This window comes from Mucilaginibacter sp. (genome assembly GCF_965225845.1).
Lineage (GTDB): Bacteria > Bacteroidota > Bacteroidia > Sphingobacteriales > Sphingobacteriaceae > Mucilaginibacter.
Map to the genome: position 1 here is coordinate 2246233 of NZ_CBDDBL010000002.1, position 57671 is coordinate 2303903.

The window sequence follows — 57671 nt, forward strand, 5'->3', positions numbered from 1 at the left end:
TAATCGCGGCGATTAAAGGCAATGATCACCCGGAAATTATTAAGGCTTTCCTGGATCTCGGCACTCATACCGCCCACGCTTTTAAGGTTAACCGCATTTTTACGCTTGACCCAGGCAGATGTGGCAAAGGTAAATATCAATATAAATATGCCCGGCGATAATGCCGCCGCGCCCAGGTTGGTATTTATCACCAGTAAAAACACACCCGCGCCAATCATGGTAGCAATATTGCCGATAAACTGCATAAGTGATTGCGAAAAGAATTGGTTGAGCTTATCAGTATCATTATTTACGCGTGATATTAAGTCACCTGCTTTATTTTGATTGAAGAAATCAACAGGCAACTGTTGCAGTTTATTAAATATGGCATTACGCAAGGTAAACAACATGCGCTGTCCAACACTGCCCATTAATTTAGTTTGAAAATAACTGGTTACCAATGCACCCAAATACATACAAAGCAAAACGCCTGAATAAAAAAGCACACCGTTATAATCCTTATGCGATACATATTTATCAATGGTATAACCAATTATAAATGGCCCCAATAAGTTTAATGTAGAGTTGGTAAGGATAGCACCTAAAGCAATAAATAAATTCTTTCGTTCGTGCTCAATCAATTGCAATAACTTCTTTAAACCTGTTAAGGTTGATGTTTTTTGCTGTTTGCCCGAAAGACTGTTAAGATTGTAGTTCATAGTATACTTCTTTCGGGTTATTTAGTGCTGGTTTCGTAAGTATTGGTACTTTGCTGCGAATTGAAGATTTGTACATATTCGGGGCTGTTGCGCATCAGTTCTTCGTGTGTGCCCGACGCTACAATTTCGCCCTGTGTTAAAACGATGATCTTATCATAATGCTCAACCGCGCCAATTTTTTGTGTAACCGATATTAGTGTTAAGCCGGGATAATTCTTTTGCACGTTTGCCAATATTTTCTTTTCGGTATTGTTATCAACCCGGGCAGTAAAATCATCCAGCAATAAAACTTTGGGATTGACCGCCAGCGCCCTTGCCAGCATAATACGTTGTTTTTGTCCGCCTGATAAGCTTGAGCCCCGTTCTGAAACTACTGTGCTTAATCCTTCAGGCAAACCGTCAATAAAACCACGCAGCTCCGCGGTATCAATCGCTTTTTCTAATGATTCATCGGTAACCGTATCGCTGAAAGCGATATTTTCCCTAATGCTCATATTAAAAATAATACTATCCTGGAAAACAAACCCCACCTGGCTATGGAACGATTCATTATCGTATTGATCTATCGTTCTGCTATCATATTCAACCTCGCCGCTGGTCGCATTTATCAGCCCGGTAAGTAAATAAAGCAATTGGGTTTTACCCGCAGCCGTCGGTCCAATTATTGCGATCTTTGCCCCTCCTTTAACCGAAAAAGAGATATTTTTCAACGCCGGCTTTTGTCCGTACAGAACAGATACATCCTTTAGCTCAACATCACCTTTTAAAGTTTCTTTAAGCGTACCTTTTCGTTGGGTATCCACGCTTTCCAAAACCACGGTTATGCGATCAAATGATGCGGTAGCCTGCGCTATGATGTTACTCATAAAGCCAATAACCAATATCGGGAAGATCAATAAAGAAAGGTAACTGTTAAAAGCCGCGAAGTTACCCAGGCTCATGCTGCCTGCTATTACATAATGGCCTCCAAGCACTAGTATAGTTAATGCGGCTATGTTAGCTGTAAAGGTGATCACCGGCACCAAACTGGCAAACAATCTCAAAATGCTTAAACCATAATCCTTTGCCTTAGTGTTTGCCTGCAGAAACTTATCATACTCCAATTGCTGCGAGTTGATAACCCTGATAAGCGCGGAACCCATTATACTTTCGTTAATGATCTTGTTCAACCAGTCAATAACCGCGCGGCTTTCTTTAAACAAAGCCCTCACTTTTTTAAGCACATAATAAAACGTACCGCCAATAATGGGAATAATAGCGATAACACACAATGCCAATTTCCAGTTGATGGTGAGCAATAAAATACTGGCGCCTATAATGGTGAATATCGATGATACGATAGAGACAATAGCCTGAGACACAAACATTTTGATCGAATCTACATCGGCAGTTAAATTGGTAAGCAGTTTGGATGGATTTACTGCCTCTACAAAGGCATAACTTTGCTGTGAGATCTTTTCGGATAGGCGGCTGCGCAAATCGCGGGCTACCTTTTCTGATGCATAGGTTTGTATTATACTTTGAAGGTATGTGAATACAAACACGCCGATAACAGCAAGTGTAAACTCAATAATTATAGGTCGGTAAGCAAAATGCTTATGTGTAAAAGCATCAATACCCGAAGCAATAATTTTAGGCAGTAACAGTGTTATCCCATTACTAAAAAGTGCAAACATCACCAGGAAAATAATTAATCCACGATACGGTTTAAGCAAACTGAAAATGCCCGGTTTTTTTGGGGTTAACTTTTTAGACTGATCGGTTTGTTTATCCATTCTTGTTTATATAAGTGCCAGGCACATGTTCATAATTTGAGGTAAAAATAGCAAAGCTTTATTACCGCTGCGATAAATATTATGTTTTATGATTGAAAGCATTAGCCTAAAGTGTTATTTATATGCGCTTAGCAGTAAAGACGATTTGGGAATGAAAATATTTTAAAATACTTTTACAAAAATCATAAAGCAAACATCTACCTAAATGGCTACCACCTTTGATCCGCATGAACAGTATGTATTAGAGGATGAACGTGTACTTTTACGCCCGCTAAATATTACTGATGATGAACATTTGCTTTATTATGCTTTAAATGAACACAGTACCTGGCGATACTCGAGCCTTGGAGCGTATGGTAGCGAAGGCTTGAGTGAATACATAACCAATGCCTTAAATGCAAGAGCAGCAGGCAAGGAATATCCATTTATTGTATTTGATAAACAAGCCGGCAAATATGCGGGCAGCACGCGGTTTTATGATATTCAGCCGCAAAATCAAAGCCTGCAATTAGGTTACACCTGGTATGGCGAACAATACCGGGGGACAGGATTAAATAAGCATTGCAAATTTTTACTGCTACAATTTGCCTTTGAAGAATTGTGCATGGAACGCGTAGAGTTTAGGGCAGACGCCCGCAACGAACGCAGCATAGCCGCCATGAAAAGTATTGGCTGTACCATAGAGGGTATTTTACGAAGTAATGTACCATTACGCGAAGGAGGTCGTCGTGACTCAATAGTGTTGAGCATTTTAAAAAACGATTGGGAGAACGGAATTAAACAAAGCCTAAAAAAACGTTTATAAACCAAATTTTCGAAGCGCTCAAAAAACTTATTAATAAGTTTTAGAGGTATATATTATTTTACCGCTGCTAACTTCTTAGCTTTCACTTGCGAAGACCCCCTAACAATAAGCTCAGTTTGTAATGTTATTTTTTTGATCTCGATATCCTCATTTTGGGAATTCATTTTACTCAATAACAGGTTGATCGTTTTTTCTGCTATTTCTTCAATAGGTTGCGCAATGGCTGTAATTGAAGGTGAATACAATTCAAATACATCATGATCATCAAATGAAATTACAGCCAGATCATCAGGTATTTTTATGCCCAGGTTGTTTATAACCTTTAAGCCACCGGTACCAATACGGTTATTACCAAAAAGTATAGCATCCAGATCGCTGTTACTTTTAATAAATTCAGTTAGTGGCGCTGTGAATGATTTAATATCCTGGCTAAATACAAACTCCTTTACCCGCGGTTCAAGGTCATTTTCCGCCAGCGCTTTTTTATATCCATTAAGGCGGGCCTCCATCTGCTCCTGGTCTGATTTAAAAGTGATGAAAGCGATATTTTTATATCCCTGCTCAATTAAATATTCGGTAGCCTCGTATGTGCCTTTTAAATTATCGACCATCACATAGCTCGAATCTACATTGGCCAGATGCCTGTCGAACAATACGACCGGGATGCCGTCTTTTATCAATTCAGCCACGTCTTCTTCAATACCAACAGGGGGAGCAATAATATACCCGTCAACATGCCTGTCGCGAAACATTGTGATCAGTTCGCTTGTCTTCTCAGCATCGTTATCGGTACTGCAATAAATTATACGGTAACCGCTTTTGTAAGCACTATCTTCAATATAGCGGGCAATGTTCGCAAAAAACGGATCCGCGATATTCTCAACCATTAAACCAATAATATGCGATTTACCCGTGCGTAAACTTTTAGCAAGTGAATTAGGTTTATAGCCAACTTCCTTAACAAACTTCAGCACGCGCTCCACCAGTTCCTCGCTTATTCTTTTTTCACGCGCACGTCCGTTTAAAATAAACGAAACAGTTGTTTTTGATATATTAAGCTCATTGGCAATATCAACTATCGACAGCTTCTTTTTGATCATCAGGAATGGTTATACAGGTTTTCTTAAAACAATAATAAGCTAATATAATATCAATTTATCGATTTACCAATAAAACAGGCAATAACATAAGCCATGTATATAAATTGTATAATAAAAAGTTAAGATACTATCAGTACTTTATTTTTTATCAGCAAAATCAACCTGTAAAAGTTTCATAAAATAACCACCAACCACGCTCCTTGCCTGGAAACCTACCTGCTTACCATCGGTGGTTTCGTGCCAGTCGCTAAGCGGTACATGGGTTGGCGATTCCGTGGCATATTTATAAATCGGCGCTACCAGCGCTTTAAAATCTGATTTATCTTTTGCCAATGTTGCTGTCCACATAATCCAGTCTGATTTGGTGTAGGTTTTGCGGCTATCCAAAGGCAAACCGAAAGCATTTTGTTTAGTCAGGTAATATTTAATTTCTTTATCATAAACCGCTTGCGGGAATAAATTCAGGCCTAAAACCTTATCCCAAACCATATTATATTTTTGGCTCCAAGTATCTGGTTTTTCAAATGCTAAAGAATAATGGTCGCCGGCATCGGCCAGTTTCATCCATCTTGGCACCATATCTTCAGCAATTTTCCTGTATTTTTTTTGGATATCAGTATACCCTAATTGCCCGGCCAAATTCGCATAACAAGCAATGCCGACTATTGCTTTTATTGATAAGTTTGCGTTACGTGCCAGGTGGCCTGCAAAATCATCGGTACACAATTGATTAGTCGGATCAAAGCCCTCGTTCACCAAAAAGTTAACCCAGCGACTTAAAGTTTTCCAGTGTTTGCGGGCAAAATTGGCATTGCCTTCAGCTTTGGTGATGGCCGTGGTAAGGATGATCATATTACCTGACTCTTCAACCGGCATACCTTCGCCATAAGTTTGGCCGTTTGCATGCGGGTAACTGCCTAAATCATGCGCGGCAAAATCTTTATTAAATTTCCCGCTTTCGCTAAAATAGAATATACCGTTAAGCATCCCCTCCAATAATTTCGGATTATAAATTAAGTATAAAGGAGCCGATGGATAAGTTACATCCACCGTATTGATGAATCCGCCGCTATAGTTTTCTTTTGATAAGAAAAGTATCTCGCCCTGCGGACTTTTAGTAATAGAATGCGCGGCTATACTTTGGCGATAGGCCAACACACATAATTTAGCGTAATCTTTACCACCGGCTTTTTTAGCAGAATTATAAAGGCTTGCATTAAAAGCCGCGCATTTTTGCATCAGGTTAACGTATTGTACGCATGCGGTATTCAATTCTCTTTCTATTGTTTGTTTTGGATAATCCTTCCACCATGGTTTAAGGTTTTGATGGAAGTATTGCACAGCGTACAAATCATCATAACCCAACTCAACAAACTTTTCAACCGGGATCTTTTGTACCCAACCAAACGGGATAACCGTGTTCAGCATTAACTTGGTGCCTGATGTTTCGGTTGATTTGGTACTATCGCTAATGAACGACTTAATGGCATCGTTACCCGCGGTAATGTATTGCTGAGAATGCTCAGCCTTAGGCAGCGCAACGTAGAAATAACCCCAGTCTATCCGCAAATCATCACCTGTTTTTTGTAATACCGGCTGCTCAATACTTCCTGTTTTTAAAATATCAAGATTGGTAGTTTGGTACTTTTTAGAATTTACAGCTTGCGACGGCTTGTTAACCGCGATATTGGTTGAAGCACCGAAATAAAGTTTTACCCTATGCGGATGGCGGTCGTTAGGAAATACTTTGTAAGATATATAGGATACAGGCCTCGAAAGTGTAACCATATCATTCAGCAGCAGCGGCGAGGTAAAAGTAACCTGCAGATCAACCTTGCCGCATTTGAATTTATATATAGTTTGCGTAGCGGTTACTTCAACGCTTTTTTGCTCTGCAACCAAAATATTCATAGAGGTACTGTCGTTTCCTAAAAAACGATAAACACTGTCATCAACTTTAATTAAACCTAAAAGTGATTGATCCCTGCCTGTCCAGTGTTTGGTGGGTTGGGCGGTCAGTGTATCGCTAAACGACCAGATACTGAAATAGGTGCTGTGTGTGATTAAGGGATATGCCGGGGCTTTGGTAATTTGTGCACGGGCACTAAAAAAGCTCAATGCAAAAAATATTGCCGGTATTAACTTCTTCATAAGTAGGATTTAAAGAAGCAATTTATAATTTATTTTAATAGATGTGTAAATAACATCAAAAAAGCATTTTAGCGCATTTAGAATTAATCCTGATTGCATTTTAATATTTGAGTGTGTTGCAAGTTGATTATCTTCGGCAAAAAAGAAAAAACTAACACATGGCAACAACAAAACTTACCATAAACAACAACGGATCGGTTAAAATAGACGGCGATTTTGAGATAGTAGATATGCAAGGCAACAATTACGGCTTACAAGGCAGAACCGTGGTAAGCATTTGCCGCTGCGGCCTGTCAGCCAACAAACCTTTTTGCGATGGCGCGCACAAAGGGCATTTTGAGCACAACGCTATCGCGTTTGATCTTCCTCCAAAGAAAGTTTAATTCTTAAATGAGTTGAGGTACTTTTTTCATATTGGTTACCACGGCACAAATTACTGCGGCTGGCAAAAACACCCGGACTCCATTAGCGTGCAGCAGGTTTTAGAAACCAGTTTAACCAAGTTGTTAAAAGTACCTGTTTTTATTTCCGGGTGCGGGCGCACTGACGCCCAGGTGCATGCCAGTCAGTTCTTTTTTCATGCTGATATAATTGAATGGGATTTCGACCTTTTCTTCAGACTGAATAAACTATTACCTGATGATATTGCCATTTTTGATATCATCCCGATGGAAGGACTCCCCCACGCCCGTTTCGATACCATCCAGCGCAGTTATGATTATTATATCCACACTTATAAAGACCCTTTTTTAAGTGGTTTCAGTTCATTTTATGCCGAGAGGAATCTCGACTTCAATAACATGAAGTCAGCCGTAGCGATATTGCCAAAGTACAGCGACTATCGCGCTTTCTGCAAAATGCCCGACCGCATTGACCATACCATTTGCCACGTAAACTCAGCCCGTTTGTTTATCGACAAAAATGGTGACAGGATTCGTTTCAATATTTCCGCTAATAGATTTTTAAGCAAGATGATCCGCATTATTGTGGGAAGATTATTAGAGATTGGCAAAGGTGACATGACTGTTGATGGATTTGAACATTACCTGGCCGATAAGGTCACACCGGCAATAATTATTCCTGCTTATCCGCAGGGATTGTATCTTTCAAAAGTTACTTATCCTTATTTAGATATGCCGGTGCGGAGTACGTTTTCGGGAATGATGAATGGCGGGACGGATTGGGTTGAATTATAGAAAATACATTTTCAAACCCTCTTTCTTCCGCAGGCGAAGAGAGGATTAACAAGCGAAGCAAAGTTGGGTTGAGTCCACTCTTCGATTGCTGCCAATAGCCTATAACCGCAAAACTATACTTATCTTCGCGGCTTAATATTTTTTTGATGGTGTGGTTAGATAAATTTAAACTAAACAAGGGCTTAACGCGTACAATAACAGAAGCTGGATATTTAAATCCGAAAGAAATTCAGCAAAAAACACTTACCCGTATTATTGGCGGGCAGGATGTTATTGCCATTGCCCCTGAAGGTGCAGGTAAAACCAGCACTTATGTTATTGCCGTTTTAAACCGCATCCGCCAGGGATTTGACGACGCACCGAGAGTATTGATCTTAGTGCCTGATAAAGAAAAAGTATTCAGTGTTATTGAGCAGTTTGAATCGCTTAACAAAAACTCATCTGTAAAAATTGTTGGCTTATACGTTGCACCGGGTATCGAAGCGCAAATGGATGCCTTGGCTGATGGCGCCGATATTGTTATCGCTACACCTGACCGTGCCCGTGCCATCTACCTGAAATTAGGACTCAACCTGAATAAAATAGACTTGCTTATTGTAGACGATGCTGAATTGATTGTAAAGCAAGGCCTGCAATTACCTGTAACTGAATTAGCCAATAGCATTACCAAATGCCAGCATTTGGTATTTACCGAGGTGCTGCACGAGAAGCTTCATAAAATGATCAACCCGTTTATGAAACTGCCTGCCATTGTGGAGGTTGAGGAGCTGAACGAAACGCCTTTAGATACTTACCAGCAAGTATTATATAACCTGCCTAACTTCCGCACTAAGTTAAACCTGCTAAACTTGTTTATACTGGATGCAGAATTGTTTAATAAGGTGGTGGTTTTTGTAAATACCCGCCTTACTGCTGATACCGTTTATAAAAATCTGAAACCGCATTTAAGGGAATCAGTAGTGATCTTAAACCCGATGTTTAGCGAGGATAAAGGCATATCTGATATTAACATTTTCAAAAGCGACGACAAGCTGCGGGTATTAGTGGTAGCCAATGAAATTATCGGAGAGGTTGACCTGAGCGGCATCCCATTCTTTATCCATTTAGATCTGCCTGAAGAAAAAGAGTTGTATATAAACCGCGTGCTTAAAAAAGGCGATGAAGATTCTTTGGCAATAACTTTCGCTACCGATATTGAGTTAGTTCAGGTTAAAAAGATAGAGCAGGTTTTGGGTCAAAAAATGCCATTATCTGATCTTCCTGATGATCTGGTTATCGATAAGGAACGAAAGGAAAAAGAATCACCAGCCGAAAAGAAACCGACCAAAGCCGATAAGGATGCTCCGGTAAAAGGTGAAGCATTCCACGAGAAAAAAGCAGCTAATGCTAAGACCTATAATTTCAGTTCAGGTACCAAAGCTAAGATGAACAATAAGCGTAAACATTCATAATTATTTATCTTTTCCGGCGAAAGTCTCAATATAAAGATCTTCAACCTTTTTACGGGCCCATGGCGTTTTGCGCAAAAATTTGAGGCTTGATTTAATGCTTGGATCATCCAAAAAACAATTGATGCGGATGCGATAGCCTAACTCGGGCCAGCCGTGCTTTGCAACTAATTCATTCAGCACCATCTCTAATGTTTTGCCATGTAAAATGTTATTAGGTTGTTCCATCAGTTCCAGTTATGAAATGGCTGGGTGAAAAACTCATCCACCTTTTTGTTAAATTCATCGGCATGAGCCTGCAAAGTCCCGTGTGGTGAGTTAGGGACTATCCACAAATAAGCATGCGGAATATGCTGATAAATAAGCACCGTATGTTGTATAACGATCAGGTCATGGTCGCCGCCAATGATCAACGACGGGCATTTGATCCGCTTAAGTGCCGAAAGAGGCACATTAGGCTGTAGCCAATCCAGCATGAATATTTTCCAGTCGTTTTTTTCTTTAGCTGTCGCGAATTCTTTATCCTTATTGGCATTATAATAATCGCGTTCGTCTTTCCATTCCGATGGGATCAGCGCTGTTGAATCAGGCCAAAGGTTTGCACCTGTTGATGCCAGTTTGATCACTTTATCAGGGTGGCGCATTGCCAGCAATAAGGCATTTATCCCGCCATCGCTCCAACCTATCACATAGCTTGAGTCAATATGCATGGCATCCAGCAAACCCGCAAAATCATCCGCCATCATTTCAAAACTCAACGAATCCCTGCTATCGGTTGATTTACCTTGCGCGCGGCTATCCGGCACGATAACCATATATCTTTTTGAGAAATAAGGTATATTTTTGGTGAATGCCGAAATATCTCCGCCATTACCGTGGATCATTAATAATGGCTTGCCTTTACCATAAACTTCGCAGTACATTTTTAAGCCGCGAATATTGTAGTACCTGCTGGCGGCCGGGTTATTTCCATATGGTATCGCTTTTCCCTGGCTAAGTGCGCAGCAAGTAATCAATAACAAAAGGCAAAAGGTAAGTATATATTTTTTCAATGCTTTTATAAAAAAACTAAATTAAGGTTTATCAATTAAGTATATAGAATAATCCTTTATTTTTACATATCCAATTAAGCTAACATACACCTATGTTCAAACTAAAACTGATCACGGCACTGCTATTAGCCTGTATATTTGCCGTGGATACTTATGCTCAACAAGACCCGTTTGCTGCCTCAGTAAATGTAATTCTGCAAAATATTCATTCGCCGCAATTTAAAAACGCGGTTTTTAATATTACCAGTTATGGTGCCATCGCGGATGGTAAAACAGATAGTAAAACAGCATTCGACAAGGCAATAGACCTGTGCAGCGTTAGCGGTGGCGGCGAAGTTTTAGTACCCAAAGGAATATTTTATATAGCTGGCCCGGTTGTGCTTAAAAGCCATGTTAACCTGCATTTTGAGGATGGCGCTGAACTTATTTTCTCAGGCAATCCGAAAGAGTATCTGCCACCTGTACTTAGCCTTTGGGAAGGAACCGAAGTTTTTAATTATTGCCCGTTGTTGTATGCTTACCAATGTTCGGATATCGCTATAACCGGTCATGGTATTATCAATGGTTCAGCCGGCAAGGCATTTGCAACCTGGCGCCCGCAACGTTCTACGGAACAATTGAAACTTAGGCAAATGGGCGGGCATAATGTACCGGTTTACCAGCGTGTATTTGGCGACGGGTATCATTTACCGCCGGATATGATCCAGTTTTTTGGGTGTAAAAACATATTGATAGATAGCATTATTATCCAGGATTCGCCTTACTGGGTAATACACCCGGTTTTATGTAATAATGTAACCGTACAAAATGTAACCATAAATAGCCACAATTTAAATAATGATGGCTGCGACCCTGAGTCTACAACCAATGTATTAGTGCAAAATTGCAAGTTTGATACTGGCGACGACGGCATTGCCATTAAAGCAGGCCGCGACCAGGATGCCTGGCGCATTGGCCAGCCGACAGAAAACGTGATTGTTAGGAACTCCGTTTTTACCTCAAAAGCAAACGGACTTTGTATCGGCAGCGAAATGTCGGCCGGGGTGAGGAATGTATATATGTATAATGTTTACATACATCATTGTTTAAGCGCCATCTACTTTAAATCAAACCTTGATCGTGGCGGCTTTATAGAAAATATACATGTGGCTAATGTACAATGCGATACCGCTTTTTCCGCATTTATCCGTTTTGAAAACAATTATTCCGGCGCGCGTGGCGGTCACTATCCTACCACTTTTAATAATTTCGAAATAGAAAAGGTTAATTGTAATTATGCAGGTGAAACGGGCATTTACGCTGTGGGCGTAGATGGTCAACCGCTTAAAAATATTACTTTAAGCAAAGTAAATATCATTAAAACACCTAGAGACGAGGTGATCACCAATACCGAAAACTTAATTTATAATGGGGTTACGGTTAATGGCCGTGTTTTGGCAAAACCTACGGATAGCCCGGTAATTCAATTACACACTGATTAGTATCTAATTGAATTGGGATAGTTTTTTAGCGCTGCTCATCATAAACGCCAAATTCCGCTATGGACACCTGGTGATCCGCTTTGGAAATTGAGATGCGTACCTTATTTCCCCATACCCTGTTGAAACGGTGGAGCTTTACTTTTTTGCCATTTTCGCCATCGAAGATGGTTTTCCAAACGCCGTTCTCACAATATTCAAGCTTGTAATTGGTGATGTTTGGTTTTTCTTCAGCTATCGCGATGGCATTAAATTCCTTTACTCGGTCAAAGTCGATCTCATACCAGGGATTTTTTACCGTTGGGTTCGAGATCCACGAAGTGGTAAAATCATCATCGTTAGCAAAATCCATAATATTCATGTCATCGCTCCAGCTTGAATTTGCCGGCTGATTTTTGGCAATGTTAGAGGAAATAATGGGTGCATCAATCGGTGCCAGCTCAGGTGCGGGGCCATCGTTTTTCCATTGTTGGCCGATGCTTTTTAAAGCTACAAGCGTATTGTCATCAATTAAGCCATCGCGATTTGGCGATACATTCAGAATAAAATTACAGTCGACTTTATTAAACGGAATGATATAATCATTCACCAGTTTCGCAGGATCTTTTACCGGAGTGGTCGGAAAATCGGTCTTCCAAAACCATGCACTGTTAATAGGCAGGCAAGCTAAAGAAGGCAAAGTGTTATTATCCTTCGAAATTCGTTGCCCTGCGCCCATTTCATAGGTTTTAATATCGGTGTAATACATGCCCTGGGCCGGGTATTTCGCGCCATTCAGGTCCATCATCACACAATTGGGCTGCAATGTTTTTACCAAATGATAGATCTCTTCAAAAGGCACATCATCATACCCAATTCGTGACCATGGTGCATCCCAGCCGTCTATTATTAGTGCAGAGATCTGCCCATAATTGGTGAGCAGCTCGGTTATTTGCGCCTTAATCATTTCGATATCCTTTTGCGTAATTTCATGCGGGCGTATCTTGTGGTGTGTATCCAAAATAGAATAATACAACATCACTTTTAGGCCATTGGCACGGAATGCATTGGTAAACTCCTTAACCACATCGCGCTTTAACGGGCTGTTCATCACGTCATAATCAGTGGTTTTAGTATTCCAGATGCAGAAACCGCTATGGTGTTTGGTGGTAAGGCATCCGTAACTCATATTTGCAGACTTCGCAGCCCTGGCCCACTGGTCGCAGTTTAATTTTGTTGGATTGAATATAGCTGGCGAAGCTTCAGGATCAGGCCAATCCTGGTTCATGTATGTTGGAATATTGAAGTGAATGAACATGCCAAACTTTAGGTCAACAAATTGCTGTTGCAGTTGCTGAAGAGTTTGCTTTTGTTGCGCTGATACGCTACCTGATAAAAATAGTATGCAAAAAGAGATACGGATTAACTTTTTCATGAATAATGAGGCAATGAAAGGCTAAGATATAAAATGTATTGATAAGATGCTCAACAGATTTAGCCATAATACACAAAGGCCTTTTGCAATGCAAAAGGCCTTTGTTATTGTTTTGAGTATTTAATTCTTACATATAACCGCGTTGGTTCTTGCCTTCCATCCAATTGGCAAAGGCTCTGTTAACTACCTTGTTACCACCCGGCGTTGGGAAATCACCACTAAAATACCAGTCCCCAGTATGATCCGGGCAGGCTATATGCAGATTATCCAATGTTTGGTAGATCACTTTTACTTCTGCCTTTATTTCTTTAGGGGTGATGATCTTAGCAATCCGGTCGGATATTTCCTGATCGCTAAAAGGCGCGTAAATCGCTTTTACATGGTTTACTGCTTGTTCTTTAGGCAGCGTTGCGCTATCCTTACATTGCTGGTAAACTTTTAGGATCACATCATCCATTCCCGCATCTTTTAACAGGCTGATCGCTGCTTCAAAAGCAACAAACTCGCCCATACGCGACATATCGATACCATAACAATCAGGATACCTGATCTGCGGGGCAGATGAAACCACCACGATCTTTTTAGGGCCCAATCGATCAAGAATCTTCAGGATACTTTGTTTAAGCGTAGTACCACGAACAATAGAATCGTCCAACACAACCAAAGTATCGGTGCCATTTTTAATCAAACCGTAAGTGGTATCATAAACGTGGGCAACCATTTCGCTGCGGTCAGCATCCTGCGTAATGAATGTACGAAGCTTAACGTCCTTTATAGCGATCTTCTCTACACGTGGTGCCATTGCCAAAACTTCCGTTAATTCCTCATCGGTAATTTTCTCAGCACGGTTAAGTAAAGTATCGCGCTGGTATTTTTTGATGTATTTGTGCACACCCTCAACCATACCGTAAAATGCTACCTCGGCAGTATTTGGTATATACGAGAATACGGTATTTTTTACATCGTGATTGATCTCTTCTAATATCTGCGGACAAAGCAGTCGACCTAATTGTTTACGTTCACGGTAAATTGAGGCATCACTACCGCGTGAAAAATAGATCCGTTCAAAAGAACAGGCTTTTTTCTCGCGTGGTTCGCTGATCATATCTTCGGTTATCTTACCGTTCTTTTTAACAATAAGCGCATGGCCGGGTTGTATTTCCTTAACATCTTCAATCGGAATATTAAAAGCAGTTTGCAAGGCCGGGCGTTCAGAAGCAGCTACCACGATCTCATCATTAGCATAGTAATAAGCCGGGCGGATACCAGCCGGGTCGCGCATCACAAATGCATCGCCGTGGCCCAATATACCCGCAATGGTATAACCACCATCCCAGTTTTTGGCTGATTTACGTAGGATTTTGGCAACATCCATATCATTGGCTATCAGCTTGCTGATCTCCATGTTATCGTCATGCCCCTCTCGTTTGTACTGGTCAAATAAGCCCTGGTTTTCGGTATCCAGAAAGTGCCCTATCTTTTCCAAAACAGTTACTGTATCGGCTTTTTCCTTTGGATGCTGGCCCAGGTCATACAATTGTTGCAGCAATTCATCAACATTCGTCATGTTGAAGTTTCCTGCAATAACCAGGTTACGGGTCATCCAGTTGTTTTGACGCAGAAAGGGGTGACAGTTTTCTATACTATTTTTGCCATGTGTACCATAACGCAAATGGCCCAATAACACTTCGCCGGTAAAGCTTACGTGTTCCTTGAGCCATTCAGCATCCTGCATCCGTTCAGGTGTCTCCTTTTGGATGTCGGCGAACTTCTTCTGAATATACTCGAAGATATCAGCGACAGCATTAGAGGCCATTGAACGATGCCGGCTGATATAACGTTTACCAGGCTCAATATCCAGTTTAATGGTTGCAACGCCTGCGCCATCCTGGCCACGGTTATGTTGTTTTTCCATTAAAAGATAAAGCTTGTTAAGGCCGTACAGCGCGGTGCCGTACTTTTTTTGATAGAAAGAAAGTGGCTTTAAGAGGCGGATAAATGCCACACCGCATTCATGTTTAATCTGATCGCTCATGATTGGGAATGAGGTGGCAAAGGTAGCAGTTTAAGTCAAAAAACTGCTATACCATTTGTCATTAATTCGTACTAATATAAAGTAATTATGAACAATTTGTTAACTAGTTGGAGCGGGTGTTTTGGAGCTAAGAGCGAGGACCTAATATAGGGTGAAAGAATATTTATAAATACTGGTAAATAAAATTCGGAAAAATGCCTAACAGCAATACAACCGCGCAAATCGTGATTGCCAGCCACAGCAGGTTATAGGAACTTTTAACCGGGTCGGATTTAATGTCGGTATGCCTGATGAACAGGTTAAGCGGGATCCTGATGTAATAAAACAGCGATACTACGGTAGTTAACGCGCCCGTGATCATCAATGCCAATAACCATATATCATGATTTTGCTGGTAGATGCTGTATACAGCCGAAAACATGAACACCTTGCCTGTAAAACCGGCAGTTACCGGCAAGCCTGTTAGCGATATGAGGATAATAACAAAACAGATGGATGCTGTTGGATATTTAACACCCAAGCCTTTGTAGCCTTTCATATCTTCGGCGCCGCTCAGATTGGCGAAATAGCTGGCTAATATCATCGCGCCGATATTGGCAATACCGTAAACCAGCAGGTAATATGTTAAGGCGGTAATACCTTGTTGATTAAAAGTAACTATGCCCATCAGCACAAAACCTGTGTGGCCAATACTTGAATAGGCCAGCATCCTTTTTACATTGGTTTGCAGGATGGCTGCAAAGTTCCCGGCTATCATGGTGGCGATACCTACTATTGAAATGAACAGTTTAAAATCAAAGGCCGTCCATTTAGCGAAGAAAATAAACGGCGTAAGGAAATTAATAAGTAAGGCAAAACCCGCGATCTTGGGTAAGGTCGACAGGTAGGCAGTAACCGGCGTTGACGCACCTTCATAAACATCGGGCACCCAAAAATGCATCGGGATAAAGGATAATTTAAAGCCTATGCCCAAAAGTACTAACACCAACGCAAAGGAAACCGCCATACCATTTGCATGCGACAGGCCCTGTATGAAACTGTTATCCAATAAAGAAAGTGAACCGGTAAAACCGTAAAGTAAAGAGATACCATAAAGCATTATTGCAGATGCTGCCGCGCCAAACAACACATATTTTAACCCGGCTTCGGTACTTACCGCGTTTTCGGAGCGATAGGCTACTAACAGGTACGATGCCAGTGAAACCATTTCGATAGACAAATAAATGGATAGCAGGTTAAAAGCCATCGTCATTAAATGCAAACCGAATACGGATGCAATGATGATGGAATACATATCTGACAAGCCTTTTTTATGGGCACGCAGCTTATGATCCCAATCGGTATACAGCAGCAACACAAAAGCCAGTAAATCTATAATAAATTTAAAGTTTACGGCTGTACGGGTAAGCACACACATTTCATTAAAAATGAAATGTGTGGTTGCTTCGCCGTTTATAATTACAAAAGAGAGCTGCTCCAAATCCTTTACAACAACTACCAGCATGCCAATACATGCCACTGCTTTACATAACCCCTGCGAGTTTTTACCGGTAATAAGATCGGTTAAAAACACTATGATAAACAATGCGCTGAGGTAGACCTCGGGCATAAAATAGTATAAGCTATTAAAAATGCCTGACAGGTAATTAGGGATATATGGAAGCAGTTCGTGCATTAATTATTCAACTGTTATAGATTGATCTTTAGGATATTTAACCTGGTATTTTAATTCTAACTTTTTATCATTTTGGGCGCTAAGCTTCAGCTTCCAGGTAACCTTGCCTGTACCTGTATCCAAATTACCGCCGGACAGCTGCTGATTTTCAACTTCGATGGCCGTGTTTTGCGATACCGGAACCTGGTCCTCAACCAGCAAATTTACGGGTTGTTTCTTTCGGTTTCTTATTTCTAACAACCAGTCACGCGTATCTTTTTTATTTGAGCCGATAGATTGCCGTTGTGTTAATTCTTTTTGTAAGGTACGGGTTACCTGTATATTTTTATCGGTACCTAAAGAAATGTTTAAAGTATCCGCGGTTGAGTTGGCATCAAGCGTGGTTTTTCCAACATAAGTTCCTTCAAAAAATATGTTTGCCTCGCCGGATAGTAAATTGTATTTATTCCAGTCTGATAAGTTGGCAGTTAAAAACACATTCGTACTTAATTTGGGTGCAACTGTATATTGATAATCGGCTTTTAGTTCCAACTGATTTATTTCAACTGCATATTGTTTGCCATCACTCGGGATCGAATAAGGATTATCAATGTTAAACTCAACATTGGTTTGATTTTCAACAGTGTTTACGGCTACAGGATCAGATTCGGTAACCTTTGCATCGCTATTACCTAACGCCCTGGTTACTACAACTTCAGCTAATTCGTTAGATGATGCACTCATATTTACATTTAACACCCTTCCCCGTGCCCTTAACTGTTTTTGTTGATATCCTATATAGCTAAATACCAAAGTTTGATTGCTGCCGGGTACGCTTATTGAATAATGACCGTTGTTATTTGTTTGTGTACCGATAGAAGTACCCCGTACCATTACAGTTACACCTGGAATTGGCAGCCCGTCATCACTCGCAGTTACAACACCCGATACTATATTTCCATTTTCTGTTTCACTATCATTTCCATCAAGGTTTAAGTAATATGGCGAAAGTTCGGGCTTGTTGCCGCTAACTATTGGGTTTCCTGTAGAAAGTGTCAGTTTAATATTTTTCCAATCTTCACCGGTACGTTGACTTACATTTGCCTTGTAGGCTATATTTATCGGGCTGTTTACATTTTTAGCCCTGATATCATAACTCGGGTACCAGTTGGCGTTATGTACTACATAATTTAATGTAAATTCAGTTTGTGTAGCGGCTTTGGCTGATACAGTTACCAAAATATTCCGGGTTACCTGTCCTGCAGGCCTTCGCAGTTCATAAATCTGGCTATCGTATTTCTGCAGTTCAATATTGATCGAATTGATGGTGTTATTGATATCCAACTCTTTCTTTTTTATCCCGGTTAATCTTTCAGTTTGAAAATCAAGCGCCTGCTTTAACTTTACAGCGTCGAATGTACTGTTTTGCCCGATTACCATCTGGTTTTTAAATAGCATTTGCTCTTCCTGCTGATTGATGGTGAGCAGGTTTTCTTGAAGCTGCAATTTATCCCTTAATATTTTTTGCTGAGCTTTCAAATCGTCAATGTCCTTCTGTTTGCTTTCCCCGTTTAAAAAGTTCAGTTCATTTTTTACTGAAAGGATAGTAAAATCGCCGCCTGCATGCACCTGGATGCTTTGTTCATCAATCCCGGATGAGATCCCGCCGAATACCAGGGTTGATTCACCTGCAGCAATATCCACATTGGCAGTGCGTGTAACCTGAGCACCATTAAGAAATACGATAACTTTTTGAACTTTTGATGTTACCTTTTGTACACCATCAGCTCTCGAGTTAATGGTGACGAAAATAAGGCCGATGGTTAATAATTTTTTAAACATGATTTTTTTGAATTAAGTAAACGCCTGCTGTTATGTTGACCCTGAACCTTTTTAGGAGCTTGATCATAAACAGGATGCTACCGTTTACACTTTTCCATAAATCATTATTTAAAAAAATCATTTTTTATCTCGACTGTAAAAAATGCACTAACCCTAAAACTGAATCATTGATCTTATCAAACACCAATGACGGCATAATGCCCAGTGCCAAAGCTGCGACTGCAAGCGGTGCAAGCGCAATGATCTCACGTGGTTTTAGGTCGACCAATGCCTTACGCCATATTTCGCCTCCTTTAAGAGAGGTCGACCCAAAGAATACGCGCTGCAAGGTCCACAGGAAATAGCAGGCGCTGAATAAGATACCAACCGCACCGCAGACAGCCAGCCAGTTTGGCAACAAGGTTGATTTAAAAGCACCGGTCAGCGAAAATGCTTCGGCTATAAAAGTTGAAAAACCGGGTAATCCCAATGATGCGAAGAATGCGATCATGATAAATACCATATATTTCGGCATCAATATACCCAAGCCGCGGAAGTTGTAAATATCCCTATCATGCACGCGGTTATATACCACCCCTACCAGGAAGAACAGCATTGCCGATAAAAAGCCATGACTCACCATCTGGAAAACCGCGCCGCTGATACCTTCGGGTGTTTGTGAAGCGATACCCAACAGCACAAAGCCCATTTGCGATACCGAGGAGTAAGCGATAATGCGTTTTAAATCGCGCTGGGCCAAAGCGTTCAATGCACCGTATAAAATGGAGATCACACCCAATAAGCCGATCCAAAAAGCACCGGACAAGGCAACCTCCGGGAAAATGCCAACACAAATACGGATGATCCCGTAGCCGCCTATTTTCAGCAGGATACCCGCCAAAATAATAGATACCGGGGTTGGCGCTTCAACGTGGGCATCGGGCAACCAGGTATGCAATGGGACTACCGGAACCTTAATAGCAAACGCGATAAATAATACCACAAAGCCAACTGTTCGCGCCGAGATACCAAATATGGTTTGATGGCTTAATATATTGAAGATAGAACCGGGCGTATAATTTGCCGGGTTCATCATTTGGATCATATTGAAAGTGTGATTGCCGGTAGCGGGATCTTTTACAGATAAATAAAGACCGATTATCACCAATAGCATAAACACCGAACCGAACAGCGTGTATAAGAAGAATTTGATCGCCGCATACTCACGCCTTGCGCCGCCCCACATCCCGATCAGGAAATACAATGGCAACAACATCAGCTCGTAAAATATGTAGAATAGGAAGAAATCGAGCGAGCAAAATACGCCCATCAGCGCCATATCCAGCAATAAAAACAAAGCGAAAAAGCCTTTGAGATTACTGGTGATCTCCCATGATGAAATGGCCGCGACAACCATAACCAGCGAAGTCATGACCAACAGCGTTACTGAAATACCATCGATACCTACAAAATAATCAACCTGCATGGTGCCGAGGTTACCTAAATTAAGGTGGATCCAGGGTAGTTTTTGCAGGAACTGGTACTGCGCTTCATGATCGATACCACCAAAAGCTGCTCCTGTTTTGAAATTAAGGTAGATATATACGCTGATCGCCAGCTGCACCAATGTAGCCAATAGCGTAATATACTTAAAACTTGCGCGCATACTTGATGGCAGCAACACAATGATAAATCCAAACAGGATGGGTAAAAATATGAGCAGGGTTAGCATTGTGAGATTTGAGATTTGAGATTTGAGATTTGAGATTTTTTCTGAACATAGAAACACACCCCTGCGCACGCACAAGCCACGGCGCCCCCTCTTGAAAGAGTAACTAATCTGATAAATGGATTAACGTTTGTCTCAAATCTCATATCTGAAATCTCATGTCTTAATTAAAAATAAAATAAACAGCGCCAGTATTACAGCCAGCATGCTGAACAAATAATATTGAATTTTACCGCTTTGAAAATTACGCGCAAAGTTGCCAATTTGATGCACTATTGCAGTTAATAAATGTAAGAAACCATCAATGATATATTTATCTATCCAGGCGGTAATTTTTGAAAGTGTTAGTACGATGCTTTTTAAAAGGTTGATAAAGCCGTCAATAATGTATATATCAAACCAGGATGCTGCATTGCTTAAGGCTAATACCGGCTTTACAATAGCCAGGTGATAAAAGCGGTCAATGTACCATTCGTTGTAAGAGAAGCGGAACAGAAACCCGGTTTGATCAAACGTAAACGTATTTTGCTTTACGTAAATGCTGTAAGCAGCATAGATCACCAGAATATTTGCCAATAAGGCAAATGCCGGAATGATAGTATGGTAAATATTCTCGCGCTCGAAGAATCCCGGACCGGAAAACGCATTGAAGATCCACGCATGCTCATAAACCAATGGGTTAATAGAGAATATGGGAAACAAACAGAATATCGTTAAAAACAGCAAGGGTAATTTATACTGCCAGCCGCCATCGTTACAATGGGTCTGGATATGCGGGTTAATTTTTTGCAGCCTGAACTCACCAAAGAATACTTTAACGATCAATCGTGCTATATAAAATGCGGTCAACAAACTGCTGATCATAGCGCCAACAGGTATCAGCCTGTAATACCAGCTTTTACCGTCCGACCATTCAAAAGCCTGGATCAGGATGCCATCCTTGGACAAATAGCCTGAGGTTAGCGGCAAACCGATCAGCGCCAGTGAAGCAACAACTGCAGTAATAAAAGTAAACGGCAGTTTTTTACGCAAGCCGCCCATGTACAGGATATTTTGGGGATCGATATCGAGGTCGTTTTCTACTTTGATGTGCTGCATCTGGTGAATAACGATACCGGCAACCAAAAACAGCAGGCATTTAAAAAAAGCATGTGTAACCAGATGAAACAACGACGAAGCATAAGCGCCTATACCCATCGCCATGATCATAAATCCTAACTGGGATATGGTAGAATAGGCTAAGATCCGTTTCAGATCGTTTTGGGTCAGTGCGATGGTCGCGGCCATAAAAGCCGTAAAACAGCCAATAATAGCAAGCACATTTAATTCGGCGGTATTAAACATCGGGTAAACCCTACCCAATAAAAACACACCGGCTGCAACCATGGTAGCTGCGTGGATCAACGCGGAAACTGAAGTCGGCCCCTCCATGGCATCCGGCAGCCAAGTATGCAACGGAAATTGTGCAGATTTCGCGGCGACTGCCAGCATGATACCCGTGCAAGCAATATATTGATAGATAACAGGCAACTGCGCTGCCGGGGCTATCCATATCCCGTTTTTAATGAATGATTGAGCAACCAAACCATTATCACCAAAAAGCTGCATAATATCGGCCGTATGGAATTGGGTAAAGAGGATGATAATGGCGATCAATAAACCAATGTCGCCAATACGGTTCATGATAAACGCTTTTTGATTAGCATATACTGCCTTATCCCTTGTAAACCAAAAGCCAATAAGCAGGTATGACGAAAAACCTACCAGTTCCCAAAATGCGTAGAACAAGAACATATTATCAACCACAACCAGCGCCAGCATACTAAAACAGAACAAGCTGAGGTAAGTAAAATAACGTTTGTAAGTTGCATCATGCGCCATGTATACTGTAGAGTAGATGTGTACCGGCAATGCGATCAAACTAACCAACAGCAATAGCAATACCGACAGGTCATTCAATAAAACACCCGCGTATATTTTACTTGCACCTATAGTGAACCATAGTTGCTGCAGGTGCAAAGGCTGTTGTCCCCATATTTTGGAGAACAAAAATACTGATAATATGGCACTGATCAATATTGCAAAACCCGACACCCAACCACTTGCCTTATTGGTTTTACCCGGCAGGCAAATATTTACCAAAAAAGCAATAAGCGGCATGGCTACTGCTGCAAGTGCAAAGTAGGCAATGGATATGTCCTGGTATGGCGTGGTGATGTTCAAGTTATTTCTTAATGGCTTGTTTTGATGTATCTGTTTTGGCTTGTTTGGTTGTTATTATAATAACTCCATTGTCACCCGCAGAACCGTATTTGGCTGTAGTGGAATCGCCTTTTAATACACTGATGCTTAATATATCATTTGGATTAAGTTTGTTAATGTTCACTTTCACAATTTTACCGTCAATTATATATAATGGCGGTTTTTTAGTTGTATCAGGCGGAGCACATATGCATATGCTTTTGTTTGATGATTTATTAACCGAATCTTTGGTTTGTGCTAAAGCACTAACGGACAAGAACAAGAAAAATATAAGTATTAATTTCTTCATTGGTCATCGTTGTTAGTGGTAATTACTACGGTAGCGTCGGTTTTAAATTGGCGGACGGTCTTAAATTCCACTTTTTTAATATTGGCCGGATCTAGTTCAGATAACTCTTCAACGGAATGTTTCGTGCGTGCTATCAGCATTGTATTGTTGATAACGTATGAAAGGTTATCATCGTTCCCCTTTTTATCCAGGTAGTTTTTATATTTTTCGGAGAATGGGATCAGTTTTTTTTCATAGATGACAGCCTGGCCTTTCATAGTAGTAACTACCATAGCCCCATTTGCACCCTGTTTACCATAAATATTCATCGCTGTTGAATCCGACAGTAGCGCCGTTTCATAAATATCGTGTGGCTTTAAATCTTTGATAGATGGTACAATTTTACCGTCAACAACATACAAAGGTTCGTTACCGGTTTGCGCTAATGCATTTACTGATAAAAACAAGCAAAATATTACGGCTAAAACTCTCATTATTCATCCCTCAGTTTATCGACCTTATTAGGATCGATGGTTTTATAGCGGCGGTAGACATTTAATATAATGGCTAAAGCCACTGCGGTTGTGGCTGCGGCTAATACTATGGCAAATAACGCGAATATCTGCCCGCCATTGTTAAAGCGGTCGTATTTGCCGATAGCTACCAGATTTAATATAGCAGCGTTCAACATCAGTTCAATTCCGATCAGGATCTGAATAGCATTGCTCTTGGAAACCACCATAAAAAGCCCGATACAAAACAAGGCAGCACTAACCACCAAAAAATCAGTCAGGGTGATCATAGCGTTTGCTCCTTTCTGGAAAGATGCGCAGCACCGATCAGCGCCATCATCAATAAAATCGATATCGCCTCGAAAGGTAGCAAATAACGGGTCATTAAATTAATGCCGATGTTATCTGTATTGATATTGATTGGCGTAATTACATTGCTGGTTTTAATAGCGCTGCTTATCCATGGCAGATGATCCGCATCAACTTTAAGTACCATGTTTAACAATACCACAAAAAATATCCCTGATAAAAAGAATGCTGCTATTTTATTAGCGCTGATGAATTGCTTTTTCTGCTTTTCTAAAGCCTCCAGTGTTTCGCGGCCGGAGAGCATAAACGCGAATAAGATCAGCACTAAAATACCGCCGACGTAAATCACTACCTGTGTTATCGCCACAAAATCTGCCAAAGCTAAAACATACAGCCCTGCCAAAGCAAATAAAGTGATAAAGAACATAAAAATCGACCTCACCAAACTTTTACTCGCCGCCACAAAAATAGCCGAAGCTAAAGTAATGAACGCCATTACGTAGAAAAGCACCTGTATTAAATTCATGCACTACCCTCCTTTTGTTTCATCGCGGCTAATTTCGCTGCTTGCTTTTCGGCTAATTGCTTATCCAGCAGAGCTTGCTTTTCGGCAGCTTCTTCCGAAGTCATGTCCGAAAATTTGTAAGTCAGGTCGCTTAACTCAAAAACTGTACGATCATATTGATTGGTCATGACAATGCATTCAGTTGGGCAAACAATGGTACATAACCCGCAGTACATGCATTTGGCCATATCGATATCAAACTTGGCGGCATATAGCATTTTCTTGGAGCCGTCAGAAGTTTGACCGATCACCTCAGTCGCTTTTATCGATTCAATATCGATACAGCTTACCGGGCATATCTTGGCACAAAGGTCGCACACAATGCAATCGTCCATTTCCACATCCAGTTGGTAACGGCCAACCTCGGGTATGGGAAGCGATTGTTTTGGATATTGAATGGTATTTGTCCCCTCAAGCTTTTTAAAGTAATTATCGTCACTGGCGGATATAACAGTCCGCTTCGCGTTTGAGGCAAAGAGGTGACTGAAGGTAAGGCTAAGGCCTTTCCAAGCAGTTGTAAATCCGTTGATTACTTTGTTATTCATTTTTGTCTGAACCTTGATTTTCGGGATTCAAGGATTCCCATGATTTTTACTTTATTGCGTTTATTATCGCTTTGTTTCTTTTGTACAGATTCTTCGCTACACTCAGAATGACAATGCTACATTAAAAATATTCGCCATATACCTGATACCAGCATGCAGGCAAACGCTGTTGGTGTTAGCACCTTCCAGCACAGGTTCATCAGCTGATCCACGCGCAGGCGGGGTAATGTCCACCTGATCCACATTTGTACGCCGACAAGGCTTAAACTTTTAATCAGCACCCAAAATATGCCCCAGGCTGTTCCTGTAGTCCATCTTGCTAATTGTACCGCGCCTATATTAGGCAGTGGCGTGTTCCAGGCGCCCAAAAATAGCACAACCGCTATCATCGATACCAAAAACATCATCGAATATTCCGAGAAAAACACCAGCGCGAAACGCATCCCGGTATATTCCGTATGAAAACCGGCAACCAGTTCCGATTCCGCTTCGGGTATATCAAAAGGCGCGCGGTTACTTTCAGCCAGTGAAGCAATAAAATAGATCACGAACGCCACCAGTAAATGCGGCGCACGGAAAACGTTCCAGGCAAATATGCCGCCTATTTTAGATACATCCCAAAAACCAAAAAACTTTACGCCTTCGGCGGACAGGATTCCTTGTTGTGTTGATATGGTTTGCATGTTGAGCGATTGCGCAATCATCACTACCGAAATAATGGCAAAGCCTGCCGGAATCTCGTAGGATATGATCTGTGCTACAGAGCGCATCGACCCTAAAATTGAATATTTATTATTTGATCCCCAGCCTGCCATCAGGATGCCTAATGTTTCGATAGAGATAATCGCGAAGATATAGTACAACCCTAAATTTAATCTTGCCGGCACTAAACCCGGCCCCCATGGCAGGGCGGCGAAGCCCATGTATACGGCTATAAAAATAATAGCGGGTGCAAGCATAAATAGCAGCTTATCAGCAGCGGCCGGTACAATCAGTTCCTTTTGGATGAGTTTTAGGCCATCTGCCAGCGTTTGCAGCATACCGAATTTACCTGTTTCGGTTGGGCCAAGCCTATCCTGTATAAACGCGGAAATCTTACGCTCGGCATAAACACCAATCAAAGCAAATACTGCCGAAAAAGCAAACAGCCCGATAGCAACAGCGATATATGTAAGGTAAAAACTCAATGTATTTTTATGGTAGCTGCAAACTTAATAAATTATGTTGAAGCCGTGTTTAAATCTCTTGTGAAAGGGTAGACTTTTTTACTCACGGCAATGCTACGCAGGCCGGACTCTCTATTGCTTCTACAAAGAGGTTAAAAGTTTACGTTCAAATCTCGGGAATAATTTTGGGATTAATACTGACACTGTTTTGTCAGTAAATAGGTATAGCTAACCTTTACAGCAATGACATAAAATAAAGATGTTATTTCACCGGTTTACCTGCAAGCGCAATAGCCTGTTTAAACGTCTCAAAGGGTTTTTCCTTGCTCACCTCAACTATCATGATGGATTGGTACCATGTGTAAGCGTTACCGCCGGGAAGTTTTTGATAATTATCGTCCAAGTATTTTTCTTTGGCAAAACCGGCAGGTACCGGGCTCGGAACATGATCAACCACACCCTGGAATACGCTCAACATAAATTGATAAAATTTCAGGTCACGATCATTCCAGTAAGCAGTGGCAATGCGGTTAGCACCTTTTTCGGTTTCGTAGGGGTCAGATTTATAATTCTGGCAGGCTTGCCACCAATGGCTTAATTCATGTATAAAAATCCATTGGTAAACGGCCAACTGAAAAAACTTTTCACCGTTCATTCCATGGCCCATTTGTTTGGCAAAATTATCAAATACTGCCTTGCCTTCAGGTTCCAAAGTTGGCCAGTAACAGGTATGTACAACATTTAATGAATCATCATAATTTCCAAATGAACGTGGATTATCCAATACAATTGGCGGTAGCGCTAATCGGGGTGTATAGCCCATTGCTTTTATCTTACCTACATAATCATCTCTTAAAGATGTTAACCGGGCCATTACAGAATCCTTGGATTGTTGCGCTTGAATAACTGAATTAGCACATATTAAAATACTAAACAAGATAAATATTTTTTTCATAAGGCTGTTTTAAGGTAATAGACTTAGGCTAAGATAATTATAACTTATAGAAATGTCAATTTTCATTCAATAAGAAATTTATCATAAGTATATTACATTCATGCTGAGAGGCGAAGGAATCTCATAGAAAAAAGCGGTTATGCAAAGTTCGCGATTGCTTCGTTCCTCTAAATGACATGTTGAAGAAATTAGTTGAAGTAATTTTCTTCAACCTTTCATGATAACTGATTGCGATTTTACCGGTGCGCCAAAGAAACTGGTGGCATGCAGATCAAAGTCGGCAGTATCATCAGTAGTGGTGAAGAATCTTTGTGTTCCGTTTTTGGTGATGGACTGCTCCATTTCGGGATGACGTTTCAGGTAATCGATCAGGCTTGCGGCTACAATATCGCCCTGGGCAATGGTTTGAATATGTTTGGGCAGGTAAGCCTGTATTTTATCCTGCATTAACGGGTAATGGGTGCAAGCTAACAGGATTGTGTCAATGTCGGCAGATTGCGCCAGGATCTGATCTAAATATTCTTTTACAAAATAATCGGCGCCGGGTTTGTCGTGCTCGCCATTCTCAATAAGCGGTACCCAAAGCGGGCAGGCTTGCTGATGAACCTGCAGATCGGGAAAAAATTTATCGATCTCTAATAGGTATGAGCCTGATTGCACCGTACCTTTTGTACCGAGAACACCAATCTGGTTAGTTTTAGTATAATTACCGATCACTTCGGCAGTTGGGCGAATAACACCTAAAACACGTTTTGCGGGATCTTCGTTTTTAAGATCCTGCTGCTGAATTGTACGTAATGCTTTAGCTGATGCCGTATTGCAGGCTAATATAACTAATGGGCAGCCCATTTTAAACAATTGCTGAACGCACTCCCAGGTGTATTGATGTATAGCACTGAATGAGCGGTTACCATAAGGCGCACGGGCCGTATCGCCTAAATAGGCGTAATCATACTGCGGCAATTGTTTGATAATAGAACGGAATACGGTCAAACCTCCGTAGCCCGAATCAAAAATACCTATGGGTTTATTATTAAGCACTGTTACAAAAATAAAAAAAGCGTTCCGGATTAAGGGAACGCTTTTTATAAAATGATTTTATAATGTTGATTATTTTAAGCCCAATTTTGCTTTTACTTCAGGGGCCAAGTCATCACCCGGAGGCGATACGATCAATTCAACTTGTGATGAATCCAATACATAAGTATAACCTTTAGCTGCAGCAACTGCTTGTATAGCGGCACGCAATTTATCAGTTAACGGTTTTAATAACTCGTTGCTTTTAGCTTCGATTTGTTTTTGCGCGTTATCACGGAAAGTTGTGATACGTGTTTGCATATCTTGTAATTCAGATTCAGCAGCAGTACGTGAAGCGTCAGTCATCGTAGCTCTTTTCGCTTCGTAAGCTTGTCCTTTAGTTTGGTATTCGGTACTCATTGTTGCTAATTGATCAGAAAAAGTTTTCTGATAGTCTTGCATTTGAGTTTGTAAGGTTTTCATTTCTGGAAGCATCTCCATCATTTGGTTAGTATTGATGTAACCAATTTTAGTTTGCGCCTTGGCAAAGCTGCTTACCACTACCATGCATACTGCGACTAAAGCAACTTTTAATAATTTTTTCATTGTTTTTGTTCTGTGTTTAATTAAGTGCGATTATATGTATAAATAATTTATTTAGCAATAGTTGCGGGTTTTAAACCCAATTTTGTTATCACCTCGGCGCTTTTATCATAACGGGGGTTGGCGTAAAGCATAATAACCTCGCTGTTTTTATCAAAAATCATATCAAGGTCATCACCTTCGGCAACGGCCTCTACTGCTTTGGCTATCCTGTCTTGTATTGGTTTTATCAATGCATTGCTGCGTTGAACCAGGTCGCCATCGGGACCAAACTTTTGGCGCTGAAACTCCTTCGCGGCCTTTTCTTTATCATCAATTTCCTGCTCGCGCTTCTTCTTCATATCAGGGGTCATTAAAACCTGGTCGGCCTGGTAGGCTTTGTAAAGACGGTCAACCTCCTGAAATTTATTATCAACATCCCGTTGCCACTGATCGGATAAGGCATTCAATTGTTTTTGCACCGAGATATAATCCGGCATGTGTTTTAATATGTAATCAGAGTCAACAAAGGCAAAACGCTGCGCGAATGCCCCGGAGCAAGCTGATAACGTAAAAACCAATACTAAAATTATCCTCTTCATAAATTACTATACAAATCTATTGAAATCCACCACTTAAGCTCTGTGAAATCGAGAAACTAAACTGGCCCTTGTTAGCGTCAGGTATACCCGGTATCTTATCAAAGCCGTAACCATAGTCAAGACCCAATAAACCAAATATAGGTAAAAATACACGTGCACCAATACCAACCGATCTCCTGATGTCAAACGGATTATAATCACTAAAGTGATCCCAAACATTACCGCCTTCAGCAAATGCCAGCATAAATATAGTTGCCGATTCGCTGGTGATAACCGGGTGACGAAGCTCTAATGTATACTTGGTATATATCGGGCTACCTACATTATTGTCAACGGTGTAGTTATCGCCAGCCGGTATAATAGAGAAGTTTTGGTAACCGCGTAAGCCTATGATATCGCTACCCTGTAAGTACTGGTAGCTCTGCATACCGTCACCGCCTAACTTAAACCTTTCAAACGGCGATTGAGGAACATTAGAGTTATACTCGCCCAACCAGCCAAAACGTACCTGCGACATCAACACAAACTTGCCCGTAATCTTAGTAAACCATTGTGCATCAAATTTTATCTTGTAATACTCCACAAAGTGGTATATCTGCTCAGGAGTTGCAATAGCATAGTCAATATTGTTAAACAATGAGTATGGCGGTGTGCCTTGCGCCGTTAACTTGATATTTGAACCTGTAGTTGGATAAATAGGCGCGTCCAACGAGTTACGGCTAAGCTCCTGGGTTAATTTAATGTTGTATGAAGTACCGTTCTGGAATATATAACCCGTATAGTTATCCAGGTTATAGTGGTCAAGATTTAAGGAGTAATTTAACTGAAAGTAGTTATCAGGCCAGTTTAAGCGTTTACCTAAAGTAATACCCACACCGTTGATACGCAATTTATTGTACCCCGGATCGGTATTGGCTACCAAACCTTCGGTAGAACTTAGCTGCGTGTAAGCCGATACCGCAAAGTAAATTGGCTTTTTACCACCTAACCATGGTTCAGAGAAAGTAAGCGAGTAATTCTGATATGATTTACCGCTTGACTGGCCTCTTAAACTTAATTTTTCACCATCTCCCTTTGGCAAAGGTTTGTAATCTTTTAAATGGAAGATATTTTTGATTGAGAAGTTATTGAATGTTAAACCTAATGTTCCCACCAGCTGACCACCGCCAAAACCACCCGACAATTCGATCTGGTCCGAAGGTTTTTCAACCACATTAAAGATGATATCAACTGTACCATCCTGCGGATTGATGTTGGTTGGCTTTGGTTCAGTCTTCTGCTCATCAAAGTTACCCAATTGCGATATTTCACGTGTACTGCGGATCAGGAGGTCTTTATTGAATTTTTGACCCGGTTTAGTACGGATCTCGCGCATAACCACTTTATCGTTGGTTACATCATTACCTTTTAAAATAACACGGTTAATTGTGTATTGCGGGCCTTCGTATACACGCAGGTCAAGATCTACGGTGTCATTGTATATCCTGGTTTGAACAGGATCAGGACTGAAGGTTAAATAACCATCATTTAAATATAATGATGATACGTCATCACTGTTAGGTGTTGGGCCAGATAACCTTTTGGTTAGTTCGTCCTCACTAAATACATCACCTTTTTTAATACGCAATATCCTGTTTAAAATATCACTTGAATATTTCGCGTTGCCAGACCATTTGATATTACCGAAATAATACTTAGGCCCTTCGTGTACTTTTATTTTAATGTTTACTGTTTGGTAATCATTTTTCCATACCGAATCACTGATAATTGCAGCATCACGATAACCTTTGTCCTGCATTTGTTGTACCAGGTTATCTTTATCCTCCTGGTATTGGTCCGATTTGAATTTTTTTGAACCAAAAAGATTATACCATCTCCTCTCGCGTGTTTTGGTTAAATATTTTCTTAATTTTTTTGCAGAAAACGCTTTATTGCCTTCAAAGGTGACACTATTGATCATCACTTTCGTTTTCTTATCAATAACTACATCAACAATTATACTGTTCGCATCACCCGGGTCGGTACGCTGGGTCATCACTACTGTTGTATTTAAAAAACCTTTCTCATTAAAATGTTTCTTAATTATGGCAGTACTGGTGCTTATTAAATTCTGGTTTACAATTTTACCAGTTTTATCACTTAAACTTTTCTGTATGTCTTCAATTTCGCCTTTACGTATACCGGTAATATGAAATTTTGATAAGCGGGGTAATTCGTGTACCGCTATTTCTAAAAATATGGTATCACCAAGCATTTTTGTAATGTTTAGCTTAACATCATCAAAAAGGCCCTGGTTGTACAAGTTTTTAATAACTGTGGCATTTGCTTCGCCGGGTAAGTTGATACGATCTCCTTTAGAAAGTTTTGATATGGTTATCAATACATCCTTATCCAGGTTTTTAGTACCGGTTACAGTAATACCACCAATAATATAATCTTTAGGATTAAGATAACTTAAACTATCAGCCGGTACCGAATTTTTGAACAACGACTGCCTGGCTTGGGGAACCTGCGCCATAGCAGCAGTACTCACAACAGAGAAAAGAATAGCAAATAGGTATTTATTCATTCGAATATTTAAGTGGCTAAAAATAATTTATACAGTTGTTAAAAAGTGTTAAAAGCAAAAATTTAATTAACCTGTTCACTGATCAGGCCGAAACGGCGCTCCCGTTTCTGATAATCAAGAATAGCTTCGAATAAATCTTCCTTGCGGAAATCGGGCCATAATTTAGTTGTAAAATACAATTCAGCATAAGCTATTTGCCAAAGCAAGTAATTACTTATGCGGTTTTCTCCGCTGGTTCTAATCAATAGCTCAGGGTCGGGCATACCACTTGTAAAAAGGTTATTATCAAAAACTTCTTCGTTAATATCCTCAATACTTAATTCACCTGCCTGCACCTTACCCACAATTTTTTTAACCGCGTTTAAAATTTCTCTTCTCGAACTGTAACTTAACGCTAACGTAAGTACAAGCCCGGTATTGCCGGCAGTTTTAGCAATGGCATTATTTAGTTCCTTAAAAGCTCTTTCAGGCAGCATGGCCAAATCACCAATGGCATTAAGGCGTACATTCTTTTTCATAAAGTTGTCAATCTCTTTATGAATAGTACTTACCATTAGTTCCATAATGGCCATAACCTCCAGTTTTGGGCGGTTCCAGTTCTCGGATGAGAAGGTATATAATGTAAGGTACTTTAAACCCACATCGCAGCTCCCCTCAACAACATCCCTAACTGATAACACACCGTTATGATGGCCGAATATTCTTAATTTGCCCTTTTCTTTAGCCCAACGGCCATTGCCATCCATAATGATAGCGATATGCTGCGGCAATTTTGACAAATCAATCTGATCCTGATATCCCATTTTTATGTGTCAATTATTAAAAGCCGCAGTTAAGGGTACAAATACTTGCTATTAGTAAAAACTTGCTCAAAAGTATGATAATTAATAAATGCCGTTAGTTAATATATGTTAAAATGATTGGCATAACTTAGTTTTTTAACGCAGTTTGCCCATTTTTTCAGGGTACAAAGGTAAAACTTAATTACGTTTTTTTTAGTATGAGGGGGAAAAGATTTTGTTACCGAAAGATATTGACCGATTGAGTGAGTGGTGATTGAGTAATTGAGCAAATGGCTATAGCGTAAACACTGTCAGTTTTTCGGTTGAATCATCAAACCTCTTATTCTTCAAAATAGCACTTCTGAGTAACGAAGGTGTAAGATATGGTAAACTGTGCAAACATATAAGTGTCGCGGCTACGCATATCTCCGCGCTGAGTGCCAGGCGTACCTATATATATACCCGTTTTTTCGCCGGAACGATCTGATAAAGCCCGGGCGGTAGCCCCTGATAGTTTACCCGGGTTAGGATATGTACCTGCAACATCGTCAAGGTAATCAGTATTGGGTTGACGATACCCAATATCGGCTATTAAATTCCATTTGCCGGTTATATTATACTTAATACCCACTCCATAAGGAAATGCGATGGCACTGCCCGGATATGGGTTAGCCTGGCCCTCAGTTTCAAGCGGCCTCAGATCATACTTTTTCCCGTTGTAGATAGTGGTTGGGTTGTAATGTACCGAAGCAATACCCAGGTAAAAAAATGGCGTGTACCTGTTATGACTCACATCAGGAATGTAATTCATAAAATTAAATTCACCAATCACGCTTAATTCGCTTAAATGATCGGTAAAACTCAAATTACGATCACGAAACTGCTGATTGGTTGAATTGCTATCGGCTGCGCTGATGGAACCGTAAGTATAAGTTAAACGCGCCGACAAATAGGCATTAAAGTTTCGTTTTAAAAACACACTGCCTGCACCGCCGCTAAATTTTAAAGGATTATTCGGATTAAGATCGCCCATGTAGGCCGCACCTCCCCCGGCCAGGCCAACTTCCCAGGTTTGAGCCTGCAAATTAAACGAGATGAAGATTAAAAGTATAACTGCGGCAAATTTGAACATCAAGCAAATTTAATAATTGCGGGCATCAAGTCCCCACAATAATTTGTTTCTTAACGTAGTTAAATAGCTTTCATTATTCAACCTAACCAAATTTAATACAAACCCGGCCTTATGAATTTTAAACCGAACCACTTTCTCCACCGTTTCAGTACGTGAATCGCAGGTTACCAGGTAATTATTGCTGCGCGATTCCACCTCTAATGAAAGTTCACAGGTATCAGGTAAAATAACCGGCCTTACATTTAAATTATGAGGAGCAACAGGTGTTATTACAATACAATTCGACTGCGGAAAAATAATAGGGCCACCACAACTTAACGAATAGGCTGTTGAACCTGTAGCGGTTGAAATAATAATACCATCACCCCAATAGGCATTTAAAAATTCTCCATCAAGGTACACACGGGTAATGATCATTGCCGCATCATCGCGTTTGTGGATAGTAATATCGTTTAGCGCGAAGTTATCATCACCGAAGATCTCCTGGTCGGAATCGATGCCGATAAGTTCGCGGCTGTCTAACGTATAATCGCCGTGAACCACTGCATGTATAGCAGCAGCGATATCGCTTTTGTTGATACTAGCCAAAAAACCAAGCCTGCCGAAGTTGATACCGATAACAGGAACACCTGTATCACGGATCACGTTTACCATATCCAGTAAGGTACCATCCCCGCCAAGTGTTAAAAAAATATCAATGAAGCCTTTTATGGTATCGCCGGCATTCAGAACATGGTATTGCGGTGTATTTATTTTATCGGTGATGTACTCATTAAGCTGATGGTGTACGTAGATCTCAACTTCGTGATGGGCAAGATTATCAAAAACCTGCTGTACCAGTGGTAAAGCATCGTTATTAAATTGCCTGCCGTATATTGCTATTCTCATTTTCTTTTGGGTTCGATAGACAATAGTCCATGGTCTATAGTAATGGTATGTTAACCATGTAATAAAGTGATAGTTTTTTTAATTATATCTTTTCAAACATTATGGTCTATAGTCTATCGAAAATGGGCTTTATAAGTTTAAATAATTCATCAATGAATCGTAGCGATCCCTTGAATTATCATTATCACCGGTATGATTAAAGGTGGCCTTTATATCATATTCGTAGCGTAAAAAGGTAGCTATAATGGCCGATATATCTTGTTTGTTAACTTTTAGCGTAACTTCCATCCGGGTTGAATGTGGATGCTGGTAAACGTAGGAGCTTAAGATCTGCGCGTTATCCGATTCCACAATCTGCGCCATGTGGGCCAAAGAATTATTCTTGTTATTGATCTCCAGTACAATGATGCCACCGGGCTGCGAAACCGAAGTTAAACGGGCAAAATATTCATTCATGGCATTGATGGATATCATGCCTAAATAATTTTTCTTAATATCAAGCACGGGAACCACGGTTAACTGCTGCTCATAAAACAGGCGGATCACATCATAAATATGCTGATCCTCCAATACATAAGGATTAACCAGCGATAAACCTAGTGCACCCACTTCTGTCTGGTTGTCAGTAATATTTACCAGGTCATTTTCGGCTAACAGCCCCAGGAATTGTTCTTCGTTTACAATTGGCAAGTGCCTTACACGAAATTCCATCATGCGCTCAACTACCTTTTGAACGGTGTCAGAGGTATGTACATGTGGTATCGTATCGGCAATTAACTCAGCTGCAAGCATATTATATTCCTTTTCTTTGTAAAAACCCTTTTAATGCCTTGTTAAACTCTTCGGGTTGCTCCATCATTGGCGCATGCCCGCATTTATCTATCCAGATCAACTCCGACTGCGGTATGTACTGATGAAACTCTTCAGCTACCTCAGGCGGTGTTACTTTATCGTTTTTACCCCATATTAAACCTACCGGGATGTGGATCTTCTCCAGTTCCTTTTGCATGTTATGGCGCATAGCCGAACGGGCCATTGCCAATATTCTAACCACGCGGTGGCGGTCATTTACAGTTGCGAACACTTCATCAACCAATTCCTTTGTAGCTGTTTTCGGGTCGTAAAAAGTAAATTCAACTTTTTCCTTTATAAAATCATAACTCTCGCGCCGCGGGAATGATCCGCCAAAAGAGTTCTCGTATAAACCCGAGCTCCCTGTTAATACCAATGCTTTGGCAAACGTGGGATGCGATAAAACATATATTAAACCCGCATGGCCACCCAGTGAGTTACCTATAATGGTAAAATTCCTGAGCTTTTTATATTTAACAAACTTGTGTATGTACTTGGCTATGGTTTTTACACCGGTAGTAAGCAAAGGCAGGTCATAAATCGGCAGCATCGGGATGATGACACGGTATTGCGTTTTAAACTCGCTTACCACCTCTTCCCAGTTGCTTAACGCCCCCATTAAACCGTGCAACAACAACAACACTTCGCCCTCACCCTCATCAATAAAACTAAAACCGTTTTGCTCTTTAAGTACGAAACTCATATAAATGTATACGTTAAAATAAAATAAGCGTTAACTAAAAAATCAAGTTTAACCCTTCGCTTATTTATTATGCTATAAAAATAGCTTATTGAAGTTGAGTTACAAGCTTTTTTGGTTGATTAAGTTAAATTAGTCGATTGAGTTTTTATTTAACTACTCACCAATCACAAAATCAACCAGTCAACTAATTCAGCAATTGCTTCACCACTTCCGATATTGTTCTGCCGTCGGCTTTGCCGGCAAGCTCTTTATTGGCAGCACCCATTACTTTACCCATATCTTTAACCGATGTTGCACCTACGCGCGTTACCAGGTCCTTTAAATAAGCTTCAACCTCTTCGTGGCTCATTTGTTTTGGCAAATAAGCCTCTATTACCTGCAACTCTTCCATCTCAACCTGGTAAAGGTCTTCACGGTTTTGTGTTTTATAGATCTCGGCCGATTCCCTGCGCTGCTTTACCAGTTTTTGTAAAACTTTAATTTCAGCATCGGGGGTAATTTCTTCGGAAGCACCTTTTTCGGTACGGGCCAGCAATAAAGCCGATTTAATTGCGCGTAAGCCGCGCAGTTTATCAGCATCCTTAGCCAACATGGCTTGTTTTATATCCTGGTCTATTTGTGTGATTAATGACATTTATGATTTGGGATTTTAGATTTACGATTTCGGATTTTATCATCTGCACATACTTTTTGATCTGCACATTAATATTTATTTCCTAAAAATAGTTCCGGCATTTGCCTGCGCGGTTGGCATTACGATCAGTTCGTTAATGTTCACATGCGCCGGGCGCGATACCGCGAACCAGATGGTTTCTGCAATATCAACAGCAGCCAAAGCATCAAAGCCTTCATAAACCTTTTTGGCACGTTTTTCATCACCCTTGAAACGAACTACAGAAAACTCAGTTTCCACAGCTCCCGGATGAATAGCTGTAACTTTAATACCGTGTGGCAACAGATCTATCCGCATGCCTTTGCTTAAAGCATCAACCGCGTGCTTGGACGCGCAGTAAACATTTCCGTTTGCATAAACTTCTTTACCGGCAATCGAACCTATGTTAACAATGTGACCATGCCCGTTGGTGATCATCCAGTTGGAAACGATCTTGGTTACATACAAAAGGCCTTTAACATTGGTATCAATCATTCGGTCCCAGTCGTCCATATCGCCTTTGTCAATCGGGTCAAGGCCCTGGCTTAGTCCGGCATTGTTTACCAGTACATTTACTTTTTTCCATTTGGCCGGCAGGCCTTCCAGGTTTTCGACTACCTCGGCACGGTTGCTTACATCAAATGATGAAGTAGCCACCTCAACGTTATATTTTTTGTTAAGATGAGCAGCCAGTTTATCTAACCTGTCGGCCCGGCGGCCTGTCAGTATCAAATTATATCCTTCGCGGGCAAACAACTCCGCGGTCGCCTCGCCTATTCCAGCAGTGGCGCCGGTTATTAATGCAATTTTAGCCATAGGTAATGATAACTATCAGCCACGAAATTAGTTTTTTTTAAGCAACTATTCGAAGTAAAGGTTGATCATCAGCGTATGCAGGAATAATTTACTGATAGGTGACGAATAAGGCTGCGCCTCGGGAAGCAACACGTTACCAAAAGAGTTTGAGATCTTTAACTCGGGCGAGAGCTTGAAATATTCAAAGTAAATATCACAACCAACACCGGCTTCGTACGAGGTATAATTAGCTACGTTTTTAACTGTGCGGTCAACCAGCGCCTCGTTATCATCACTATTGGCTTTGGCACCAATGGAATAGGAATATTTTAATCCGCCTATCAAATAGCCCCTGAAATCGCCATGCCTGTCCGACTTAATTTTTATCGCCAGCGGAACATCAACCGTGGTGGTTTGCACCGTTTTGGTAACATCATCCGACGGATTTACATACATATAAGTTAAACTACGGTCCGCAAAGATTAATGAGGGTGTTAGTCGAACCTCAAAATGCTCGGTAAAATCATACCGGGTTAAAAAACCAACCGCAAAACCTGGTGTATTTTTTGAGCTAATGCTGGTGGCATTGCTGGTTACAGGTTTATTATCGTTTTCAGGATCGAGAAATGGTAATTGCCAGTTTGGCTTTTTAAGGATCTTGTAGTAATTGTCAACGTATGAAAATGAGAACCCAAAACTAAGGTCGCGCTGATCGGCACCGCCTGCCCAGGCGGGCGGGTTATCCTGTGCGTGTAATAAATTACAGCAAAACAATAAGGCAACAATAGCTAAGTAGCATTTAATCATTTAACGCCTGTATAAATTGAACAGATACCAAACGTTAAAGGCCTATGTTTGGTATTTTTAAAGCCTGCTTTCTGCATCAGGTTCACAAATCTTTCACCATCCGGAAATGCGGCAACCGACTCCGGCAAATAACTGTATGCCCTTGCATCTTTAGAAAATAGCTTACCAATACCCGGCGTAACATAGCTGAAATAAAAATTATATAGTTGCTTTATCGGGAATCGTCTTGGTTTAGAGAACTCCAAAATAACTGCTTTACCGCCCGGTTTTAGTACGCGGTGGATATCAGCCAAACCAACTTCCAAATTCTCAAAATTACGCACGCCGTAAGCAACAGTTACCGCGTCGAACTCATCAGCTTCGAAAGGCAATTTTTCGGAGTCGCCTAATTTAATGGAGAATTTATCGCCTAACACGCGTTTTGTTATTTTTTGCTGCGCGATATCGAGCATACCCTGCGAAATATCAACACCTACTATTTTTTCAGGGTTGAGGATCTTTAAAGCCTCAAAAGCGAAATCGCCGGTACCGGTGGCAACATCCAGTATCAGTTGCGGGTTATCCTTTTTAAGTTCGTTAATGGCTTTTTTACGCCAGATGATATCGATGCCTAATGATAAAAAGTGATTCAGGAAATCATAGGTTTTTGATATGTTATTGAACATATCCGCCACCTGTGTTTTTTTTGCAACCTGATCGTCCTGGTAGGGTGTTATAATTTCGCTCATTGAGGGCAAAGATAATGAATTGGTTCATTGGTTCACTGGTTCATTAGTTCATTGGTTTGTATAATTTACATCGCAAGTGCAAGTACCAATAAACTAATGAACTACTGAACTATTTCGCCAAAGCCAATAAGCCCTGCGCATCCAACGCCCGTGTATACATGGTTAATTTTCCATCAGCATCCAATGGCCAGAATTCTTTAGGCCGATCCCAGTACAGTTCGACGCCATTTTTGTCGGGATCATCCAAATAAATGGCTTCGGATACACCGTGATCGGATGCGCCGTTGATTGGGTATCTGGCATCAATAAGCCGTTGCAGGATTACTGCCAGGTCTTTTCTTTCAGGATATAAAATCGCGGTGTGGAATAAACCGGGCGCATACTCAGGTGCCGGCGGCGCGCCTTTGCTTTGCCAGGTATTTAAACCGATATGGTGATGGTAACCTCCTGCTGATATGAACGCGGCTTGGTCGCCATACATGGTCATCACTTCGAAGCCTAACAATCCGCAATAAAAATCCAATGATATTTGGATGTCGCTTACTTTTAAATGCACGTGCCCTATGCGGGTTTGTGCCGGTATGGTGTAATTGTCCATTATGTTATGTTTAATATCCGGCTTAGCCGGATGTTTGTTTTTGTAATCCGTCACTTAAAAATGACGGCAATGATTAGCTAAAATCTTATATACAAATATACATGTTTAAACATGTATATTTGTAATCGTTTGGTAAGATGTATCAAGATGATTGAACAGGCGAAGTTCAACTAATCTCTAACCGCTAATTAACTAATCTCTAATTGCTATCTTTGCACAATGATTGTAAAAACCGCCGAGTTTATTTGCAGTAATACCCAAATATCAAAGCTACCGCCACCGGTTAAAGCCGAATATGCCTTTATCGGCCGATCAAACGTTGGTAAATCCAGCCTGATCAACATGCTGGTACAGAAAAAGGGTTTGGCTAAAACCTCGCAAACGCCGGGTAAAACTCAGCTGATCAACCATTTTTTGATCAATGATAGCTGGTATATTGTGGATCTACCGGGATACGGTTATGCACGCGCCTCCAAAAGTAAAAAAGCGGATTGGGATAAGTTCATCCACTCCTACCTGGATAAACGTGAGAGCCTGCAATGCGTAATGGTACTGATCGACAGCCGCCTTGAGCCGCAAAAGATCGACCTGGAGTTTTGCAACTGGCTGGGCGAAAAAGGCTTATCATTTGTTTTGGTGTTTACTAAAGCCGACAAGCAATCCAGCTTAAAAACAGACCAGAATGTGGCCAAGTTTAAAAAAGCCTTGCTGGCAACTTTTGAAGAAGCACCGGGTTACTATATAACCTCATCCGAAACGATGATGGGCCGGGACGAGATTTTAGGGTTTATCGGCGAGATCAATCATCATTTTGAGGTACCGAAAACGTTCGGTTCCCCGCTTGAGAGGGGAACTTTTTAGAATATTACATACATGAAAAAATATCTATCATTAGTTACATTTACGCATACCATTTTTGCTATGCCGTTTGCATTTATCGGCTTTTTTTTGGCAGTGACTACTACCCAATACCACTTTGACTGGCTAAAGCTGGTGATGATGGTTTTGTGCATGGTTTTCGCTCGTAATTCAGCGATGGCATTTAACCGTTACCTGGACCGTGACATCGATGCAAAAAACCCGCGGACCAAACAACGTGATATTCCATCCGGCAGGATCAGCCCTAAATCAGCTTTGACCTTTACCATTGTAAATTGCCTGCTGTTTATTACTACAACTTATTTTATCAATACCCTTTGTTTTTTCCTGTCGCCTATAGCGTTGGTCGTGGTACTTGGGTATAGTGCTACCAAGCGTTTTACTGCGCTTTGTCACCTGGTTTTGGGATTGGGATTGGCACTTGCCCCTATTGGCGCTTATCTGGTGGTGACCGGGCATTTCGCGGCTACGCCGGTGTTCTTCTCGCTATCAGTATTATGCTGGGTTAGTGGTTTTGATATTATTTATGCTTTGCAGGATATCGACTTTGATGTACATGAACATCTGCACTCTATACCCGCTTATTTGGGTAAAGTGAAAGCTTTGCGCCTGTCAACATTTTTACATGTGCTGTCGGCTTTGTTTGTAATTATGCCGGTGTTTTATACGCCCGTTGGGATCCCTTATTTTATTGGGATCGTTTTCTTTTGCTCGATGCTGATCTATCAGCATTTGTTGGTTAAACCTAATGACTTAAGCCGTGTTAACTTTGCCTTTATGACTACTAACGGAATTGCCAGTGTTGTTTTCGCTGTGTTTTTTATGCTGGATAGGCTTTGGATTCGCTAAGTCGCAGAGATTAGAGACTGGGGTTTAGAGATTAATTGCATTTTTTACTTTACATTAACTCTTTGTCCTTTTTCTCATGATAAGTTTTGAAGCATAGGTAAAGGAACAGGATGACCGGGCCTATATCCAGCGCCCATCTACCGGCAGACATTTTGGCCGGCGTAATATTTAACAGGTCGAAAATAAAGACGCCTATGGCGATGAGGCCACCTACCAGGTATAGATAAACGAATTGTTTGCTCATTTTATTTGCTTTGATATAATTGGGTAATTGGGCAGTGGTAATTAAGCTTGTCATTCTGAGGATAAGAGCGCTCAGAATGACATTGCAGGGTTGCTTTTATTTAACCCTTTTAAATATGCCTGCGGCTAATGGTGGTATCGTGATATTGATAGAATTTTCACGCCCATGCCAGTTAACTTTTTCACTATTTATTGAGCTCGAGTTAATGATCCCGGTACCCCAGAACTCTTCTGCATCGGAGTTAAATATTTCTTTCCACTCACCCGCTTCAGGCACTCCAACCCTAAAATCGTAACGTACAACCGGGGTCATATTTAAAACAACTACCAGGTCATCATCGCTGTTTAGGCCTTTACGCGCATAAACTAATATAGAATCATTTGCATTACCGCCGTCGATCCATTCAAAACCGGTTGAATCAAATCCTTTTTCATACAATGCCGGTTGCGACTTGTATAGTTTATTAAGCGTTTTAACAGTTTCTTTTATACCGATATGGCTAGGGTATTGCAGCACATACCACTGCAACGACTGCTGGAAGTTCCACTCATCGCCCTGGCCAAATTCGGCGCCCATAAATAATAGCTTAGTTCCCGGGTGGGTAAACATAAAACTGTACAATAACCTTAAATTAGCAAATTGCTGCCATTCATCACCCGGCATTTTGCGCAGCATGGAACCTTTGCCATAAACCACCTCATCATGCGAGAAAGGCAGCATAAAATTTTCGGTAAAAGCATAGATCAGGCTGAATGTGATCTCGTTGTGATGATATTTGCGGTTGATCGGGTCTTCTTTAAAGTAATTAATAGAATCGTGCATCCAGCCCATCATCCATTTCATACCGAAGCCTAAACCACCTAAATAAACCGGGCGGCTTACACCAGAAAACGAAGTTGATTCTTCGGCAATGGTTTGCGTATCCGGAAAATGACTGTAAACAGCTTCATTAAATTCTTTTAGGAATGATATGGCTTCCAGATTCTCATTACCGCCAAAAATGTTGGCCTCCCATTCACCATGCTTGCGGGAATAATCGAGGTATAGCATAGATGCCACCGCATCCACACGTAAGCCATCTACGTGGTAACGATCAAGCCAGAACAATGCGTTACTGATTAAAAATGCCCTAACCTCGTTACGGCCATAGTTAAAAATATATGATTTCCAGTCGGGGTGAAACCCTTTGCGAACGTCGGCATGCTCATATAAATGCGTACCATCAAAATTGTATAAGGCATGTGCGTCACCAGGGAAATGCGAAGGAACCCAATCCAAAATAACACCAATACCGCCTTTATGCAGTTCCTCTATCAAAAACATGAGGTCCTGCGGAGAGCCGTACCTGCAGGATGCCGCATAAAAACCGCTGATCTGGTAGCCCCAGCTCGGATAATACGGATGCTCCATTATCGGCATAAACTCCACATGCGTAAAGCCCATTTCCTGTATGTAAGGCACTAATTTAGCTGCCAGTTCGCGGTAAGTTAAAAACTCATCCGGGCTTTCAGGGTTTCTTGCCCATGAGCCAAGGTGCATTTCATAAACCGAGTATGGCTTATCTAATGCGTTGTGCTCATAACGGGTAGCCATCCATTCTTTATCGGTCCACTCATAATAAGTATCTACTACGATAGATGCTGTGCTTGGCGGCAATTCCCAGCGAAGCGCAAAAGGATCGCTTTTTTCAAGCTCTTGCCCGCCTGCTGATTTAATGAAATATTTATAGACCTCGCCAACGCCAATATGCGGGATGAAACCTTCCCAAATGCCTGAAGAATCCCAGCGCGCGTTGAGCTTATGTGTACCCCTGTCCCAATAGTTAAAGTTACCGGTAACAGAAACATATTGCGCATTTGGCGCCCAAACAGCAAAGTAGGTACCAACAACGCCTTTGTATTCAATTACGTGCGAACCAAATTTTTCATAAAGCTTATAGTGCTTGCCCGATTGAAAAAGATGCACATCAAAATCGGTAAAACGGCTGTATGGTTCAACACGCTGTAAAATTACAGGTTCAGTAATTTCGGACTCAACCGCTTTTTTTGCAGGCGCCTTTTTTACGGGCTTTTCGGTTATTGTTGAGGTTTTAGCTGGCGCAGTTTTTTTAATTGTTAATTTTTTTACTGCTTCTTCGTTTGATGGTTCAACTTTTTTTTTGGCCATTTTAGTTATAATTTCGGTACCGAATCCTGAATACCGGGTTTTTGCAATCTAAATATTAATCAGGCAAACTTCAGCATGATTTTTTAACTTATGCAAAGCAATTTTTTTAACTGTATTGTTTTCGGTTGGTACTATAACAAAAATAATTAAGGGGTGTGTTATTTAATTTTAAAAAACACACCCCTTTTTCACTAAATCATTTATTAATAAGGCAATAAAACACCCGCGCTAATACACTTCTTTATCGACTCCCGTTTTCATTGGATGAACCTTATTTACCTCTTCAAAATTTCGATATGCTTAAAGTTCTTGCTGAACATAAACTCGATATTTTTATTTTTATCAATACTAAAATCAGTTATTTCTTTACCATCCGCTACAATTTTGTAAGGTTTAAATGGTAAACCCATCAGGTTAAAATGATAGCCTTCATAACGCGGGGTGTACAAACCTTCCATGCTTTGCTCAATGGTCATGCCCTGAGTGTTACTGTTTACCACAAATTTTTTCTCCAGGTATATATCCTGCTCATAGGCAAATGTTTCGCCATAATCCTCAAACAGGAAAGAGTTTACTTCATATTCGCTATAATAAATATTCAGTTTTACTTCAGTAATTTCTTTTTCACCAACATACTGCATTACCGGGTATTCAGGTATAACAGAACCTGCTTTTATAAAAATCGGAATAATTTCAAGCGGTGTTTGTACATTTACTTCTTTACCTCCATCTACACTTTCATTAGTCCAAAAGTCGAACCATTTACCTTTAGGCAGATACACCTTGCGGCTGGTTTGTCCGGGTTCTAAAACAGGGCAGATCAATATTTTATCGCCATAAGTAAACTCATCCTGGCGGAAATGGTTCAGCAGCACATCCTGCTCCTGCATTACCACCGGCCTTAGGATCGGGAAGCCGTAACGGTGATGCTCCCAGAAAGTAGAGTATAAATATGGGATCAGTTTATATCTTAACTCAATAAATTTACGATTGATAGCAGTAAACGGCTCGCCAAAGCTCCATGGCTCACGCTCCTTGGTATCACCAGCGGAGTGAGCGCGCATAAATGGCGAGAAAGTACCCATCTGGATCCAGCGGGTGAATAGTTCGCCATCGGGCTCGCCGCTAAAACCGCCGATATCTGTACCACAAAACGGGATACCTGATACCGATAAACGCTGGCACTGGATATTACCCAACTTTAAATGCTCCCAGCTGGCTACGTTATCACCGGTCCATACCGACGAAAAGCGCTGTACACCTGAATATCCAGCCCTTGTAATGGTAAATGGACGCTTGTTTTTCATCAGTGCTCGTAAGCCCTCGTAAGTTGAGCGTACCATTTGCATACCATAAATATTGTGTGCCTTACGGTGCGAACCGCGGTAACCGTCATATTGATGCCGCACATCATCCGGGAAAGTGCCCGCACCGAAAACTGCCGGCTCGTTCATATCGTTCCAAACACCGGCAACGCCCATTTCAACCAGCTCATCAAATAAACCGCCCCACCAGGTACGTACCTCGGGGTTGGTAAAATCAGGGAACTGGCAACGGCCCGGCCAAACATGGCCCTCCATAAAATAGTCATCGCTCCGGCGACAAAAATACCTGTTCTCCTTGCCCTGTTTAAATACTTCGTAGTTATCATCCACACGAATGCCCGGATCAATAATTACGACTGTTTTAAAACCATCAGCCGCTAATTCGGCTATCATTTTTTTAGGATCGGGGAAGTATTTGTGGTTCCAGGTAAAGCAGCGGTAGCCATCCATGTAATCTATATCTAAATAGATACCATCACACGGGATCTTATTTTCGCGGAAACCCCTGGTTATTTTTTTAACCTTGGTTTCCGGGTAATAACTCCAGCGGCATTGGTGGTAGCCCAAAGCCCAAAGCGGTGGCATTGGATGGGTACCAGTTAACAGGTGGTAATTTTTTACCACATCCATCATATGCGGGCCGTGGATATAATAGTATTGCAATTCGCCGCCATCTGCCCAAAAACTGGTTTTGGTTTTATCCTCTGCGCCGAAATCAAATTGTGCTTTAAAAGTGTTATCAAAGAAGATACCGTGCGCTATATCATCGTTCAGGCTGATGTAAAAAGGGATACTCCTGTATAGTGGATCCTGGTTCCAGTTGAAAGAATAGGCATCGGTGTTCCAGTTCTTTAAGCGTTTACCACGAAGGTTAAACTCGGTCGGCTTGTCGCCCAAACCAAAAAAGCTTTCCTCTGACTGGCAGGTTTTGGTGCAGAATACATAATAACCGCCAAATTTCACATTCTCCTCCCAGTGCATAGGCACGGCATCGGCGCTGGTAACGTGATTGGTTTTATCGGAGAAGGAAATAAAGAAATCTTTTTTGCGGATGTGGCAGTTTACCACCTTGGTAGATACTAAAAACTCTGTTTCGGTTTCGAGCAGCTCAAACTTAACGCCCTTGTTTGATAGTGCCGGTACTGCATATGAAAACTCCTCCAAAAACACACCATGCGGCGCCAGGCGCACACGGATGATCTCTTCGGTAACAACAGTAACCTCTACTTTGGCGTCACCGTCACTAAAGTAGATTTTATTCCCCGTTTTTTCAGCTTTGTTGGGGACACCCAAATATTTTTTTATAACGGGTTTTATATCGGCAGCAGGGTTGTTAACGTGTTGAAATGGTATATCTTCTTCAACTATCTTACTGACTAACAAATCTGTATTAAGTATATTCTCTTCCATTTAAATTAATTAGCAAATAAAAAAAAGCGCATTAGCATATATTCTTATACGCAAGATACGATTATCTGATTATATATAAATCTATAATTGTGCCAAATACGGTTGTCATTGTCATTGGTTCATTCGCTACGCTTTCATTGGGTCATTTGGGTTAGCGATGTTTGGGCGTTTCCCGCTGGCAGAAGGGGGCCGTGCAATGCGCTCCTATCACTAACGCAGGAAAGTGTTGTCTGAACCGGAATTTGTTGAATTAATGAATTTGTCGAATAGCATTATTATTCTGCTCATTCTTAAATTTAATAAATTCAGGTTCAGACAATTACGCTATCGTCTTCACTTCCGGCTCAAAGCCAGTCTCAATAATATTGATGCTATTGCTGTCCTCCACAAATAGCACCGACACCGCTGCCAAAAACATAAACACGCCAGCCATTACCAAACCATAAATAGCCTGACTATTAAACACATATTTAACGATCAAACTGCCGGTTAAGCTGTTAACGATCTGCGGGAAGGTGATAAAGAAATTGAACAGGCCCATGTATATACCGATCTTTTTGGCAGGTATAGAGCTTGATAATATCGCGTAAGGCATTGCCAATATACTGCCCCAGGCCAGGCCTACGCCTACCATCGGCAGCAGTAATAAATAGTGGTTATGAATAAAGAATATGGAGATCAGCCCAATACCGCCCATTGCCAACGAGAACGCGTGGGTACGTTTACGGTTGGTATGCTTCACGATCCACGGTAATGAAAGCGCATAAATGGCTGAAACCGCATTATATACGCTAAACATAGTCCCTACCCAGTTACCGGCTTCGTTGAAACCTTTGGATGAGGTATCACCTGCCGATATATTATACACGTGCGCGGCAATAGCCGGGGTGGTGAATACCCACATAGAAAACAGCGCAAACCATGAGAAAAACTGTACCACACCCAATTGTTTCATGGTTTTCGGCATGTTTTTCAGATCGTATATAAATTCGGAGATGCCACTTTTTTTAACAGTTTCCTCGGGTTCATCCGCGTGGAAGGTGGCGTAAACTTCGGGCGGATACTCTTTTGTTTTTACTACCGTCCAAACAATACAGGCTACGAGAACGATCCCGCCGAAGTAGAAGGAGTATAATAAGTTATCCGGTACGATGCCTTTTGCAGCCACCGAAGGCACATGGAACCACTCCACCAGAACAGATGGCAAAGCTGATCCTACAATGGCGCCAACGCCAATTAAGCAGGTTTGTAAAGAGAAACCAATATTATGCTGGCTATCCGGTAAATTATCGGCAACCAAAGCTCTGAACGGTTCCATTGCTACATTGAATGAGGCGTCCATCACCATTAACATACCTGCCCCCACAATAATCGGCGGAATTAAGAATGCCAAACCTGATGAGTTAGGCAAAAAGCATAAAGCAACACCTGAAAGCAATGCCCCGGTTAAGAAATACGGTCGACGGCGACCCAAACGATTCCAGGTACGATCGCTGTAATGGCCGATGATCGGCTGGATGATCATGCCGGTAAGCGGCGCGGCAAGCCAGAAAAGCGAGATATTGCCCACATCGGCGCCAAAGGTTTCGAGTATACGGCTGGCATAACCGGTTTGCAGGGCAAAGCCAAATTGTATACCTAAAAAGCCGAAACTCATGTTCCAGATCTGCCAAAAGGATAGCCTTGGTTTGGGAACGATCACGCGATTTGCCATAATTATGGGTTCAATAGTAATTGGTTAGTTGTCTGAACCTGAATTTCTGGAATTAACGAACTTACAAAAATGTTAGGATGTACTTGATTCTTCTCTATCAAATATATTCTGTTCATTTTTAAATTCTGAAAATTCAGGTTCAGACAATTTCCAGCAGCAATCCGCTTGTTGCCGGAAGCGTTAAGTTTATGCCGTCTAATATATTATTTACTTTATAATTTGTTGCACTCAATAAGTCATTAAATTTTGCAGCGCCGCTAAGGTTCATTCGCTTTAGCAAATCATCGGGCAATTTAACCGTAATATTTTGCTGGCTCCTGTTAAAATTGACTATCACCAAAACACGTTGTTTATCGGTATAACGCGCATAAATGTATAAACGGGTATTAAAACCGGACTGGCCTTCGTTAGCCATCATCAGCTCATAAAACTTACCTTCGCGCAAAGCTTCATTGTTTAAAACAACGTTTAACAATTTGCCATAAAATGCCCGGAGATTTTTTTGATCTTCAGATAACAGTCCGCCATCATAATTGCCTTTATTCAGCCATTTTTGATGCTCGGGCAACCCGCAATAATCAAAAATACTGGTGCGGGTATCGCTGCTGAAACCCATGGAATGCCCGGCGGGTTCGCCCACCTCCTGCCCGGAATAGATCATCACCGGGCCAACATTTAGGGTTGCCGTAACGATCATGCCCGGCACAGCTAGCCAGGGATTTCCCGCGAAAATATTATTGGCAATCCGTTCCTCGTCATGGTTCTCTAAAAAGCGCAGCATATGTGCGTCAATTCCGCGGGTTTCATTGTTCCAAACATTGTTAATGTCCCAGCTGGTGGCATCGCCCTGGTTTCGGATGAGTTTTTTTAGCGCATCGTACAATCCTGTTTTATCGTACAGGTAATCAAACTTGCCATCAAAAATATATTTGTTGTACAAGCTGTAATGATAGGCCTCGCCAATAAATATCAGGTCGGGATGATCGGCTTTGAGTTTAGGTATCACCCAGCCCCAAAATTCAACGGGCTCCATCTCGATCATATCGCAACGGAAACCATCCACACCCTTTTGTGCCCAATAAGACAGGATATCAAACAGCTTGTTCCAAAGCGGCGGTACCGGGTCGAAATAAGTTTTCCGGTTATCTAAATAGTCGACACCGTAATTCAATTTTACCGTCTCGAACCAGTCATCAATAGATGGCGACGCGCTGAATACATCATTACCAGTTGCTTTAGCGGGATTCTCATCGAAATGCCCATCCTTCAGCGGACTTTGAAATTCATTGCCGCCGGGATTATAACCCTGTGGCACGTTAAATGCCTGTCCGCCGATGTAGTAAAAGTCGTTTTTCGGGTCGAAGTTTTTGCTTTTATCATCATCCTGGCCTATATCCTTAACACCTGCTGGTTTTACATCAGAAGCATAAGTGCGCGATACGTGGTTGGGAATAAAATCGATGAGCACTTTAAGCCCGGAATCGTGCGTACGTTTTACCATCGCCTCGAATTCAGCCATGCGGTTATTTACATCAACCGCCAGGTCAGGGTCTACATCATAATAATCCTTCACCGCGTAAGGCGATCCTGCCCTGCCCTTTACCACATCCGGATCATCAATTTTGATCCCGAATTGGGAATGATCCGTCATGGTTGCATGCTCGATGATCCCGGTATAAAAGATATGGGTGATGCCGAGGGCTTTGATCTCGCTTAAAGCCTTTTCATTAATATCGTTAAACTTTCCGCAGCCATTTTCTTCGATAGAACCGTAGTATTTATTGTTAGTATTTGTATTGCCGAATAAACGGGGCAATAGCTGGTAAATGATGAGTTTGTGATTTGTTGAGGAGGATGATCCCATGAAGTTATAGCTTATTTTAAGTGTTTGATTCGGATCGTTCCTTTATTATTTTCAGTATATTTTTCTGAATGTCGCGCATAATCCACTCTGCCCAAATATGGGCGTAAAAATTAAATGTGGTGTGTAATTTAAAATTGCTGTATAAACGCAATTTATATTCCCCGTTTCCTGCTGGTTCAAGAATATAAGTACCGTTTAAAACGTCGAAAAATTCTCCGCCAATAACAATATGCTTATCCATTGTTGTTGATGGTATGGTGTACGGATTGGCATGAATTGTAAAGCTCATCAGCTTAAAGGGCTCGTATGCCGTTACCTGTTCGTCAAATATCAATCCCTTATCAAATATCGCTTTACGCTTTCCACCTACGGCTTCTGTATCTAAAACTGCTTGTATGGGCCTTGGGAAACCAAGAAAACGTGTAAAATAAGCGCTGTCTTGTTTTTGCTTGATGGCTCTTACCCGGGTAACATTGCCCCAAATCTGTTCTTTACTGGCGTGGATCTCAATTTCGGTGTAAGCTTTATAAGTAGTTAACGACCTACCCGCCAGATTTTCCAGCGGAACGATCATAAAAGGTATTAAAACGATCAGTGAAAGTTTAATTCCGTTATTACGTTTATTTGTCCATTCACGGTATTTGCGGGCAAAATATCCGCCAAAACTTGCCGAAATTAAAAAAACAGGCAAAGCCATGATCCAACAGGCCCACCCTTCGGTATTAAACAATATTGTTACAATGAGCAATGCGAAAATTGATACCCATGGCGTGAACATCGACGTAGTAACATTTTCTAAGTCTCTCTTCTCTGCGAAGAATACAGTAATAAAACCCATAATAAAGGGCACACCAAATAAAAAGCCAATGCTCATGGATGAAGTAAAGGAGCGCAGAAATGATATCTCAAATAATAACCGGAACAGAAATCCCACTAATACCGCAGTGCTTACGCCGATCAGCAACCATTTTTGTTCCTTCATTTTAAATATATACCTCGCTATTAGCCTTTACCGGCGATTGCTTGTCGTCCACCAAAATAGTGGCCTCAATATCCGAAAGATTTTTAACCAGTACGCCATCCTTGCCTACTTTAATGTTGAGCAAAGCTCCGCGAAAACCGATATTGAACGAAAATGATTGCCATTTACCGGGTAAAAACGGCCTGAAAGATAATTTTCCATCTCTTACACGCATCCCGGCGAAGCCTTCCACAACCGTCATCCAGGTGCCCGCCATCGAAGTAATGTGGCAGCCGTCTTCGGTATCATTATTGTAATCATCCAGGTCTAAACGGGCGGTACGTAAATAAAACTCGTACGCCCTTGCCTCATCGCCTAATTTGGCGGCTATAATGGCATGCAGGCAAGGCGATAACGACGACTCATGTACCGTGCGCGGCTCATAAAAATCATAATTCCTGCGTATGGTTTCGATATCGTATTGATCCTCGAAGAAATAGATACCTTGTAAAACGTCCGCTTGTTTAATAAAGCACGACCTTAATATCCTGTCCCAGCTCCATTTCTGGTTCAGCGGGCGGTCAGATGCAGGCAGGTCCTTAACCAGGATCTGCTCCTTATCCAGGTAACCGTCCTGCTGCATAAATACCTTGTGCTGCTCATCATACGGAAAATACATATTCTCGATGATGTGGATAAACTTGTCTATTTCGTCCCGCTCGTTAAAGTTAAGCTTGGTAACCAGCGCCTTATATTTGGCTTCATCCATACCCTTAACTTTTTCAATAACCTTGGTGGTATATTGCATGCACCAGCAGGCTAAAGTATTGGTATACCAGTTGTTGTTGACGTTGTTCTCGTACTCGTTTGGCCCGGTAATGCCCAGCATTACATATTGCTGCTTAGCCGCCGACCAGCTAACCCGCTGCGCCCAAAACCTCGCGATCCCGATCAGTACTTCCAGGCCATAATCAACCAAATAGCTTTCATCGGCGGTGTAGCGCACATAATTAAATATTGCGTAAGCCATAGCGCCGTTGCGGTGCAGTTCCTCAAAGGTGATTTCCCACTCGTTATGGCATTCCAAACCGTTGATGCTCACCATAGGGAACAATGCGGCGCCATCTTTAAAACCCAGCATCGCCGCGTTTTCGTAAGCCTGCGGCAGTTGTTTATAGCGATACAATAACAGGTTTTTAGTCACCTGCTGCTCTGCGGTCGATAGATAGAAAGGTACGCAATAAGCCTCGGTATCCCAATAGGTAACGCCGCCGTATTTCTCGCCGGTAAAGCCTTTGGGGCCGATGTTCAACCGATCATCCTGACCGGTGTAGGTTTGGTTTAACTGGAATATATTGAAACGGATGCCTTGTTGTGCCGATGCATCACCCTCTATGATGATATCATTATGTTTCCACTTAGCTGCCCAGGAATTGGCTTGCTCGCTAAGCATAGTATCGAAACCTTTTTTGCTTACGCGATCTAAAGTTTCCTTTAGTTTAGCCTCCAATTGCTCAACCGGGTGGTTTTGCGACGACAGGTTGGCGGCATATTTATATACCGTGATCGCCTGGCCTTGCTGTGCCTGCAGCTCAACCTTGGCGCCTACATATTTTTCTCTTTCTATAGCTTCCGCTGATGGGTTTACCGATGCTCCGTTTTGGGTAATGTAATACAGAATACCCGTAACCACATCAAAACCGGTTTTTTTAGTTTTAAGATGTACCAGGCCACCGTTGGTAAAACTTACTTTGCTGACCTCGTCCCAAAACTTTTCATCATAGTTGGCATCCTGATTTACAACATCACCATCAATAAATGGGGTTACGGTAATATTTCCGCTGAAGTTTTTGGGGGTGATGGTATATTTTATCGCGCCGGCCTCGTCGTCAACCATGCTGCAAAAGCGGGTTGATTCTACCTCAACCTCTTTTCCCGCACTATTTTTTGCGGTGAAGTTGCGTTTCAGGTGACCTTCCTGCATGTTCAATTCCCTGCGGAAACTGCTGATCTCGCATTTAGCCAGATCAAGCTGGATGCCATCGATCACCACATCAATACCGATCCAATTAGCAGCGTTAATTACCTTGCTGAAATATTCCGGGTAGCCGTTTTTCCACCAGCCCACGCGGGTTTTATCGTTATAATAAACGCCGGCTACGTAGTTGCCCTGCAGGGTTTCGCCGCTGTAAGTTTCTTCAAAGTTAGCGCGCTGACCCATCCGGCCATTGCCCAGGCTAAAGATACTTTCGGATACTTTATTGTGCTGAGGATCAAATCCCTCCTCAATGATCTTCCACTCGTCTACTTTTATGTAATCCTTCATTTTAATATCGTGATAAAAAACATCTCATGCGAGAAATCAGCAATTGCGAACATGCTTAGCCGCTCTGTATAGTATGAGATTGCTTCGTTCCTCGCAATGACATACAGAATAATTTTATAAACTTTTCAATTTCTCCAAACTCATCTTATCCAAACCGCTTATCACCAAATTAGCTTCATGCAATACCTCCGGCGACCCTACGCCCACGGCCTTCATGCCGCCTGCTACCGCTGCTTCCACGCCTGCTATGGCATCCTCGAAAACTACACACGCTGCCGGTGCAATGCCCACCGCTTCGGCGCCCTTCAGGAATACTTCCGGATCGGGTTTGGCTTTGGTAACCTTGTTGCCATCTATAACGGCATCAAACAGGTTTACAATATCCACCTTTTCCAGTATCATCATCGAATTTTTGCTGGCTGAACCTAATGCCGTCTTCAATCCTGCTGCGCGACAAGCGATTAAAAACTCCTTGGCACCTGGCAGAATTTCAGCCGGTGTCATATGGCTGATCATATCTACATACCAGGCATTCTTCAGCGTGGCCAGTTCCTCTTGTTCCGCAGGGGTTTTAGTGATGCCGCCCCATTGCAGGATCAGTTCCAGGCTGCGGGTGCGGCTTACGCCCTTTAATTTTTCGTTTTGCTCCTCGGTAAAATCAAAACCAAGCTGGTTGGCCAGGCGTTTCCAGGCTTTATAGTGGTATACGGCGGTATCAACAATTACCCCGTCCAGGTCGAATATGCAGGCTTTTATAGTAGTCATTTATCAATATGTACAGTTGACACTAAGGTAGGGTTTTTTAATAAGGTGGCAGGTTATTTTATCATTTTTTTGGAGTGGATGATCGCAAGTTCATTGCTGCAAAATGAAGCAGCTATCTTTATTAACCGTCATAGCGAGCGGAGCGTGGCAATCTTCTGCTTACAGAAGCCCCAACTGGTTTAAGAGTTAGCGCAGCGCTCTTAAATCAAATTAGGATATGCAGGACTCCGTCCGGATAATAACGAAATTCGTTTATAAGACGGGCTTTTCGTTTTAGATACCAGACGGAGTCTTTATTTTTTATGAATGGATTTAAGAGCGCTGCTCCCAACTGGTTTAAGAGTTAGCGCAGCGCTCTTAAATCTAAAATAGAAAATGCAGGATTCCGTCCGGATAAAGCACCCACGCTCCTTTGTTTATCAGATCTTCTCAATTGTTAGCAATCCGCTTTCTGCCGAGTAATAATCTACAGCACTACTATATTTATAATGTTGCGGCTCCCAAACTAAACCAGCCTTTACCGGGTTGGTATGCAGGTAATCCATCCGCTGGTCTACCATTTGGTTTGTGCTTAACTCTATCGGATGATTGTCTTGCTGCCAAAACTGGTAGGTGTCGTTATTCTTGTTTTTCGCTCCTGCCCTTTTAAACATCCATAGCATCCAATCTTTACGGCTTTCCTGTTCATTTTGTTCTATTGACGCAATTATTTGCCGACTGGTAAACTTTTTCATATCGCGCATAATATCAGCCAGTTTTATCCCTTCTTTTGCAGATGCTATTAAATGCACATGGTTACTCATTATTACCCAGGCATGCAGCTTCAGTCCTTTCTTTTCAATGCAAAATTTCAAGCTGTCAAGCAGGACCTGAACATTTGCCGCTCTTGTAAAAACGTCTATCCAATTAACTACTGCAAATGTTATAAAATGTGGTTTCTCGTTGTCGCCAAAATGATAGCGGCTGGCCATAGATTTAGATTTGTAAGGCTAAGATATAAAAATACTTGGTTTAAGCGTTTGTTATTGGAGAGCTTTTCGTTTCATACGCCAGACGGAGTCTTTATTTTTTACAATGGATTAAGAGCGCTGCGCTAACTCTTAACCAGTGGAAGCTTTTCGTTTCATACGCCAGACAGAGTCTTTGTTTTCTTAATGGATTTAAGAGCGCTGCGCTAACTCTTAAACCAGGGGTTTTTTTTATCGGAGAGTTTTTCGTTTCAGATGCCAGACGGAGTCTTTGTTTTTCATGGTGGATTTAAGATCGCTGCGCTAACTCTTAAACCAGTGGAGGATTCCATAAATTCATTAATTCTAAAAATTCCGGTTCAGACAATATCACCCCACCCCAAACAAAAAAAGCTGCATAAAGCAGCTTCTTCTGTTATAAGGGAAAGGAAAGGTATTATTCGTGCAGTACCAGTACGGCCTTTACGGTTTTGTTCATGATCTGGTTTACGGTGCTGCGGTTAAACAGGCGGTATACGATGCCGTGGTGGTGTTTTACCAGGCACAGGATGTCGGTTTCGTGCTCTTCCACAAACTTCATAATGCCATTCAACGGGCGGCTGTCGGTTATGTAGTTAAACTCCAGGTTCACATTTTTAATCAGTTCCTGTAGTTTGGCCTCGCCGGCTTCCAGGTTTTTAGCACCACTTTTTTCGGCTACATAAAGCACCTGCATTTTTGGCGCGCCAAAGGCTTCCACCATTTCATTCAGGGCGTTTACGTCATCGGCTGAGAGGCGGGTTTCGTAATCAGTCGCCAGTGTAATGATCGGCACACCCGAAAACTTGCTTTCCAAAGGCACAATCAGCGTCGGGATCTTCACTACCGATACCACGGTGCTTACGTTGCTGCCCACAATGCCGGCAATACCGGTAGCACCGGTCATACCCATCACCAGCAGTTCTACGTGGTTTTCCTCAATGTACTTGCCTATTACGTTCTTTAAAAAACCTACACCGCAAACAGAGGTTACTTCTATCTCCTTAAACTCGTCGCGTTCGGTGTATTTGGCGCTCCAGTCTTTTAGTGCCTGGCGCTTGTTATTGTAATAATCGTCAATAAAAATGGCGTTGTAGGTATTGTTGTTAATGCCTTCGGTTGGGCCAATGGCATGTATAGCGCATACTTCCATGTTCAATATCTTAGCCAAGTTCATGGCATATTCCATGGCATTGCCCGCGCTGGTTGAAAAATCTATAGCAACAAGTATCTGTTTCATTTTTTCAATGTTTTAATGTGAATAATGCTGGTTATATAAATAAATGGAAGGCTATAAATAACCCGAATGCTAATATAATAGAAACCGGCAAGGTTAATATCCAGGCTAAGGCTATATTTTTTAACGTGTTACCGTTCAGGTTTTTGGTACCGCCCGATGCCATCATGGATCCTGCTATACCGCTGGATAGTACGTGCGTGGTACTTACCGGCAAACCAAACCAGGTGCTTAAACCAATGGTTGACGCGGCAACAATTTCGGATGTGGCGCCCTGCGCATAGTTCAGGTGCTGGTTACCAATTTTTTCGCCAATGGTTACCACAATACGTTTCCAGCCCACCATGGTACCGATACCCAGCGAGATAGAGATCATGGCGATAACCCATATTGGCGCCCAGTCGGTCATATCGGTCAGGTCTTTGGTGCCTGCTGTAAGCGTTTTCTTATCGGCAGCAGCCAACTGGATATCCTTAGCCGTTAATATCGAAGCGACGTCCTTCTGGATGCTTTTGATCTTTTTACGCAGCTTGTATGTTTTATCGGTATCAGCCTTGCTGGCGAAATAGCCTTTGGCTTTATCAATGGCGGAGTCGCTGGCAAGCACCAGGCCATGGCCTTTATCGCCTGTTACTTTAGCGTGATTGATAGATACTTCGATCTTATTTAAGGAAGCCAGCATCTGCGCGTCGGATTTATTATGGTTAACCGCGAAACGTGCAGGCACAAACGCGATCAGGATCAGCATCAGTAAGCCAACACCTTTTTGCCCGTCATTACTGCCGTGGAAAAAGCTTACCAGTGTACAGGTAAGGATCAGCAAACCGCGGATGAGTAATGGCGGGGTATCGTTATCGCCTTGCGGGATGTGGAAAAGCCCGGAATCTTTTAAAGTTTTGCGTAAAAGCAGCATCAGCAACGCAGCCGCCCCAAATCCGATGAGTGGCGAAAGGATAAGCGACAAGCCGATCTCCTTTGCTTTGTCCCAGTTAACACCTGCACCGTGATAGTACAAGGTAAACGCGATGCTACCGCCGATCATGGCGCCAATAAGCGTATGCGAGCTGGAGCATGGGATGCCTAAGTACCAGGTACCCAGGTTCCATAAAATAGAAGCCAGCAATACCGCGAGTACGAAGCACGCGCCTACGGCAACGGGCAGTTTCATGAGGTCATCAAGCGGGAGCAGCTTCAGGATTCCCATGGCAACACCTACCCCACCCAGGAACACGCCCAGGAAGTTAAAAGTACCCGACCACGGAATCGCATAAACCGGTTTCAGCGCTTTGGTGTAGATAAC

General features: G+C 41.7%; 51 protein-coding genes (2 of these 51 only partly in view). 7 read left to right on the forward strand and 44 right to left on the reverse strand.

What is annotated here, in order from left to right; all coding sequences use genetic code 11:
• Positions 1–698, reverse strand: the 5' end (the start) of a protein-coding gene (locus tag ACYZ0U_RS14235; protein ID WP_461453203.1) for an ABC transporter ATP-binding protein. Its footprint begins 1063 nt before the window's first position; 698 of the gene's 1761 nt are visible here — the first part of the coding sequence; its start codon is at positions 696–698; the stop codon falls past the left edge of the window.
• 17 nt (positions 699–715) lie between these two features.
• Positions 716–2473, reverse strand: coding sequence for an ABC transporter ATP-binding protein (locus ACYZ0U_RS14240; RefSeq protein WP_461453204.1), 1758 nt, complete (start codon positions 2471–2473; stop codon positions 716–718).
• Positions 2474–2678: 205 nt separating this feature from the next.
• On the opposite strand from ACYZ0U_RS14240, the gene ACYZ0U_RS14245 reads away from it, so the two are divergent.
• On the forward strand, positions 2679–3278 hold the full coding sequence (locus tag ACYZ0U_RS14245; RefSeq protein WP_461453205.1) for a GNAT family N-acetyltransferase: 600 nt from the start codon (positions 2679–2681) through the stop codon (positions 3276–3278).
• Between the two features lie 53 nt (positions 3279–3331).
• Here ACYZ0U_RS14245 and ACYZ0U_RS14250 read toward each other — a convergent pair whose 3' ends face one another.
• Positions 3332–4378 carry a LacI family DNA-binding transcriptional regulator gene (locus ACYZ0U_RS14250; protein ID WP_461453206.1) on the reverse strand — a complete coding sequence of 349 codons (1047 nt, stop codon included), beginning with the start codon at positions 4376–4378 and terminating at the stop codon, positions 3332–3334.
• A 138-nt stretch (positions 4379–4516) separates the two neighbouring features.
• Positions 4517–6529, reverse strand: coding sequence for a glutaminase family protein (locus ACYZ0U_RS14255; RefSeq protein ID WP_461453207.1), 2013 nt, complete (start codon positions 6527–6529; stop codon positions 4517–4519).
• A 158-nt stretch (positions 6530–6687) separates the two neighbouring features.
• Between ACYZ0U_RS14255 and ACYZ0U_RS14260 the strand changes: the two genes are divergently transcribed.
• The 3 genes from ACYZ0U_RS14260 to ACYZ0U_RS14270 all read left to right on the forward strand — a co-directional run bounded on the left by ACYZ0U_RS14260 (position 6688) and on the right by ACYZ0U_RS14270 (position 9176).
• On the forward strand, positions 6688–6912 hold the full coding sequence (locus tag ACYZ0U_RS14260) for a CDGSH iron-sulfur domain-containing protein (RefSeq protein WP_461453208.1): 225 nt from the start codon (positions 6688–6690) through the stop codon (positions 6910–6912).
• 12 nt (positions 6913–6924) lie between these two features.
• Complete coding sequence (locus ACYZ0U_RS14265) at positions 6925–7725, forward strand: tRNA pseudouridine synthase A (RefSeq protein WP_461453209.1); 801 nt, start codon at positions 6925–6927, stop codon at positions 7723–7725.
• Positions 7726–7871: 146 nt separating this feature from the next.
• Complete coding sequence (locus tag ACYZ0U_RS14270) at positions 7872–9176, forward strand: DEAD/DEAH box helicase (RefSeq protein ID WP_461453210.1); 1305 nt, start codon at positions 7872–7874, stop codon at positions 9174–9176.
• Here ACYZ0U_RS14270 and ACYZ0U_RS14275 read toward each other — a convergent pair whose 3' ends face one another.
• Positions 9177–9401, reverse strand: a complete 225-nt coding sequence (locus ACYZ0U_RS14275) for a VF530 family protein (RefSeq protein WP_461453211.1) — start codon at positions 9399–9401, stop codon at positions 9177–9179. It lies immediately after the preceding gene.
• The gene (locus tag ACYZ0U_RS14280; RefSeq protein ID WP_461453212.1) at positions 9401–10225 is read right to left on the reverse strand and encodes an alpha/beta fold hydrolase; all 825 of its coding nucleotides are present in this window, start codon (positions 10223–10225) and stop codon (positions 9401–9403) included. Before ACYZ0U_RS14280 ends, ACYZ0U_RS14275 begins: the two co-directional genes overlap by 1 nt.
• A 92-nt stretch (positions 10226–10317) precedes the next feature.
• Between ACYZ0U_RS14280 and ACYZ0U_RS14285 the strand changes: the two genes are divergently transcribed.
• Positions 10318–11706, forward strand: a complete 1389-nt coding sequence (locus tag ACYZ0U_RS14285) for a glycoside hydrolase family 28 protein (protein ID WP_461453213.1) — start codon at positions 10318–10320, stop codon at positions 11704–11706.
• Between the two features lie 25 nt (positions 11707–11731).
• Here the strand turns inward: ACYZ0U_RS14285 and ACYZ0U_RS14290 are convergent, their stop codons facing one another.
• From ACYZ0U_RS14290 to ACYZ0U_RS14420, 27 genes are all read right to left on the reverse strand, one after another.
• Positions 11732–13117 carry an alpha-L-fucosidase gene (locus tag ACYZ0U_RS14290; RefSeq protein WP_461453214.1) on the reverse strand — a complete coding sequence of 462 codons (1386 nt, stop codon included), beginning with the start codon at positions 13115–13117 and terminating at the stop codon, positions 11732–11734.
• Positions 13118–13244: 127 nt separating this feature from the next.
• Positions 13245–15152: a class II glutamine amidotransferase gene (locus tag ACYZ0U_RS14295; RefSeq protein ID WP_461453215.1), complete on the reverse strand. Its 1908-nt coding sequence runs from the start codon at positions 15150–15152 to the stop codon at positions 13245–13247.
• Positions 15153–15315: 163 nt separating this feature from the next.
• Positions 15316–16827, reverse strand: coding sequence for an NADH-quinone oxidoreductase subunit N (locus ACYZ0U_RS14300; protein ID WP_461453216.1), 1512 nt, complete (start codon positions 16825–16827; stop codon positions 15316–15318).
• Between the two features lie 3 nt (positions 16828–16830).
• A complete protein-coding gene (locus ACYZ0U_RS14305; RefSeq protein ID WP_461453217.1) occupies positions 16831–18648 on the reverse strand; it encodes a DUF4139 domain-containing protein in 1818 nt (605 codons plus the stop codon).
• Positions 18649–18772: 124 nt separating this feature from the next.
• The gene (locus ACYZ0U_RS14310; RefSeq protein WP_461453218.1) at positions 18773–20359 is read right to left on the reverse strand and encodes a complex I subunit 4 family protein; all 1587 of its coding nucleotides are present in this window, start codon (positions 20357–20359) and stop codon (positions 18773–18775) included.
• 153 nt (positions 20360–20512) lie between these two features.
• Positions 20513–22579, reverse strand: coding sequence for an NADH-quinone oxidoreductase subunit 5 family protein (locus tag ACYZ0U_RS14315; RefSeq protein ID WP_461453219.1), 2067 nt, complete (start codon positions 22577–22579; stop codon positions 20513–20515).
• Between the two features lies 1 nt (position 22580).
• On the reverse strand, positions 22581–22907 hold the full coding sequence (locus ACYZ0U_RS14320; protein ID WP_461453220.1) for a hypothetical protein: 327 nt from the start codon (positions 22905–22907) through the stop codon (positions 22581–22583).
• A complete protein-coding gene (locus ACYZ0U_RS14325; RefSeq protein WP_461453221.1) occupies positions 22904–23380 on the reverse strand; it encodes a hypothetical protein in 477 nt (158 codons plus the stop codon). Before ACYZ0U_RS14325 ends, ACYZ0U_RS14320 begins: the two co-directional genes overlap by 4 nt.
• Complete coding sequence (gene nuoK, locus ACYZ0U_RS14330; protein ID WP_461453222.1) at positions 23380–23688, reverse strand: NADH-quinone oxidoreductase subunit NuoK; 309 nt, start codon at positions 23686–23688, stop codon at positions 23380–23382. The genes ACYZ0U_RS14325 and nuoK overlap by 1 nt, the downstream gene beginning before the upstream one ends.
• The gene (locus ACYZ0U_RS14335; RefSeq protein ID WP_461453223.1) at positions 23685–24233 is read right to left on the reverse strand and encodes an NADH-quinone oxidoreductase subunit J family protein; all 549 of its coding nucleotides are present in this window, start codon (positions 24231–24233) and stop codon (positions 23685–23687) included. The genes nuoK and ACYZ0U_RS14335 overlap by 4 nt, the downstream gene beginning before the upstream one ends.
• Entirely contained in the window at positions 24230–24817 is a 588-nt protein-coding gene (locus ACYZ0U_RS14340) for a 4Fe-4S dicluster domain-containing protein (protein ID WP_461453224.1), read from the reverse strand. Before ACYZ0U_RS14340 ends, ACYZ0U_RS14335 begins: the two co-directional genes overlap by 4 nt.
• Positions 24818–24933: 116 nt before the next feature.
• Positions 24934–26004, reverse strand: a complete 1071-nt coding sequence (nuoH, locus tag ACYZ0U_RS14345; RefSeq protein ID WP_461453225.1) for an NADH-quinone oxidoreductase subunit NuoH — start codon at positions 26002–26004, stop codon at positions 24934–24936.
• Positions 26005–26245: 241 nt separating this feature from the next.
• A complete protein-coding gene (locus tag ACYZ0U_RS14350) occupies positions 26246–26938 on the reverse strand; it encodes a hypothetical protein (RefSeq protein WP_461453226.1) in 693 nt (230 codons plus the stop codon).
• Positions 26939–27145: 207 nt separating this feature from the next.
• On the reverse strand, positions 27146–27979 hold the full coding sequence (murI, locus tag ACYZ0U_RS14355) for a glutamate racemase (RefSeq protein WP_461453227.1): 834 nt from the start codon (positions 27977–27979) through the stop codon (positions 27146–27148).
• A gap of 69 nt (positions 27980–28048) precedes the next feature.
• The gene (locus tag ACYZ0U_RS14360) at positions 28049–28561 is read right to left on the reverse strand and encodes an OmpH/Skp family outer membrane protein (RefSeq protein WP_461453228.1); all 513 of its coding nucleotides are present in this window, start codon (positions 28559–28561) and stop codon (positions 28049–28051) included.
• A gap of 47 nt (positions 28562–28608) precedes the next feature.
• Positions 28609–29139, reverse strand: coding sequence for an OmpH/Skp family outer membrane protein (locus tag ACYZ0U_RS14365; protein WP_461453229.1), 531 nt, complete (start codon positions 29137–29139; stop codon positions 28609–28611).
• Positions 29140–29155: 16 nt separating this feature from the next.
• On the reverse strand, positions 29156–31708 hold the full coding sequence (gene bamA / locus ACYZ0U_RS14370; protein ID WP_461453230.1) for an outer membrane protein assembly factor BamA: 2553 nt from the start codon (positions 31706–31708) through the stop codon (positions 29156–29158).
• 62 nt (positions 31709–31770) lie between these two features.
• A complete protein-coding gene (locus tag ACYZ0U_RS14375; RefSeq protein WP_461453231.1) occupies positions 31771–32511 on the reverse strand; it encodes an isoprenyl transferase in 741 nt (246 codons plus the stop codon).
• Between the two features lie 319 nt (positions 32512–32830).
• Positions 32831–33622, reverse strand: coding sequence for a type IX secretion system protein PorG (gene porG / locus ACYZ0U_RS14380; RefSeq protein ID WP_461453232.1), 792 nt, complete (start codon positions 33620–33622; stop codon positions 32831–32833).
• Between the two features lie 9 nt (positions 33623–33631).
• A complete protein-coding gene (locus ACYZ0U_RS14385) occupies positions 33632–34510 on the reverse strand; it encodes an NAD kinase (protein ID WP_461453233.1) in 879 nt (292 codons plus the stop codon).
• Positions 34511–34639: 129 nt separating this feature from the next.
• Positions 34640–35302 (reverse strand): CBS domain-containing protein, encoded by a 663-nt coding sequence (locus ACYZ0U_RS14390; protein WP_461453234.1) that lies wholly within the window; start codon positions 35300–35302, stop codon positions 34640–34642.
• A 1-nt stretch (position 35303) separates the two neighbouring features.
• Complete coding sequence (locus ACYZ0U_RS14395) at positions 35304–36065, reverse strand: alpha/beta fold hydrolase (protein WP_461453235.1); 762 nt, start codon at positions 36063–36065, stop codon at positions 35304–35306.
• 184 nt (positions 36066–36249) lie between these two features.
• Positions 36250–36699, reverse strand: coding sequence for a GatB/YqeY domain-containing protein (locus ACYZ0U_RS14400; RefSeq protein ID WP_461453236.1), 450 nt, complete (start codon positions 36697–36699; stop codon positions 36250–36252).
• A gap of 75 nt (positions 36700–36774) precedes the next feature.
• Positions 36775–37533 (reverse strand): SDR family NAD(P)-dependent oxidoreductase, encoded by a 759-nt coding sequence (locus ACYZ0U_RS14405; protein ID WP_461453237.1) that lies wholly within the window; start codon positions 37531–37533, stop codon positions 36775–36777.
• A 45-nt stretch (positions 37534–37578) separates the two neighbouring features.
• Positions 37579–38319, reverse strand: a complete 741-nt coding sequence (porT, locus tag ACYZ0U_RS14410; RefSeq protein WP_461453238.1) for a type IX secretion/gliding motility protein PorT/SprT — start codon at positions 38317–38319, stop codon at positions 37579–37581.
• Positions 38316–39047: a bifunctional demethylmenaquinone methyltransferase/2-methoxy-6-polyprenyl-1,4-benzoquinol methylase UbiE gene (ubiE, locus tag ACYZ0U_RS14415; protein ID WP_461453239.1), complete on the reverse strand. Its 732-nt coding sequence runs from the start codon at positions 39045–39047 to the stop codon at positions 38316–38318. The genes porT and ubiE overlap by 4 nt, the downstream gene beginning before the upstream one ends.
• A 109-nt stretch (positions 39048–39156) precedes the next feature.
• Positions 39157–39645, reverse strand: coding sequence for a VOC family protein (locus ACYZ0U_RS14420; RefSeq protein ID WP_461453240.1), 489 nt, complete (start codon positions 39643–39645; stop codon positions 39157–39159).
• 219 nt (positions 39646–39864) lie between these two features.
• Here ACYZ0U_RS14420 and yihA point away from each other — a divergent pair, with 219 nt between their 5' ends.
• Both yihA and ACYZ0U_RS14430 read left to right on the forward strand, forming a co-directional pair.
• Positions 39865–40506 (forward strand): ribosome biogenesis GTP-binding protein YihA/YsxC, encoded by a 642-nt coding sequence (yihA, locus tag ACYZ0U_RS14425; protein ID WP_461453241.1) that lies wholly within the window; start codon positions 39865–39867, stop codon positions 40504–40506.
• 12 nt (positions 40507–40518) lie between these two features.
• Positions 40519–41373 (forward strand): UbiA-like polyprenyltransferase, encoded by an 855-nt coding sequence (locus ACYZ0U_RS14430; protein WP_461453242.1) that lies wholly within the window; start codon positions 40519–40521, stop codon positions 41371–41373.
• A gap of 49 nt (positions 41374–41422) precedes the next feature.
• Here the strand turns inward: ACYZ0U_RS14430 and ACYZ0U_RS14435 are convergent, their stop codons facing one another.
• The 11 genes from ACYZ0U_RS14435 to ACYZ0U_RS14485 all read right to left on the reverse strand — a co-directional run.
• A complete protein-coding gene (locus ACYZ0U_RS14435) occupies positions 41423–41617 on the reverse strand; it encodes a hypothetical protein (RefSeq protein WP_461453243.1) in 195 nt (64 codons plus the stop codon).
• Between the two features lie 96 nt (positions 41618–41713).
• On the reverse strand, positions 41714–43627 hold the full coding sequence (gene glgB / locus ACYZ0U_RS14440) for a 1,4-alpha-glucan branching protein GlgB (protein ID WP_461453714.1): 1914 nt from the start codon (positions 43625–43627) through the stop codon (positions 41714–41716).
• 431 nt (positions 43628–44058) lie between these two features.
• The gene (locus ACYZ0U_RS14445; protein ID WP_461453244.1) at positions 44059–46518 is read right to left on the reverse strand and encodes a glycoside hydrolase family 31 protein; all 2460 of its coding nucleotides are present in this window, start codon (positions 46516–46518) and stop codon (positions 44059–44061) included.
• Positions 46519–46837: 319 nt separating this feature from the next.
• Positions 46838–48232 carry an MFS transporter gene (locus ACYZ0U_RS14450; RefSeq protein WP_461453245.1) on the reverse strand — a complete coding sequence of 465 codons (1395 nt, stop codon included), beginning with the start codon at positions 48230–48232 and terminating at the stop codon, positions 46838–46840.
• Positions 48233–48371: 139 nt separating this feature from the next.
• The gene (locus tag ACYZ0U_RS14455; RefSeq protein ID WP_461453246.1) at positions 48372–50096 is read right to left on the reverse strand and encodes an alpha-amylase family glycosyl hydrolase; all 1725 of its coding nucleotides are present in this window, start codon (positions 50094–50096) and stop codon (positions 48372–48374) included.
• Positions 50097–50112: 16 nt separating this feature from the next.
• Positions 50113–51078, reverse strand: coding sequence for a hypothetical protein (locus tag ACYZ0U_RS14460; protein WP_461453247.1), 966 nt, complete (start codon positions 51076–51078; stop codon positions 50113–50115).
• A 1-nt stretch (position 51079) separates the two neighbouring features.
• The gene (locus ACYZ0U_RS14465) at positions 51080–53383 is read right to left on the reverse strand and encodes a glycoside hydrolase family 65 protein (protein WP_461453248.1); all 2304 of its coding nucleotides are present in this window, start codon (positions 53381–53383) and stop codon (positions 51080–51082) included.
• A 114-nt stretch (positions 53384–53497) separates the two neighbouring features.
• Positions 53498–54148, reverse strand: a complete 651-nt coding sequence (gene pgmB / locus ACYZ0U_RS14470) for a beta-phosphoglucomutase (protein WP_461453249.1) — start codon at positions 54146–54148, stop codon at positions 53498–53500.
• Positions 54149–54567: 419 nt separating this feature from the next.
• Positions 54568–55119, reverse strand: a complete 552-nt coding sequence (locus ACYZ0U_RS14475) for an REP-associated tyrosine transposase (RefSeq protein WP_461453250.1) — start codon at positions 55117–55119, stop codon at positions 54568–54570.
• A 433-nt stretch (positions 55120–55552) separates the two neighbouring features.
• A complete protein-coding gene (locus tag ACYZ0U_RS14480) occupies positions 55553–56374 on the reverse strand; it encodes a universal stress protein (protein ID WP_461453251.1) in 822 nt (273 codons plus the stop codon).
• Between the two features lie 31 nt (positions 56375–56405).
• Positions 56406–57671, reverse strand: partial view of an inorganic phosphate transporter gene (locus ACYZ0U_RS14485; RefSeq protein ID WP_461453252.1) — the 3' portion only. Its footprint extends 153 nt past the window's final position; 1266 of the gene's 1419 nt are visible here — the last part of the coding sequence; its start codon lies off the right edge, out of view; it ends in the stop codon at positions 56406–56408.

Excerpts from the sequence above, each read along its gene's own strand:
- ACYZ0U_RS14455 (WP_461453246.1), bottom strand. The coding sequence starts at position 50,096 with ATGGGATCATCCTCCTCAACAAATCACAAACTCATCATTTACCAGCTA.
- ACYZ0U_RS14390 (WP_461453234.1), bottom strand. The coding sequence starts at position 35,302 with ATGCTTGCAGCTGAGTTAATTGCCGATACGATACCACATGTACATACC.
- ACYZ0U_RS14460 (WP_461453247.1), bottom strand. The coding sequence starts at position 51,078 with ATGAAGGAACAAAAATGGTTGCTGATCGGCGTAAGCACTGCGGTATTA.
- ACYZ0U_RS14270 (WP_461453210.1), top strand. The coding sequence starts at position 7,872 with ATGGTGTGGTTAGATAAATTTAAACTAAACAAGGGCTTAACGCGTACA.
- ACYZ0U_RS14240 (WP_461453204.1), bottom strand. The coding sequence starts at position 2,473 with ATGGATAAACAAACCGATCAGTCTAAAAAGTTAACCCCAAAAAAACCG.
- ACYZ0U_RS14405 (WP_461453237.1), bottom strand. The coding sequence starts at position 37,533 with ATGGCTAAAATTGCATTAATAACCGGCGCCACTGCTGGAATAGGCGAG.
- ACYZ0U_RS14305 (WP_461453217.1), bottom strand. The coding sequence starts at position 18,648 with ATGTTTAAAAAATTATTAACCATCGGCCTTATTTTCGTCACCATTAAC.
- ACYZ0U_RS14320 (WP_461453220.1), bottom strand. The coding sequence starts at position 22,907 with ATGAAGAAATTAATACTTATATTTTTCTTGTTCTTGTCCGTTAGTGCT.
- ACYZ0U_RS14465 (WP_461453248.1), bottom strand. The coding sequence starts at position 53,383 with ATGAAGGATTACATAAAAGTAGACGAGTGGAAGATCATTGAGGAGGGA.
- ACYZ0U_RS14385 (WP_461453233.1), bottom strand. The coding sequence starts at position 34,510 with ATGAGAATAGCAATATACGGCAGGCAATTTAATAACGATGCTTTACCA.
- ACYZ0U_RS14245 (WP_461453205.1), top strand. The coding sequence starts at position 2,679 with ATGGCTACCACCTTTGATCCGCATGAACAGTATGTATTAGAGGATGAA.
- ACYZ0U_RS14260 (WP_461453208.1), top strand. The coding sequence starts at position 6,688 with ATGGCAACAACAAAACTTACCATAAACAACAACGGATCGGTTAAAATA.
- ACYZ0U_RS14375 (WP_461453231.1), bottom strand. The coding sequence starts at position 32,511 with ATGGGATATCAGGATCAGATTGATTTGTCAAAATTGCCGCAGCATATC.
- ACYZ0U_RS14340 (WP_461453224.1), bottom strand. The coding sequence starts at position 24,817 with ATGAATAACAAAGTAATCAACGGATTTACAACTGCTTGGAAAGGCCTT.
- ACYZ0U_RS14365 (WP_461453229.1), bottom strand. The coding sequence starts at position 29,139 with ATGAAGAGGATAATTTTAGTATTGGTTTTTACGTTATCAGCTTGCTCC.
- ACYZ0U_RS14430 (WP_461453242.1), top strand. The coding sequence starts at position 40,519 with ATGAAAAAATATCTATCATTAGTTACATTTACGCATACCATTTTTGCT.
- ACYZ0U_RS14350 (WP_461453226.1), bottom strand. The coding sequence starts at position 26,938 with ATGAAAAAAATATTTATCTTGTTTAGTATTTTAATATGTGCTAATTCA.
- ACYZ0U_RS14450 (WP_461453245.1), bottom strand. The coding sequence starts at position 48,232 with ATGGCAAATCGCGTGATCGTTCCCAAACCAAGGCTATCCTTTTGGCAG.
- ACYZ0U_RS14300 (WP_461453216.1), bottom strand. The coding sequence starts at position 16,827 with ATGCACGAACTGCTTCCATATATCCCTAATTACCTGTCAGGCATTTTT.
- porG (WP_461453232.1), bottom strand. The coding sequence starts at position 33,622 with ATGTTCAAATTTGCCGCAGTTATACTTTTAATCTTCATCTCGTTTAAT.
- ACYZ0U_RS14400 (WP_461453236.1), bottom strand. The coding sequence starts at position 36,699 with ATGTCATTAATCACACAAATAGACCAGGATATAAAACAAGCCATGTTG.
- ACYZ0U_RS14290 (WP_461453214.1), bottom strand. The coding sequence starts at position 13,117 with ATGAAAAAGTTAATCCGTATCTCTTTTTGCATACTATTTTTATCAGGT.
- ACYZ0U_RS14325 (WP_461453221.1), bottom strand. The coding sequence starts at position 23,380 with ATGAGAGTTTTAGCCGTAATATTTTGCTTGTTTTTATCAGTAAATGCA.
- ACYZ0U_RS14360 (WP_461453228.1), bottom strand. The coding sequence starts at position 28,561 with ATGAAAAAATTATTAAAAGTTGCTTTAGTCGCAGTATGCATGGTAGTG.
- ACYZ0U_RS14395 (WP_461453235.1), bottom strand. The coding sequence starts at position 36,065 with ATGAGTTTCGTACTTAAAGAGCAAAACGGTTTTAGTTTTATTGATGAG.
- pgmB (WP_461453249.1), bottom strand. The coding sequence starts at position 54,148 with ATGACTACTATAAAAGCCTGCATATTCGACCTGGACGGGGTAATTGTT.
- ACYZ0U_RS14255 (WP_461453207.1), bottom strand. The coding sequence starts at position 6,529 with ATGAAGAAGTTAATACCGGCAATATTTTTTGCATTGAGCTTTTTTAGT.
- ACYZ0U_RS14250 (WP_461453206.1), bottom strand. The coding sequence starts at position 4,378 with ATGATCAAAAAGAAGCTGTCGATAGTTGATATTGCCAATGAGCTTAAT.
- ACYZ0U_RS14310 (WP_461453218.1), bottom strand. The coding sequence starts at position 20,359 with ATGCTAACCCTGCTCATATTTTTACCCATCCTGTTTGGATTTATCATT.
- nuoK (WP_461453222.1), bottom strand. The coding sequence starts at position 23,688 with ATGATCACCCTGACTGATTTTTTGGTGGTTAGTGCTGCCTTGTTTTGT.
- ACYZ0U_RS14295 (WP_461453215.1), bottom strand. The coding sequence starts at position 15,152 with ATGAGCGATCAGATTAAACATGAATGCGGTGTGGCATTTATCCGCCTC.
- yihA (WP_461453241.1), top strand. The coding sequence starts at position 39,865 with ATGATTGTAAAAACCGCCGAGTTTATTTGCAGTAATACCCAAATATCA.
- ACYZ0U_RS14420 (WP_461453240.1), bottom strand. The coding sequence starts at position 39,645 with ATGGACAATTACACCATACCGGCACAAACCCGCATAGGGCACGTGCAT.
- ubiE (WP_461453239.1), bottom strand. The coding sequence starts at position 39,047 with ATGAGCGAAATTATAACACCCTACCAGGACGATCAGGTTGCAAAAAAA.
- ACYZ0U_RS14445 (WP_461453244.1), bottom strand. The coding sequence starts at position 46,518 with ATGGAAGAGAATATACTTAATACAGATTTGTTAGTCAGTAAGATAGTT.
- ACYZ0U_RS14475 (WP_461453250.1), bottom strand. The coding sequence starts at position 55,119 with ATGGCCAGCCGCTATCATTTTGGCGACAACGAGAAACCACATTTTATA.
- bamA (WP_461453230.1), bottom strand. The coding sequence starts at position 31,708 with ATGAATAAATACCTATTTGCTATTCTTTTCTCTGTTGTGAGTACTGCT.
- ACYZ0U_RS14285 (WP_461453213.1), top strand. The coding sequence starts at position 10,318 with ATGTTCAAACTAAAACTGATCACGGCACTGCTATTAGCCTGTATATTT.
- ACYZ0U_RS14435 (WP_461453243.1), bottom strand. The coding sequence starts at position 41,617 with ATGAGCAAACAATTCGTTTATCTATACCTGGTAGGTGGCCTCATCGCC.
- ACYZ0U_RS14480 (WP_461453251.1), bottom strand. The coding sequence starts at position 56,374 with ATGAAACAGATACTTGTTGCTATAGATTTTTCAACCAGCGCGGGCAAT.
- ACYZ0U_RS14275 (WP_461453211.1), bottom strand. The coding sequence starts at position 9,401 with ATGGAACAACCTAATAACATTTTACATGGCAAAACATTAGAGATGGTG.
- ACYZ0U_RS14335 (WP_461453223.1), bottom strand. The coding sequence starts at position 24,233 with ATGAATTTAATACAGGTGCTTTTCTACGTAATGGCGTTCATTACTTTA.
- porT (WP_461453238.1), bottom strand. The coding sequence starts at position 38,319 with ATGATTAAATGCTACTTAGCTATTGTTGCCTTATTGTTTTGCTGTAAT.